The organism is Salegentibacter sp. BDJ18 (genome assembly GCF_017579965.1).
Lineage (GTDB): Bacteria > Bacteroidota > Bacteroidia > Flavobacteriales > Flavobacteriaceae > Salegentibacter.
In genome coordinates this window covers 1-57,671 of sequence record NZ_JAFLQX010000026.1, presented here as the reverse complement: position 1 = coordinate 57,671, position 57,671 = coordinate 1, and the positions used below count along the sequence as shown (strand labels likewise).

Sequence of the window (57,671 nt, the reverse complement as noted above, 5' to 3'; positions counted from 1 at the left end):
TGTAAAATAGAATTCGTAATCTATACGGCTTCCGGTTTGTACAAGGCCAGATTCTTCAATAAACTTATATGGAATAAGTACCGGAGGCGCTACCGAACTAAAAATAGCTGTACTTCCCGGAACGCTATTGAGTGCCCCTGCAATTGGCAAAGTAACTTTTCCAATTTTAATGCTATCACCAGGCTTTATCCCTAACTGAAGCATTACAGTAGCATCAACCAAAGCCGCAGCATTTTCCTGGTAAGTTTTTGAAGCTTCTGCCGGCTGAGTTTCCAATTCGCCGTAAAACGGAAATCCACCTTCAATTCCTCTAACCTGCATTAATTTTGTGGCTTCGCTTTGCGGAAAAGCAGCCATCGAGGCAAATTTGATCTCCCGAGCTTCAGGCCCGCCCAGCGAATCCATAATTTGCATTACGCGTTCATTGGGTGCATCGTCGCTATCTATTTTAAAATCGGCGCCCATCAGCGCTTTAGATTGCAAGGAAATATTGTCTTTTAGATTTTCTCCAAAAGATTGAATGGAAACTACCGCGGCAATTCCCAGAACGATGGAAGCCATAAAAAGCGTCAACTTTTTACCGCTGGCTTTCCCGTCACGCCAGGCCATTTTAAAAAGCCAGTTAATACCGGGTTTAGAGGGTTTATTGTTGTTCATCTTTTATACTTGCGTTTCTTGATTTTCAACAATTTTTCCTCCTTTTAGTTTCAGAATATGCTGTGTTTTTGCTGCTAATTCAATATCATGAGTTACGATAATCAAAGTAGTACCTGCTTCTTTATTGAGATCGAAAAGCAATTCTTCTACTTTTTCGCCGGTTTCGGCATCGAGATTTCCGGTAGGTTCATCGGCAAATAAAACCGAAGGTCGCGTAGAAAAAGCACGCGCTAACGCCACTCGTTGCTGTTCTCCACCAGAAAGTTGGGAAGGATAATGATTTATACGGTCGCCTAATCCTACTTTTTCTAATAATTCTTTTCCTATTTTAGAAGCATCTTTATTCCCCTGAAGTTCTAATGGAACAGCTACATTTTCTAAAGCGGTAAGTGTGGGTAGCAACTGGAAATCCTGGAAAACAAATCCAATATGTTGATTGCGCAATAACGCTCTTTCATCTTCATCTAGCGTACTCAATTCGCTTCCGCATAAATCGATAGTTCCGGAATCTGGCCTGTCTAATCCCGCACAAAGACCCAGTAGCGTGGTTTTTCCACTTCCAGACGGGCCTACAATAGCAAAGGTTTTTTGTTCTTCTACTTCAAAATTAATATCCTGGAGAACTTTAAGTTTTTTAGAACCGCTGGAATAGCTTTTCTCCAGGTTGCGAACGTTTAATATCTTTGCCATCTTATTACTTGATTATTGTCTTTTTTGAATGCAGACAAAATAAGGAAATGATTTGATTATAAACCCCGTTGCTATGAGAAACTTGAAGTATTATTTTGCTGTTTTTTCAATATTTATAATGATTTCCTGCGGAGAAAATGCTGAAAAGAAATCGGAAGAAAAAAGCAAAGAAGAAACACAAACCGAAACCGAAGCTGAGGTAAGTGAAAAGAACGTGATTCTTTTCTTTGGAAATAGCCTTACAGCGGGAATGGGGTTAGAAGCTTCTGAAGCTTTTCCGGCGCTTATTCAAAATAGATTAGATTCCCTGAATTATAATTATGAAGTAGTAAATGCAGGATTAAGCGGGGAAACAACTGCCAGTGGGAAAAATCGCATAAATTGGGTGTTAAATCAGGATGTAGATATTTTTGTATTGGAATTAGGAGCGAATGATGGTTTACGCGGAATCCCAATAGCTGAAACACGTAGAAATCTTCAGGATATTATAGATACTGTAAAAGAGAAAAATCCCGATACTAAAATAGTTTTAACCGGAATGCAAATTCCACCCAACATGGGAGAAGAATATACCACCGATTTCAGAAATATTTTTCCTGAACTTGCCGAAGAAAATAATGTGCAACTCATTCCTTTTCTGCTTGAAGGCGTAGCGGGAGATCCTGAATTAAATCAGCAAGACGGCATTCATCCTACCGCCGAAGGTTACAAAATTGTGGCCGACAATGTATGGAGTGTTTTGGAAGATGTGGTAGAGAAAGAATAATTTATTCTGAAGGTTTTTCTAATGTTTTTTAGTCTTCTTCCGCCAGGGTAGTTTCTCACTCTTAGAAACTACAGCAAGACTTAAAGAGACCAATACAGAAATCGCTGCTGTAGTACCCAAAGCGCCACCATAACCTTTAAAAAAGGGACTCGCATTTAGGTAGATAATAGAAAAGATAAATCCTGAAAAACCTACCAATAAATAGCTGGGAAGTATTTTTGAAGAAACCATTCCAATAAAAGTAGCGCCAATAAAAACTATAGGGATGTTTTTGGTTAAGTATGGATTAAAAATATCAGGAAAAGAATAGAAAAATAAACCCACCAAAAGCGAGAGGCTTGCTGAAGCCCGAACAGCACCCTGCCTGTACTTGTTATTAACTATATAAGTTAGGATGGCAGAAATAATACCGGTGAGAAAAAGAATGCTTATTTCCATTAAAACAGGGTATATAAAATGGCTGAAGTGATGGCAATACTACCAAAAGCGATAGTTCCCAGTTTGCCGCCAAATCCGTTAAAAATATTTTTAGAAAGAATAAGAATGCTACCTGCGATAATACCCGCCAGTAAAATAAATTTTAAATTGGGCGCTACACTGGCCGAAGTCATTCCCACAAAAGCACCGCAGTAAATGGCGGGTGGCGCTTCTTTTAAAAGATTTGATTTTCTGTTTATTGAAGGCACAAAAGAAGCCAGGGTTCCTATAAATCCGGCGGCAAGTACCGGTCCAAATTTAAGTTCAATATTTATAAAAAATGTGCTTAGGGCACCGGTCACCGCAAAAAGAATAAGATAAAGATCTTTTATAAAATACCTTTCTTCTTGCCGTGGCGCTTTAAAATATGCAAGACTTATTAATACCGAAATTATCCCCAAAAATAAAAGTACGAGGGGAGCATTCATCTTATCAAAAAATATAGCGAACAAAAATGCAAACTGCATCATGATTAGAATAAAGAAAGATAATCTTCTGAATATTTTCGTCATACTTCAGGCTTGGTACTTTTAAGTCGGCAAAACTACTAAAACTATAAAGTTTAGGATGTTAGATTTTAATAATAAAAGGGCTTTTATTTTGACTTTTTCAGAATAATCGAGCTGAAAAATTCTTTTCAAAATTTAACGAAGCAGAATAATTTTGAGTTTAAATATTTTATAATTTTGGAAAATATCCTATAAAAAGGAAATAATCCAAAAATGAAGAAGAAGTCTATTTTACACCTGGATCTCGATGCATTTTTTGTTTCGGTAGAACGTAAACAAAATTCTGAATTGAATGGTAAACCGCTTATCGTAGGTGGTATGGGAGATCGTGGGGTAGTGGCGGCCTGTAGTTATGAGACGAGAAAATTTGGAGTACACTCGGGGATGGCAATGAAAGTAGCCCGGCAGCTTTGTCCGCAGGCCACCATAATTAAAGGTAATGCCAGTACTTATACCAAACATTCACACGTGGTGACCGAAATCATCAAAAGCCAGGTGCCCAGTTTTGAAAAAGCCAGTGTAGATGAGTTTTATGCCGATTTGAGTGGAATGGATAAATTTTTCGGAATTAATCAATTTGCGAGTGAGTTGAGGCAGACAATTATAAAAGAAAGTGGCTTGCCAATTTCTTTCGGACTTTCACAAAATAAGGTGGTTTCCAAGATCGCTACGGGAGAAGCCAAACCTAATGCCGAAATTGTAATTCCGCATGGAAATGAGAAAATCTTTCTTGCTCCATTAAGTGTAAATAAAATCCCTATGGTGGGAAATAAAACCTTTCAAAAATTGCTGAATTTAGGTGTTAGGGAGATAAAAACCATACAGGAAATGCCGGTGGAAATGTTGGAAAGCGTTTTAGGGAAAGCCGGTCGAACTATTTGGAAACGTGCTAACGGACTGGACGATACACCAATTATTCCATATCACGAAAGAAAATCTATTTCTACCGAGCGTACTTTTGGCCGCGATACCATAGATATGGTGCGCCTACACGCCACTTTGGTAGCTATGGCCGAGAGCCTGGCGTACCAGTTGCGGCGAGGCAATAAATTAACCAGCGTGGTAAGTGTGAAGATTAGATATTCCGATTACCAAACGCATTCCAAACAAGTGAAAATCTCATATACCAGCGCCGATCATATTCTAATTCCTAAGGTTGAAATCCTCTTTAAGCAACTCTATTCCCGCCGGTTGTTGATTCGGTTAATCGGGGTAAAGTTCAGCGGACTTGTAGGTGGAAATTACCAGATTAACCTGTTTGATGACTCTGAAGAAATGCTGAATTTATATAATTCTATAGATAAAATTAAAGAGCGTTTTGGAGAACATAGCGTGATGCGTGCGGTGACAATGGGCACAAAAACCATTGGCCGAATGGGAAATCCGTTTAACGGCGAACCGCCAATTGTGTTGGCGCACAGAAAACAATAATGATCTATTTAAACTGTCATACCTGGTATTCATTGCGCTACGGAACTTTTTCGGTAGAAAAACTCTGTGAGCTCGCCCGGGAATTTAAAGTGGAATCTCTAGCGATTACTGATATTAATAATACTTCGGCTTGTTTAAATTTTATAAAAATCGCTTCGGAATATGATGTAAAACCAATAGTAGGAATCGATTTTAGAAATGGAGCCGACCAACAATATATAGGACTTGCGAAAAATAATGAAGGTTTCAGGCAGTTAAACGAGCATTTATCGCAGCAACTTCATCTAAAAAAAGATTTTAAACCTGAAGCTCCAGAATTACCGGATTGTATTATAATTTATCCTTTTGAAAAAGTAGTAGCGAACAAAAAGACGAATTTTAGGAAGAATGAATTCATTGGAATTTCTGTAGAAAGTCTGCGGAAGCTTAAATTCTCTAAATACCTGGAATTTAAAGATAGGTTGGTTTTGCAGCAAAGTGTGAGTTTTAGGAATAAGCGTGACTATAATGCACACCGGTTGTTGCGGGCCATAGATAATAATGTTTTACTTAGCCAGCTTCCTGAAAACGAGCAGGGTTCTTTTTCTCATCAAATGATATCTTCAGAAATTATCACTTCGGAATTTGAAGATTTCTCCTATATTTTAGAGAACACACAGGAATTGGTAAATGCCTGCCGGGTAGATTTCAAATTCGGAAAAACCCAAAATCGAAATTTATTGGTCTCAGGTGACAGCCCTGAAGCTGATGTTGCCCGTTTAAGAAAATTATGTGATGAAAACCTGCCAAAACGTTATCCAAAGTTAGAAACAGAAGTTTTAGAGCGAGTAGAAAAAGAGCTGAATGCCATCATAAAACTCGGTTTTGTCTCTTATTTTTTGATCAATTATGATATTGTAAGTTATGCCCGGTCGCAGAATTTTCCGTTTATCGGCCGGGGAAGTGGCGCCAATTCTATTATTGCTTATATTATTGGAATTACCAATGTAGATCCCGTAGAGCTGGATTTATATTTTGAACGCTTTATTAATGAAAGCCGAAGTTCTCCCCCCGATTTTGATATCGATTTTTCCTGGAAAGATCGCAATGAAGTAACCCGCTTTATTTTCGATAAATACGAATTTACCGCTCTAATGGGGACTTACGTCACCTTTAAACGTCGGGCTGTGGCCAGGGAGCTGGGGAAGGTGTTTGGTTTGCCTAAAGAAAACATCGATAAACTTTCAGCAGGATTTTTTAGTGTAAATGAGCTGGATCAATTGGAGAAATTGGTGTTACGTTATAGTGCTTTAATTGAAGGTTTTCCCAATTATTTGAGCGTGCATTCCGGCGGAATTCTAATTTTAAATGACAGCGTATATAATTATGCCGCTACTTTTTTACCACCCAAAGGTTTTGAAACCATTCAAATTGATATGAATATTGCGGAAGAAGTTGGGATTCATAAATTCGATATTCTTGCCCAACGCGGACTCTCAAAAATCACCGATGCTATTGAAATTATAAAGGAAAATCAGCCGGAAGCTGAAATTGAGGATATTGAAAATATTGCTGTTTTTAAGGAAGATCCACAAATTAATGAGTTGCTAAAAACAGGCGATTGTATGGGGGTTTTTTATGTAGAATCTCCTGCGATGCGTGGTCTGCTCACCAAACTACAAACCGATAATTATTTAAATCTAGTAGCTGCGAGTTCCATAATTAGGCCCGGGATTTCCAGTGGTGGGATGAAAGAAGAATATATAAAACGGCATCGCGATCCTAAACGAAGAAAACAAGGCCACCCGGTGATGCTTGAAATTATGGGTGATACTTACGGGATTATGGTCTACCAGGAAGACGTAATGAAAGTGGCCCATAAATTCGCCGGACTTAGTTTTGAAGATGCCGATGTGTTACGACGGGGAATGAGTGGTAAGAAAACGGCTAAAGGCCAGATGGAAAGAATTGAAGCGAATTTCAGGGAGAATTGCAAGCAAAAAGGCTATAATAAAAATATCATTGATGAGGTTTGGGAGCAAATTTCCTCTTTTGCCGGGTATGCATTTCCAAAGGGACATTCGGCTTCTTATGCGGTAGAAAGCTACCAGAGTTTATATTTAAAGAAATATTTTCCGCTGGAATTTATGGTGGCTGCACTTAATAATGGCGGTGGATTTTATGATGTAGAAACCTACATCCAGGAAATTAGAAAATGCGGCGGAAAAGTGCATCCTCCCTGTATCAATAAAAGCGATCACCCAAATAGTATTTTTGGAAAAGATATTTACCTGGGATTAGGGTATATCAAAGAATTGGAAACTAAAACCGTGCAACAAATCCTGGAAAATCGGCAGTTTTTTGGTGTTTTTAAGTCCTTTGATGATTTTATAGATCGGGTTTCTATTTCAATAGAGCAGCTAAGTATTCTACTGAAAATCGATGCTTTTAGATTTACACAAACAGATAAACATCATTTATTATGGAAAGCTCATTTTAAACTGAATGCCTCTAAACCGGTAGCTACACAGGAAAAGTTATTTAATACCGCTCACCGGGATTTTGAACTTCCGCAGTTTCAATATTCAGCATTAATAGAAGCTTTTGACCAAATGGAATTACTAGGATTTCCACTTTGTTCTCATTTTAAATTGCTTAAAAATCCCATTGAAAAGTCAGTAAGAGCAAAAGATCTAAAAAATTATGTTGGAAAGGAAATTTTGATTTATGGCGCCCTGATCACCGCTAAAAAAACCGGAACTTCTAACGGGAAATATATGTATTTCGGGACTTTTTTTGACGCTGAAGGCGATGTTTTTGATACGGTTCAATTCCCTGCTACCGCAGAAAAATATCCGTTGCGCAGTAAAGGAATTTATAAATGCTACGGCAGGGTAAATAATGAGCTGGATTATATTTCTATTAGTATACAATGGCTGCAACGCCAGGACACCTTAACTGATCCCCGGTTGGTTGGGTATCAGTTTTCATCAAGCTGAAGATCCGAGTTCAGAATGACGAGAGTTACGTCATGCTGAATTTATTTCAGCATCTAATATGAATAGAAGAGTTGAGAATTTCTTCACAATTTAGACCCCGAAATAAATTCGGGGTGACGTAAAAAACAAAAACCTCTACTTCAAATACTCCAGGACATTATTTTCAATACGGGTTTCAATATTGCTGATGTCGCTTTTTACAAAAGCTTCCCCGGTGATCTTTTCGTATAATTCTATATACCGTTCAGAAACCGATTCGATATATTCATCGCTCATTTCGGGAAGAATTTGACCTTCTTTTCCCTGGAAATTGTTTTCAATAAGCCATTGTCTCACAAATTCTTTAGATAATTGTTTTTGTGGCTCATCGTTATTCTGTCTTTCCCGGTAACCATCGGCATAAAAATATCGGGAAGAATCGGGAGTGTGAATTTCATCTATTAGAACAATTTCTCCTTCAGCATTTTTACCAAATTCATATTTGGTATCAACTAAAATCAATCCTCTCTTTGCTGCAATTTCAGTTCCGCGTTTAAAAAGATTTCTGGTATACTTTTCAAGAATTTCGTAGTCTTCTTTAGAAACAATAGCACGTTTTAGAATTTCCTCTTTAGCAATATCTTCATCGTGATCGCCCTGTTCAGCTTTGGTTGCAGGAGTAATAATTGGCTCCGGGAATTTATCATTCTCCTTCATTCCGTTAGGCATTTCTACCCCACACAGCATACGTTTCCCGGCTTTGTATTCCCGGGCAGCGTGGCCGGCAAGATAACCGCGAATTACCATTTCAATTTTAAAAGGCTCGCAAGCCTGGCCAACCGCAACATTAGGATCTGGAGTGGCTTCCAGCCAGTTGGGTACAAGGTCGCGTGTGGCTTCCATCATTTTTGTGGCAATTTGATTAAGGATCTGACCCTTGTAAGGGATTCCCTTTGGCATTACCACATCAAAAGCCGAAAGCCTATCTGTTGCAACAATTACGAGTTTATTATTTTTTAAAGTATAAACATCCCGCACTTTACCTTTGTAAACATCGGTTTGGCCGGGAAAATTGAAATCGGTTTTTATAATGGTATTGTTCATTAGAATCTATTCTGAAATTTTGAAACTATATTGCGTGAAAATTGAAAATGATTTATTCTGTATGTTCAATTTCTTTATAGGCTGAAATTATCTTTTTCACGAGTCGGTGGCGAATCACATCTTTATCGTCAAGGTAAATTATTCCTACACCTTTTACTTCTTTAAGCACGAGTAACGCTTCTTTTAAACCTGAAATAACCCTGCGTGGTAAATCTATTTGCCCGGGATCTCCGGTAATCATAAACTTGGCACTTTTCCCCATTCGGGTAAGAAACATTTTCATTTGCGCGTGGGTAGTATTTTGGGCTTCATCCAAAATCACAAAAGCATTATCTAAGGTTCGGCCACGCATAAATGCAAGTGGTGCAATTTGAATCACTCCTTTTTCTATAAATGAATCAAGTCTTTCCTGCGGAATCATATCCCGAAGCGCATCATAAAGCGGCTGCATATAAGGATCTAATTTTTCCTTTAAATCGCCGGGAAGAAATCCCAGGTTTTCACCAGCTTCAACCGCGGGACGGGTAAGAATAATCCTGCGAACTTGTTTTTCTTTTAATGCTTTTACGGCAAGCGCAACGCCGGTGTATGTCTTTCCGGTTCCTGCAGGGCCAATGGCAAAAACCATATCGTTTTTACGCATTAGCTCAACCAGCTTTCTTTGGTTTGCGGTTTGGGCTTTTACCAATCGGCCGCCCACCCCGTGAACCAAAACTTCACCGCTTTCGTCTGAAGTTTGATAATCTGAACTTTTCTCGCTGGTTAGCACCCTTTCAATCACATTCTCATCCAGTTTATTATACTTTCCGAAGTGTTCCATTAGCATTGTGATGCGTTCATCAAATTCTTCCAGCATTTCCTCGTCTCCAAAAACCTTAATTTTATTTCCGCGGGCTACAATTTTTAGCTTTGGAAAGTATTTTTTAAGAAGTTCAATATTCTCGTTTTGTTGCCCAAAAAATTCGCGGGGATTAATCTCAGAAAGTTCAATTACAATTTCGTTCAAAGGCTTATGGTTTTAGTTGAAAAACAATATCAAAATATTTTTATTTATAGTTATTCTTTATTTGTTGCTACTAAGTTTTAATGTTAATTTTGGCAGTTAGAAGATAGGTTGAAATACCTAACTTTTCTTTTTCAAAAAAACCAATAAACTTAACTTCGCTTACTATACAAACTTACATAAAATAAGCGCTTACAAGTTAAAAAAATATTAACAATCACCTATGGCTATCATTACTTTAACCACCGATTTTGGCGAGAAAGATTACTTTGTGGGAGCGGTTAAGGGAGCTATTTACAGCGAATTAAAAGAAGTTAGAATTGTTGATATTTCACATTCAGTTTCCCCGTTTCATATTAGTGAAGCGGCCTACATTATAAAAAACGCTTATAATAGTTTTCCTAAAGGTAGTATTCATATAATTGGGATCGATTCAGAATTTACACCAGAAAATAAACACCTGGCTGTTTTACTGGACGATCACTATTTTATTTGTGCCAATAACGGGATTTTATCTTTGCTGGCTTCAGAAATTAAACCTGAGAAAGTTGTGGAAATTAATATTCACGATGCTATAGAAACCAATTTCCCGGTTTTAGATGTGTTTGTAAAAGTAGCCTGTCATTTAGCTCGTGGAGGAACGCTGGAAGTAATTGGAAAAAATATTAGTGAGATAAAATACCTAAAACAGTTTGAACCTGCTATTAATTCTGAAAAAAACCAGATTGTTGGTCACGTTTTATATATTGATAATTATGGAAATGTAGTTACTAATATTAGTCGGAAGCTTTTTGACCAGGTAGGCAAAGGAAGAAATTACTTAATTAGTGCCCGAATGGTCACTTTTCCAAAAATTTATGAAGCATATTCTGATTGGATTAATTTTGAAGTGGAAAAAGAGAATCGGGGAGAAGAAGATGGCAAAAAACTTGCGCTATTTAATTCGGCCGGGTATATAGAACTGGCAATTTATAAAAGTAATCCTTCTACAGTAGGCAGCGCATCTACACTTTTTGGACTGGAACACCGCGATACGGTAACTATTAAATTTGAAGAAAAATGATACACAGAATTGTGAAAATGGAATTTGATCCCGAAAAAATTGAAGAATTCCTTTCTAATTTTGAACAAAACAAAAAGAAAATAAGAGAATTTGGCGGTTGTTATAAACTGGAATTATTACGGGACCAGGACAATACAAACATCTTTTTTACGTATAGTTACTGGGTAGATGAGCTCTCTTTAGAACGTTACCGAAATTCAGAGTTATTTAAAAATGTTTGGACAAAAACTAAGGTACTTTTTAATGCTAAACCAAGGGCGTGGAGCACCAATATTATAAGTAGCCAATAATTTAATTTAGAATCATATTTGCCAATGCTGGCCATTTTAAACAAAGAAATAAACTCTTTTTTTTCATCACCAATCGGTTACCTGGTCACTGGAATCTTTTTGGTGGTTTGTGGTTTGTTTTTGTTTGTTTTTACCGGAGATTACAATATCTTGGATAACGGATTTGCCGATGTAAAACCATTCTTTAATCTTGCCCCCTGGATTTTCATTTTTCTTATTCCCGCAATTACCATGAAGAGTTTTTCTGAAGAGAAAAGACAGGGCACTATGGAATTGCTGCTAACTCGCCCCATTGGTTTTACACAACTTGTTTTAGGAAAATATTTTGGCGCTTTAATCCTGGTGATTTTAGCTATTTTGCCCAGTATTTTATATGTAATTACTATTCACCAACTGGGAAGTCCGGCGGGAAATTTTGATTTAGGTGCAACTCTTGGATCTTATTTAGGCTTAATTTTTCTTGGAGGCTGCTATACTGCAATTGGTATTTTTGCTTCTTCGCTTTCTCAAAATCAAATCATCGCATTTATCATCGCAGTTTTTTTATGTTTTCTAAGTTACTTCGCTTTTGAAGGCCTAGGAGATTTAGACCTTTTTGGAAGTACTAATTATGGAGCAGAATATCTTGGGATCAGCTTTCATTACCAAAGCATAAGCAGAGGTGTGATAGATACTCGGGATATTATTTATTTTCTAAGTTTTATAGTTTTCTTTTTAAAACTTACGCAGTTAAGGTTAATAGCAATTCAGAAAAATTCTTAGGCTTTGAAACACCAAAACACCTATAAAAACGTTTTTCTGTGGCTTGTTGCACTTGTAGCGATAAACCTGCTAGCAGCCCACTTTTTTGAGCGCATAGACCTTACCCGAGACCAACGTTACACGCTATCTCCTGCGGCAATGGAAATTGTTTCAGATGCTGATTCTCCCATTGTTATTGAAGTCTTTTTAGAAGGAAATTTCCCATCAGAATTTAGAAGGCTTCGGAATGAAACCAGGCAAATGCTGGAAGAGTTTTCAGCTTATAACAGTAATATAAAATTCACTTTTACCAATCCCTTAGAAGAAAGTAAGGACGCTGAAACTATCGCACAGGAATTTTATCAGCAGGGAATGCCGCCGGCAAGGGTAAGCGTTCAGGAAAACGGTAAGAGTTCTGAAGCTTTGGTTTTTCCGTGGGCTGTGGCCAGACTTGGCGATAAAGAAGTGCAAATTCCTTTATTAAAAAATAAACTGGGTGCTACCGATGAAGAACGGGTTTCAAGCTCGGTACAGCAGTTAGAATATGCTATTGCCAATGCATTGAATAAATTAGTTTATCCGCGGAAAAAGAAAATTGCGGTAATGCGTGGTAACGGTGAGTTGCCCGATGCACAAATAGCTAGTTTTATAAAGACGCTGCAGGAATATTATTTTATGGCGCCGTTTACTTTAGATTCGGCGGCTGTAAATCCTCAAAAAACGCTTCAGCAATTAAAAGGGTACGATTTGATTATCGAGGCAAAACCTACCGAGGCCTTTACCGAAAATGAAAAGTATATTTTAGATCAATATACAATGAGCGGTGGTAAATCACTTTGGCTAACCGAAGCCGTTGCTATGGAAACCGATAGTTTGCTGAATCCTTCCGGGAGAGCTTTTGCTTTACCTCGTGATCTTAATTTAGGCGATTTTTTCTTTTCCTACGGAATTAGGATTAATCCGGTTTTGATCAACGATATTTACTCAGCGCCGATTATTTTGGCCTCTGGGCAGGGAAATAATACTCGGTTTAATCCGTATCCCTGGTTTTACAGTCCGTTAACCACTTCGCCCAACGATCACCCTATTATTAATAATATTGAAGCTGTGAAATTTGAATATGCCAATCAAATTGATACGCTTCAGAATAAGCTTGAAAAAACAATTTTATTAAGCAGTTCTCCGCAAACCAGGGTAGAAGGTACGCCCCGCGAAATTAGCCTGGAGATGGTAAGCCGGGAACCGGATTTGGCTTCCTATAAAGATGGCGAGCAGCCACTGGCCGTTTTGCTGGAAGGAGAATTTACTTCGGTTTATAAAAACAGGATCAAGCCATTTGAAATTGAAAATCCTTTAAACCAAAATGAAGAAACCAAAATGCTGGTAATTTCAGATGGAGATGTTATTAAAAATGAAGTGCAGCGCGGAAAGCCTTTAGAAATGGGGCTTGAACGCTACACCGGAAATACCTATGGAAACAAAGAATTTTTACTGAATGCCGTAAATTATATGCTGGATGACAGCGGACTTATTGATATTCGCAGTAAAGAAATTAATATCGCTTTCCTAGACGATCAAAAAACTGCTGATGAACGTGAAAAATGGCAGGTGATTAATATTATTCTTCCTTTAATTATCCTGGGACTTTTCGCTTTCGGATTTAATTATTTCAGAAAAAGGAAATACCTGAAATAGCTTTCTTAGACTTCAATTTTCAGGAAATAAAATCAACATATTAACAATCTTAAAAAGATTATTCGTTATAAGTGTCTGTTTTGTAGTTATTTACTTCATATTTTTTTGTTTTTGATGTTAATAAAAACTCGTCGGCACAAGCTTTATTTTTAACAGATTAAAATATATTTGTAATGATTTCTAATTAATCACAAAGCCGATGAAATTTATTGTATCCAGCAGTTATTTGCTGAAACAGCTTCAGATATTGGGTGGGGTTATTAACAACACCAACACCCTTCCAATTTTAGACAACTTTTTATTCGATCTTAAGCAGGACGAGCTTACGGTTTCTGCCTCAGATCTTGAAACTACAATGTCTGCAAAACTTAAGGTAGAATCAGATTCCGAAGGGAAAATAGCGGTTCCTGCAAAATTGCTTTTAGATACGCTAAAAACCTTCCCGGAGCAGCCCTTAACTTTTGTTGCTGAAGATAACAACACCATAGAATTAAGCTCTAATCACGGTAAATATGCACTTGCTTATGCCGATGGTGAGGAGTTTCCAAATCCTGTTGAATTGGAAGATCCTAGCAGCACCGTTTTAGAAGGTGATATTTTAGCTACCGCGATTAGTAAAACCATTTTCGCTTCAGGAAACGACGATCTTCGCCCGGTAATGAGCGGGGTTTTCTTTCAGTTTACTACAGAAGGTTTGACTTTTGTAGCTACTGATGCGCATAAGTTGGTAAAATACCAACGTGAGGATGTTACTGCTTCTCAGGCTTCAGACTTTATTATGCCGAAAAAACCATTAAACCTTCTAAAAGGAATTTTGGCCGGTAGCGAAAGCGAAGTACTTATAGAATACAACGATTCTAATGCGAAATTCACTTTTGATGATACGCAATTAGTTTGCCGTTTAATTGATGGGAAATACCCTAATTACGAAGCGGTAATTCCGAAAGAAAATCCGAATAAATTAACTATAGAGCGCAACCAATTTTTGAGTTCGGTTCGTAGGGTTTCTATTTTCTCTAATAAAACCACGCACCAGGTGAGATTAAAAATTGCCGGGGCTGAATTAAATATTTCTGCGGAAGACGTAGATTACAGTAATAAGGCCGAAGAGCGTTTAACCTGTTCTTACCAGGGAGACGATATGCAAATTGGTTTCAACTCGCGTTTTCTTACTGAAATGCTGAATAATTTAACTTCCGACGAAGTTCAACTTGAAATGAGTCTACCTAATCGAGCTGGAATTTTAACTCCTGTAGATGGTTTAGACCCGGGAGAAAAAATTACGATGCTGGTTATGCCGGTGATGCTTAATAATTAATATTGAGTATAAAATTGAGTATATAGAAAAAAGCAGCCAATTGGCTGCTTTTTTTATTTTGAAAATTTTCAAGTTTATTTCATAATTTCAATGGTTAGCGGATAATTAGGTATTTCTCCGTTGCTCACTTTAATAGCATTTACTATAGGAATAACCACCATTAAAATTGCTATTCCAATAAGAGCGATTATCCCAAGTCCGAATAAAAAGATTAACGGAATACATAACAAACTGTATATAAACATACTTATTTGGAAATTGATAATCATTTTTCCGTGAAAATCCATTCCGGCAACTTTATCTTTTTGGGTAAGCCACAGGATTAACGGAACTATAAAGCCGCCAATTCCAGTAACTAAATCCAATAACTGACTTAAGTGGGTAAGAACGAGCATTTGGTTGTCTTCTCTCATTTTTTTTTTGATTGATGTGATGTCTCTTTATTAATAGACGATCTTTTTCGCACGATGTTACAATTTTTAAAAGATACAATTATTCTCTCCCTCTTTTGGAGGGGGTTGGGGGGAGGCTTATCTTTGCACTATGAAATTAAACGATACTATTGTAGCGCTTGCCACACCTTCTGGTGCAGGTGCCATTGCGATTATTAGGGTTTCCGGCCCCGAAGCATTTAATATTGTTTCACCGCTTTTTAAGGCGAAGAGTAAAAAAAAACTAAGGGAACAGCCCAGTCATACTTTACATTTAGGAAATCTAATGGATGATGATCGTACCTTAGATGAGGTTTTAATTTCAATATTTAGAGCGCCTAAATCTTATACCGGCGAAGAAACGGTAGAAATTTCCTGTCATGGGAGTCCATATATTCAACAAGAGATTATTCAATTAATGATTAGAAAAGGTTGTCGCTCTGCTGAAGCCGGGGAGTTTACAATGCGAGCCTTCCTTAACGGAAAAATGGATCTTAGTCAGGCAGAAGCTGTAGCCGATCTAATTTCTTCTGAAAACCAGGCTTCGCACCAAATGGCGATGCAACAAATGCGCGGCGGATTTTCTAATGAAATTCATCGGCTACGTCAGGAATTATTAGATTTTGCTTCTTTAATTGAATTGGAATTAGATTTTTCTGAAGAAGATGTGGAGTTCGCTAATCGCGATCAATTTAAAGAATTGGTAGCCAGAATTCAGCAGGTATTAAAACGTTTAATAGATTCTTTCGCTACCGGGAACGTGCTTAAAAACGGAATTCCGGTGGCAATTGTAGGTGAGCCAAACGTAGGGAAATCTACTTTATTAAATTCACTTTTAAACGAAGAACGCGCGATTGTTTCTGAAGTCGCCGGTACTACCCGGGATTCTATTGAAGACGAAATGAGTATTGGTGGCGTTGGATTTAGATTTATTGATACCGCCGGAATAAGGGAAACTGAAGATGTTGTGGAAAGTATCGGAATAAAGCGAACTTTTGAAAAAATAAGTCAGGCGCAGGTAGTTGTTTATCTTCTAAATGCAGAAAAATTCAAAGCTCAGAGTTCAAAATTCAAGGTAGAAATTAAAAAAATCCACAATCAATTTCCTCAAAAACCTCTTGTTGTTATCGCGAATAAAGTAGATCAACTTACGGAAAAAGAGAAAGAGAGTTTATTTGAAAATTTAAACGAATTGGAAGGCGCAAGTTTGCAGTTAATTTCTGCCAAAACAGGCGAAGGTGTAGAGGAACTAAAAAGTAAATTACTTGAATTTGTAAACACCGGCGCGCTTAGAAATAATAATACCATCGTAACCAACAGCCGTCACTATAATGCACTTTTAAAAGCTTTGGAAGAAATAAACAAGGTAGAAGAAGGCTTAAATACAGACCTCTCTGGCGATCTATTAGCGATAGATATTCGCGAAGCATTAGAATACTTCGGCGAAATCACCGGGCAGGTCACTAATGATGAATTATTGGGGAATATATTTTCAAACTTTTGCATCGGGAAGTAACCAGCAAATTATTTTATTACAAAAAAATTAAAAGCTCCCTCAAAGGTAAATAATGCTATACTTTCCTTAAAAGACCATCTTAGGCTGTATAATCTTCCTAATTTTATTCTTTTAATAGAGAAACAGTAAGCCTTTATGCGCATTATTAATGCCCACCAAAATAATCTCAGGAATATAACTCTTAACATTCCGGGAAATCAATTAATCGTTGTTACCGGATTATCGGGATCGGGAAAATCATCCCTGGCAATGGATGTGATTGCTAACGAAGGTTACCGCTATTTTTTAGAGAGTCTCCCGGCTTACAATCAACAAAATGCGCAGTTAATTCCCACCGCAGAAGTAGATAATATAGAAGCGCTACCGCCTGTCATCAAAGTGGAACAATCGAAGCGCTTTCAATCAATTAATACAACTTTTGGAACGCTTTCAGAAATTGCATCTGTCTTCAGAATTTTATTTGCTCGTTATTCCGCAGAAGAGACGATGAGTAAATCGCTTTTTTCTTTTAATCATCCCAAAGGGGCCTGTGAATATTGTCATGGGATTGGTGAGGCAGAATATATTGATCTTGATAAATTGGTGGGCGATGAAAACAAAACCCTGAGAGAAGGAGCCATTACTACAACCTTGCCGAATGGTTATATTGTATATTCTCAAATTACAGTAGATGAATTAAATAAGGTATGCCAGGCCCATGGTTTTAGTGTAGATATTCCCTGGAAAAATCTCACCAACGAACAAAAAGAGGTGGTTTTAAACGGAAGTGATCGCATTAAAGTTTTTTTTGGAAAGCATACTTTGGAATCCCGGTTAAGATGGGAAGGTTTAAAGGCAAAACCCCGGGAGGAAGGATTTTATAAAGGAATGCTTCCTATTATGAAAGACATTCTGCGACGGGACCGTAATCCCAATATCTTAAAGTTTGCGAGCTCCAGAACCTGCCCCAGTTGTAAAGGAGCACGTATTAAGGCTGAACATCTGGATTACCAATGGCAAGGGCTAAATTTCCAGGAATGGATGGATTTACCTTTAAATTATTTATACGAAAGCCTGAAAAGCCGGAATTTAAAGGATGGGGAACAGCTTTTGGTAGATAAGATTTGTACGCAGTTGTTCGATCTGATACGCCTTGGGATGGAGGAATATCGCTTGAGTACTCCCAGTACCGAAATTTCTTCGGGAGATGCGCAGCGTATAAAACTCATAAAACAGGTTAATAGTAGCCTGCAGGGAATTCTCTATGTTTTTGACGAACCTTCCATCGGTTTATCTGAGGAATATCAGAACTATTTACACCATATTTTGAATCGGTTGATAAAGCGGGGTAACACGGTTATGGTTGTAGAGCACGATCTAAATTTTATAAGATCTGCCGATTGGATAATCGAGTTAGGACCCGAAGCCGGGGCTTACGGGGGAGAAATTCTTTTTAATGGACCGATTAAAGAGTTTTTAAATGCCGAAAATTTATCGAGTCCAACCCTGGCTGAAATACAAAAAGAAAATTCAAAAGCTGAAGTCGAACCTGTAAAAACCTCAGTAGATGCATTTTCTCCCAACGCTGGAGAATTAATCGTTGCGAACAGAAAATCATCTGAATTTCTTCAAAAACTTTCGGTATATTCAAAAAAAGAAGGTTTAAAGTTGCTTACGGTTTCAGATCAACCTATTGGTAAAACCCCCAGAAGTAACCCCGCCACTTATACCGGCCTGGCCGATAAAATACGCGATCTCCTAGCAAAATCACCGGAAGCCAAAGCTCTAAAATTAGCTAAAGGTGCCTTTTCTTTCAATAATAAGCGCGGGAGATGCGAAACCTGTGAAGGGGCAGGTGTGATCACACTTTCTATGAATGTGTTGGGTACTATTAATCAGGTTTGTCCTACCTGCAACGGCCAGCGCTTTAAGCCGGAAGTTTTGCAGGTGGATTGGAAGAATAAAAATATTGCCCAAATCTATAACCTGAGTATAGCTGAAGCTTTTGAGTTCTTTACCGGCGAAAATAAAATCACTAAAATACTTGCTTTAATGTTGCAATTAGGCCTGGGTTATATTACACTTGGCCAGCCTTCAAATACCCTGTCTGGTGGCGAAGCACAACGAATTAAGCTCACCAAACATTTTGCAAAACAATCTAAAAAAACACTTTTATTGTTGGAAGAACCCAGTATTGGATTACACCAGCAAAATGTGCGCCAGCTCCTAAAAGCTTTGCATCAGCTTAAAAATCAAACCGCGGGAATTATTTGCTTTGAGAATCATCAGCTTTTTCAATCTTCGTGTGATATCCTGGTAGAAAATAATAATAAAGCTTCCTTGCCGGAATTTAAAGAATCACCAGACCAACGAAGAGATACTATTGCTGTAAAAGGAGCTAAAACCCATTATTTAAAGGACCTGGAAGTAGACTTACCCAAGAATCAATTATCTGTAGTTACCGGAATTTCGGGATCGGGTAAATCTTCTTTGGTGATAGACACCCTGCACGGTTATGGATTACAGGAAATGACCAAACAGTTTTCGAGTTATCAGCAATCCAGGGTAGGAGTTAATTTTCAGTTTGATGTAGATTATATTGAAGGGCTTACTCCAACTATTTGTGTTACCCGTAAAGAAAAAAGTTTTACAGAACGCTCTGATATTGCTAAACAGACGGGAATAGATAAGATTTTACGCTTTGCTTTTTCCAGAAAAGCGCAATACGAAGGAGAAGAATTATCTGCCAGCCATTTTTCTAATAATCACGAATTGGGAAAATGTGCTGTATGTGATGGAATGGTGCAGGAACTGCTGCCCGATTTAGATAAAATAGTTCTGGACCAAAATAAAAGTATTGCCAATGGTCTTTTTGAGCACAATAAATCCCTGGCTTATTATGGTCAGGCGAGCAGTCAGTATATGGCAATTGTAAAGGAGGTGGGAGCTCAATATAATTTTAATCTGGAAACACCTTTTAATGAGCTAAGCCACGAACAGAAAGATATTCTTTTTAATGGAGCAGGCGAAACTGTATGGAAGGCCAACTGGCAGTTCAAGACCAAAACCCGGGAAGGAATTCAGGAGGTAAGTATGAAATGGGAAGGGCTTTTCCATTACTTAAAAGAAGAATATTATAAAACCCGAAAAAATAAAAATATTGAAAAGCTAAAAGCCCTTTTTTCCCTCAACGAATGTAGCCATTGTTCTGGAAGTGGATTAAAACCGGAAAGATTATCCTTTAAAATTGGAGGAAAATCTATTCATGAGATACGGTCAATGAACTTTAAAGCTTTGGAAAACTGGCTTTTGGCTAATTCCAGGCTAGATGAAATGGATCAAGAACTTATCTTTAGAATTCAGCCTCATTTAATTAATACTATTAAACGGGCAAAGCAGTTGCACATTAATCATCTTCAATTAAACCGAAAATCAATGACGCTTTCCGGTGGAGAAAATCAACGTGTAGCACTTATCAAGCAGTTAAATAGTCCGCTAAAGGGTATTACTTATCTTTTGGATGAACCTTCAGCAGGATTATCTAATAACAATATACCCGACCTGGTCAATATTCTCAAAGAACTCGTGGAAAAGGGAAATACAGTTATTGTAATTGAGCATAATAAAGAGATTATTCTGAAGGCTGATAAACTAATTGAAATAGGACCACAGGCAGGAAAATTAGGAGGTTACCTTACTTTTCAGGGAAATTCGCAAGAATATTTGAAACAAAAGGATACTCATCCTTTTTTAAAAGAACCTTCTCAACCAATTATTTTAAAAGAATCAGAGAAAACTATTTCCTTCCGAAAAATTTCTAGACATACTTTAGTGAAAGCTGTTCTGGAAGTGCCAGTTGGTGGCATTACTGCTATTAGCGGTAAATCTGGAATAGGAAAAACGACCTTAGTAAAAGACATCCTGATTCCGAGTATTGAAACCGGAAAACCGGTAAATTGTGAAAGCATACAGTTCCCAAAGAAGTATTTAGACGCGCATTATTTTGAGCCTAAAAAACTTAGAACCCACGCAAATACCTTATTGGTTTCTTATTTAGATCTACTAAAGGAAATAAGTAGAATATTTGCCAGTGAAACAAACTTGAAGCCCCGGGATTTTTTATATAAAACAAAAACCAGTCAGTGTGCAAACTGCAAAGGAAAAGGCTACCTGGAAACCAGCCTGGATGTAGCTGCCAATGCGATTGAAAAGTGCGAAGTTTGTAAAGGGAAACGTTACCAGCAGCATATTTTGGAAAAGACTGTAGATTCAAAAGATATTGCTGAGGTACTCGCATTTAATCTAATAGAATTAAAACAGTGGTTTGAAGAAATGAAGGTTTCAGAGAAAATTATTTCATTTTTGAATCAGATGGAGAAAATCGGTTTGGCGCATCTTCACTTAGATCAGGCTGTACAATCACTTTCCTCGGGAGAAAAGCAACGATTATTACTTTTGAATTGGCTGCAGAGTCCAACTACCAACGCCCTTTATATTCTTGACGAACCCAGCACCGGATTGCATTATGCTGATATTGATCTTTTGTTTGAAATAATGAAAAAACTCAGTGAAAACAATGATTTATTAATCATAGATCATAATCCATATTTGTTACAAAAGATTGGAGTGGGGGTGGTTTTAGAATAAAATTTATGACTGAAAAACCTTTTCTTTTTTCCTTAAAGTTCAGGATTTTTTCTATTTTTAAACTGTTTTTAGTAAATTCTATCAATTTTAAAATTCCCTTACATTAATGAATAAATTAGTTGTTAGCAGGAGATCGGAATGGGCCAACAGGGCCAGAAAAATCGGATTATATCTTAATGATAAGAAAATTGATACCGTAGGAAATGGAGAATCAAAAGAATTTACATTGGAACCCGGAGATTACAAATTGAAAGCAAAAATTGATTGGTGTGGGAGCCAGGTTCATCATTTTGAAATAAAAGAGAATGAGGTAACAAAAGTAGAACTTACTGGATTTACCCAAAATAAATGGGTGCTACCTATATTTATTCAAATGATTCTTCTTGTTTTATCATATATTATTGAGATAAATAGTGTTTTAATGATCGCTTTCTCTACGTGTCTGTTAATTTATATAATCTATCCAATTACTTTTGGTAAAAATAATTACCTCAAATTGATCCCAGGATAATTAAACCCGTAACCTTCAGCATAATTGATAAATTCTAAAAGATTTGATAAAGATGAATAAAGTAAGAATTACCGGTTTAGGATTATTAGCAATTGGCATTAGCTTAATTTCCCTGCTTGAAGGAGATTTAGCCGATATAGCTGCGGGCTTACTAACAGGTTTGGGAATTGGTTTATTGGTAACCGGCCGTTTAAGGTTTCAGAAGTAAGTGCTCACATTTAATTTTCTTCAAAAGAAAAAATAGCTTCTATTGGCAATTTAAAAAGCCTGGAAATTCTAAATGCCGTTGGCAAACTGGGGTCGAATTTCTCTTTCTCTATGGCATTAATTGTTTGCCGCGAGACCCCAATAATATCTGCTAAATCTTCCTGGGTATAGCTATTTTCGGCTCTTAGTACTTTTAATTTATTTTTCATGCGTAGCGTTTAGTATTTACAGTGACCAAAACCAAATAGGTTAGGCCTATAAATATTACCAGGTTGCTTATTTCGGCATTATATGCAATTAAATTGGTGGCATCAAGTAGAGAATAAGTTAAGCCAACTACTACCGCTAAGCCTAAGGTTAAAGCCAAAGATTCTAAATGAATTTTACGCTCCAGCTCATCAAAATTATTGAACATTCTCCGGTTCGCAATAATCATTAAAATTCCGTGCACAAAGTTTACCGAAACTGCCAGTGTGGTTAATACACTATGATCGTCCCAAAAGTATTTGGGGCCAAAAGAGGCAAGGGCAAGGGTAGCCACCCAGCTCCAGGTCCAAATGGCAAGGTTGTAAAGATTCTTTTTTCGTTCTGCTTTCATTTTTAATGTAATTAATAGTTTACTTTATGTAATGTTTACTTTACAAACATACGCAATTAATTTAAATGTAAAGTTTTATTTACATAAATTTCTTTGAAATTCAGAAAAAGAATGATGTTAAGGGATAAATTAGTATCTTAAATTCTAAATAATTATCCTATGAAAAGAGTATTTCAAGTATTAATATTATTTCTTGCTACAGCGGCTATGGGGCAGGATTCAGAAAAGCAAAAGGAAGAACAGATAAAAGAACTTATTAAAAATTCTTTTCAAGAGATATTTTCTAATATGGAGTCTCAAGCGCTTGAGACTTATTGTACACAAGATTTCTTACTCCTGGAAACCGGGGAAGTTTGGGATATGGAAAAGATGAGGAGTTATATTAAAAAAGTGAGGGAGCAAAAATCACAGGTGAAAAGGATTAACTCTTTTAATTTTATTGAAATAAAAATTGAAGGAAAAATGGCCTGGGTGGCCTATCACAATAAAGCCGAATTTATGTCTGGAGATGAGGTAGTAAGGGAAATAAATTGGCTGGAAAGTGCCTCTGCCATTCTTACTGATGAAGGTTGGAAGCTTCAGCTTCTTCATTCTACCATAGCGAACAAAGAGTAATATTAATTTGACGCTGGCAGTATATAGCTTCGGTTTAAATCTCAATTATTTGGTGAAAATAAATTTCAACGCTTTCTTTCACTATCTTTACCCGGTTAATGCTAAACTATTTAGAAATTATGGCAAAAGAAAAATCACCTTCAAAGAATTCGGCTAAGAAAGAACCGGTTTTGAGTTTAAAGGAAAAGCGCGCTGCTAAGGCCGCAAAGAAAAAGAACAGAAGTTAATTAGATATTTTATTAAAAGAAAAGAGGCTGTCTTAGACAGCCTCTTTTTATATAGTTTCAAAGTATTTTACTTTTTCTTAGGTTCAAAAACCGGTAATAATTGGCTGCTTACTTCGCCAAAACCAATTCTACGGCCTTTGCTTTCGCAATAGCCACGCATAATTACAGTATCGTGATCTTCAATGAATTTACGTTCGCTTCCGTCTTTAAGTTTTATTGGCTTTTCACCTTTCCAGGATAACTCTAACATAGAACCATAACTATCTGGGGTTTTCCCTGAAATAGTTCCCGAAGCCATCATATCTCCAGAATTTACCGGGCAACCATTAACGGTATGATGTGCTAATTGTTGACTCATATTCCAATACATATGCTTGAAATTGGTTTTTGCCAGCGGTGTTTCTTCAGAATTCTCCGGTTTAAGAGAAACTTCAAGATTAATATCAAAGCTTTTCTTGCCTGTACTTCTTAAATATGGAAATAATTCTACTTCAGGTTTAGGTCCTTCAGTTCTAAACGGCTCTAAAGCATCTAAAGTAACAATCCAGGGTGAAATTGAAGAAGCGAAATTCTTGGCAAGGAATGGCCCTAAAGGTACATATTCCCATACCTGGATATCTCTTGCGCTCCAGTCGTTAAACAACACCATTCCAAAGATATATTCTTCGGCTTCTTCTATTGGTATTGGTTCTCCCAATGGATTGGCATCAGTAGTTATAAAAGCCATTTCAACTTCAAAATCTACTCTTTTTGAAGGTCCAAATACAGGAGTATCAGAATCTTTTGGTTTTGTTTGTCCCTGTGGCCGGTGTACCGGGATCCCACTTGGGATTATAGAAGAACTCCTTCCGTGGTAGCCAACGGGAATGTGTAGCCAGTTTGGCAATAATGCGTTGTCTGGATCACGAAACATTGTTCCTACATTGGTAGCGTGTTCTTTGCTCGAATAAAAATCGGTATAATCACCAACCTGAACTGGCATTTGCATTTCAATCTCGTCTAGCGTAAAAAGTACACGGCTTCTATGCTCTTCATTATCCCTTAATTTATCATTTTTTGCGTCAAAAATTTCGGCAATTCGGTTACGTACCAGTCGCCACGTTTTTTTTCCGTCAGAGATAAAATCGTTTAGGGTATCCTGTAAAAATATATCATCGGTTAACGGGATTCCTTCAAAATAGCCCAATTGGTGCAGTGCGCCAAGGTCTATCGCAAAGTCTCCAATACGGGAGCCTATGGTAATTACATCGTCCCGGGTTAGGAATACCCCAAAAGGAATATTCTGAATAGGGAAATCGGTATTTTCCGAAGTTTCCAACCAGGTTTTTCTATTTGGGTCGTTAGCTGTAATAGGCATATAATTTTTTGTTTTTATTAAGAAATCTAATGAATCCAAATATATTATTTTCCTGTTATTAACCGAATGTATTTCTTACTTTTGATGAATATTTAACGTAAACTTTTGAAATGCAACGAGACACCGAAATTTTTAATTTGATTGCGGAAGAAAAAGAACGCCAACTTAACGGACTTGAGTTAATTGCCAGTGAGAACTTTGTGAGCGAGCAGGTTCTGGAAGCTGCAGGTTCTGTACTTACCAATAAATATGCTGAAGGTTACCCGGGCAAACGCTATTATGGCGGTTGCGAAGTGGTAGATAAAGTAGAACAACTGGCTATAGATCGTTTAAAGGAATTATTTAATGCCGAATATGCCAACGTGCAACCACACTCTGGTTCCCAGGCAAATACCGCGGTATTTCATACCTGCCTAAACCCAGGAGATAAATTCTTAGGATTTGATCTTTCTCATGGTGGGCATTTAACCCACGGTTCTCCGGTAAATTTCTCCGGAAAACTTTATAATCCTGTATTTTACGGGGTAGACAAGGAAACCGGACGTATAGATTACGACCAGGTTGCTGAAATTGCCAAAAAAGAAAAACCTAAAATGATTATTGCCGGAGCATCGGCATATTCAAGAGAAATAGATTATAAAAGATTTAGAGAAATAGCCGATAGTGTTGGTGCAATTTTGTTTGCAGATATTGCGCATCCTGCCGGGCTTATTGCCAAAGGATTAATTAGCGACCCCATGCCACATTGCCATATTGTAACTTCAACCACGCACAAAACCCTTCGTGGGCCTCGGGGCGGAATTATAATGATGGGTAAAGATTTTGATAATCCATTTGGGCAAAAATTGAAAAACGGAAAACCTAAAAAAATGTCTACTTTGCTTAACAGCGGAATTTTCCCTGGAAACCAGGGCGGGCCTTTAGAGCATATTATCGCTGCAAAAGCGGTGGCCTTTGGAGAAGCTTTAACCGATGAGTTTTTGCATTACACCGTACAGGTTAAAAAGAATGCAGCGAAACTTGCCGAAGCATTTATGGATAAAGGTTATGATATAATTTCCGGTGGAACCGATAATCACTGTATGCTTATAGATCTTAGAAATAAGAATGTAAGCGGAAAAGAAGCTGAAGAAGCTTTAAGTAAAGCTGAAATTACCGTAAATAAAAATATGGTGCCTTTTGACGATAAATCGCCATTTGTGACTTCAGGAATTAGAATTGGTACCGCTGCCGTAACAACTCGCGGACTTATAGAAGCCGATATGCCTAAAATTGTAGATTTTATTGAACGTGTAATCACTAACATAGATAATGATAGTGAACTGGAAGCGGTTAAAAATGAAGTAAAAGCTATGATGAAGGGAAAACCACTTTTTAAAGTGTAATTCCTTCAATACTGGATATAATTTCAAAAGCTTATTTGATAGTTGTCTTTCACGTCATCCTGAACTTATTTCAGGATCTAAGTAGAAAAAACTTTCAAATAAGCTTTTTTTTGCGCTGCTCAGAAATGTGTAGAATTATTGCTGAAAAACCTTCTTTAATTCTTCAGAAATCTTGGTTGGTCTTTTCTTTTCCTGGTCCATAAGTGCCCAGGTGGTTTTGGCTTCTACTAAAACTTTTTCGGTTTCAGCATTTTTTATAATCACGTGCCGCACAGATTTTACATGAGAAGTTTCACCAACATAGGTTTGCAGTAAAATCCTGTCGCCCAAAAAAGCCTGTTGCTTATAACTAATTTCGTGGGTAACCACGATCCAGAAAAATTTCTCATTTTGCTCTTTGGTGGCTCGCGATTCCCAATGCGCTTTAGCAACATCCTGCACCCATTGTACATACTGCACGTTATTCACGTGGTTCTGTTCATCCAAATGCCTTTCTTCAACTAAAAAGCTTTGTTCAAATATTTCTGGTGTTTCAGCCATTATTTTTCTATTATTTCTACTTCAAAAACCTTGTCCCAGTTTTTCCCGGTCACATAAAGTTTGTTGGTATTTTGGTTATAGGCAATGCCGTTAAGCACGTGGTTTTGAGAATCCAAATCATCAAGATTACCTAAGCGTTCCCGCAATCCCCTAAAATCGATCACGCCTTCTATTGCTCCGTTTTCAGGGTTAATAATAGTCACACTGGGAAACTGGTAAGTATTGGCATAGATCTTTCCCTCAACCCATTCCAGTTCATTAAATTTTGAATAAATCTTAGTGTTGGTAGCCACCTGTATAAAATCTTTTTCAGCAAGTGTTTCTGCATCCAAGATCCAGATCTTTTCGGTGCCATCACTTTTGTAAAGTTGTTCACCATCGTTACATAAACCCCAACCTTCTTTACTCTGGTTATAGCTAAAAGTGCCGGTTTGTTCAAAGTCCTCTAAATTGTAGATTAAACCTTCTTTTTCTCTCCAGGTTAGCAGGTAAAGTTTGTTATTAAGAATGGTAAGTCCTTCGCCAAAATAAGTGTCGTCCAGGTTTATTTTATTTAAAACTTCTCCGGTTTCCAGGTTGAGTTTTCTTAAGGAAGAATTGCCATATTGCCCGGTGCTTTCATATAAAGTGTCCTCATAAAATTCTAAACCTTGTGTATAAGCTTCTCTATCGTGCGGGTATTCCTTAATTACTTTATAAGTATATGCTTTTGGAGATTGGTTGTTTAAAATTTTTAGGTTATCACTAATTGTATCGGTTTCCCCTTCAGAAAAAACGATGGCTTCCAGTTTTTGGCGTCCTAATTTTGTGTTTTCAAGTGGAACCGAAAAAGAAGTTTCCGCTATTAAAGTTTGAAGATATTTTTGCTGAAAATAAAGTTGAATAGAATCAATTTCTCGGTCTTTTAGGTTTTCTATCGAGCCTTTAATTGTTTCTCCAAGCTTAAATTCGGTCTTATTTTCGGCAGTTTTTAGCTTAAAATAAGAAGTTTTTTTATCAGAATTACTTCCGCAGGAAAAAAATAAAAATCCTAATATTAACAGGGACAGGAACTTAAATTTATTCATTGATCTTTTGCATTAAATACCTTGCTAAAATACTTAATTCGGTTTAAAAAATACTTGCGCAAAGTAGGAAAGATTGTATATTTGCAGCGGCAAGTCCCACACAACCAGCTCCTGCTGAATCCCCCAGGGCGGGAACGCAGCAAGGGTAGGCGGTCGTAGCGGTGTGATGTGGGGAGCTTGCCATTTTTTGTTTCTAAAAGGTTCTAAATTTTATCGCATCTTTGCAGCCTATGAAAACAAATGCATCTCCTCAAAAAGTAGTGCTTATAACCGGAGCTTCTTCCGGAATTGGAAAATCTATAGGCGAATACCTTTCTAAACATAATTTTAAAGTTTACGGTACCAGCCGGAATCCGGCGAAGATATCCCATCCTCCTTTTGCGATGGTGGCTCTAGATGTGACCCAAAAGGAAACGATTACCGCTGCTATTGAACAAATAATTGCTGAGGAAGGCAAAATTGATGTACTTATCAATAACGCAGGTGTTGGAATTACCGGTCCCATTGAGGAAACTCCAGATGAAGAAATCGTAAAAGCTTTTGAAACAAATTATTTTGGACCTATAAAAGTGATAAAAGCGGTTTTGCCTGAAATGCGAAAGCAAAACAGCGGCTTAATTATAAATATTACTTCTATTGCCGGCTATATGGGCTTGCCTTACCGCGGAATTTATTCAGCTTCAAAAGGCGCTTTAGAACTTACAACCGAAGCTTTTAGAATGGAATTGAAAGATTTCAATATAAAAATGACCAATATTGCTCCCGGAGATTTTGCGACCAATATCGCAGCCGGTCGTTATCACGCTCCCGTTCTGGAAGATTCTCCTTACAAAGAACCTTATGGGAATACTTTGAAATTGATGAATGAAGATGTAGATGCGGGGAAAGATCCATTTGTCATGGCTAAAGCAGTGCATAAAATTATTCAGGAAAAAGATCCTCGCGGGCATTATAAAGTAGGGGAGGCGCTTCAGAAATTTTCAGTGGGTTTAAAGCGAATTTTACCTGATAAAGTCTATGAAAAAATGCTGCTTAAGCATTATAAGTTATAATTTTGTAAAAACAACACATTAAACAATTATAGGTTATGAAATTTTTTATTGATACCGCCAATCTTGATCAAATAAGGGAAGCCCAGGCACTTGGGGTTTTAGATGGTGTAACTACCAATCCCTCTTTGATGGCGAAAGAAGGAATTTCCGGAAAAGATAATATTTACAGGCATTACAGGGAAATTTGTGAAATTGTAGGCGGTGATGTGAGCGCTGAAGTGATCGCAACCGATTTTGACGGAATAGTTAGAGAAGGGGAAGAGCTGGCCGAATTACACGAGCAAATTATTGTGAAAGTTCCTATGATCAAAGAAGGAATTAAAGCGATTAAATACTTTAGCGATAATGGGATTAAAACCAACTGTACATTAGTTTTTTCAGCAGGTCAGGCTTTGCTTGCGGCCAAGGCTGGAGCTACGTATGTTTCTCCTTTTATTGGACGTTTAGATGATATCTCTACTGATGGTTTAAACCTTATTGCAGATATCAGATTGATATATGATAATTACGGATTTGAAACTGAGATTCTTGCAGCTTCCGTTCGTCATACCATGCACGTTTTAGAGTGCGCAAAATTAGGCGCCGATGTAATGACCGGGCCACTTTCTTCTATTGAAGGTTTATTAAAACATCCGCTTACAGATATTGGTTTAGAGAAATTTTTATCTGATTATAAGAAAGGAAATCAATAAGAAATTGCTGAAATAAAATTTATGGAAAGGCTATTTAAAGAGTTTGCGTCAAGCTGAATTTATTTCAGCTTCTAACATCTTAGATCCTGAAACAAGTTCAGGATGACGATAAATTTTAAAGAACTCTCTAAATAGCCTTTTTAATTATTCAAAAACTCCAAAATTTGTCTTTCAAAATTAGGTGTGTTAAGTTGTGCTTCACCGTTTACTATATTCCCCTGGGTGTCCAGAAAAATAAGTTTGTTGAGGTAGTTTTTAAGTAGATTAACGTTGATGTTAGCCGAATTTAATTTGTATTCTCGCTCTTTATTCATCCCATACACTTCTACAGTATTCTTCCAGGATTGTTGAGAGTCGTTATCAATATTAATTCCTACAAATTCCAGTTCAGGATATTTTTCCCGTAAGGTAGAAATAATAGAATGTTGCCATTTATAATGTTCTGGCGCTTCCATAGACCAGTGATAGGTAACTATAGGTTTATCTGAAATATCTTCCAGCTGTATGTTTTCTTCCTGAAAATTTGTTAAAGATAAACTTCCAATATTATTCCCGGGCAGTAAACTTTTTTGTATTGCTGCCATCTGCTTTAAATCGGGAAGATTTTTTCCATTAAAATTAATGTCTTCAAGAATATTTAAGATGCTATCAATCTTTTCAGCATTGTTAGAAAATACCATTCCCTGAATTGCCAGGCGGTTTATAAATATATTTTTGATTTCGCTCTTTTCTATTAGTGAATCGGCAAGGCTAATTCGATATTGAATATTGTCTACAGAGTGTAATTCAAAGCAATCGGCATTGGTATCATACTCTTCCAGGCATCTTTCAATAGAACGGGTTCTTAGATAATCTTCAATAAAATTAAGATAACCGTAGTACTCTTTAAGCTTAGTGTCATTAAAGTTAAGATCGCCGCGGTAATCGTGAAAATCATCTGGAATTTGCTGGGCTAGTTCGTTATAGTATTTCTTTACTAAAAACGTATAACGTTCTCTAAGATGGTAAAAATCGTAATCTATACTGTTATTGGCGAGGTCTAAAAACGATTCAGAAAAATTCTTCTTTTCGTTTAACTTTTCTAATTTATTTTTCCTTCTATTTTTAATAGAATCGGTAATTCCGGCAAACTCATTAGGATTTATTTTATAATAGGAAAGCATTAAGTTATTGTTCCTTTCATTATTAAGAAACATATCTAGCAAAAAACTGCTTTTAGCAGCTCCAGGACCGCTAAAATTAAGCGATTCATCAAACTGCATAGTGTTTAACCAAACCAAAACACTATCACCGGGTTCCAAATACATAATTTGATTTTCGGGCGGGTGGTTAAAACTATAAATCCCAGCTTCTAAACCTTTAAAATTTTTCCCAAATTGGTTATTTTGATCCAGGAAGAGCGTATCTATGGTCTTATTATCTTTAGAAAGAATGAAATAGGGATTGTAGGGGTTCATAATTTGACCGCCCACAAAAGTTCCTTTCTGGTCTTTTTGAGAGTCATTACAACCGGTAAAAAAAATAACTCCTATAAGAAAAAAAAGTATATAATATTTCATGGAGATCTTCAAGAACTAAGGACTTAGAAATGCCACTTTTTCTGGCATTACCGGCAAATATAACCCGAGCCATATACCCTGAATGTTAATCGGGCGTTAAAAGAATAATAAAAACGTTAATCTTTAGATAAGTGTTGAAGTTTGGCTATTTTTGCAAAAATTTACAAATTCTATTTTATGCTTTCAGTATCAAATCTTTCGGTTCAATTTGGCAAGCGTGTTTTGTTTGATGAAGTGAACACCACTTTTACCCAGGGCAACTGCTACGGAATTATTGGAGCCAACGGCGCCGGAAAATCCACATTTTTAAATATCCTCTCCGGAAAATCTGAGCCTACTTCTGGCCACGTTAACCTGGAGCCGGGTAAACGAATGTCTGTACTGGAGCAGAATCACAACTTGTATGATGACACCCCGGTTTTAGAAACCGTAATTATGGGGAACCAGCCTCTTGCGAAGATCAAGAAGGAAATGGATGAGATCTATATGAAAGAAGATTTCAGCGATGCCGATGGAGAAAGAGTAGGCGTTTTACAGGTAGAATTTGAAGAAATGAACGGCTGGAATGCCGAGAGTGATGCCGCTTCTTTATTGTCTAATTTGGGAATAAAAGAACAATATCACGCAACCTTAATGAAAGACCTTGATGGTACTCAAAAAGTAAGGGTGTTATTAGCCCAGGCACTTTTTGGAAATCCAGATGTGCTAATTATGGATGAGCCTACCAACGATTTGGATTACGAAACCATCTCCTGGTTAGAGCATTTCCTGGCTAATTATGATAACACGGTAATCGTTGTTTCTCACGACCGTCACTTCCTGGATGCTGTTTGTACTCATATTTCTGATATTGACTTCGGAAAAATAAATCATTTTAGTGGTAATTATACCTTCTGGTACGAGTCTTCTCAACTTGCCGCCAGACAGCGTGCTCAGCAGAATAAAAAATCTGAAGAAAAGAAGAAAGAATTACAGGAGTTTATACAGCGTTTTAGTGCGAACGTAGCCAAATCTAAACAGGCTACTTCCCGTAAAAAAATGATTGATAAACTTAATATTGAAGATATAAAACCTTCCAGTAGAAGGTATCCTGCAATTATTTTTGAACGTGAACGTGAAGCCGGAGACCAGATTTTAAATGTAGAGAAACTGGAAGCTTCTATAGAAGGCGAAACGCTTTTTAAAAATGTAAATATCAACCTTGCTAAAGGTGATAAAGTTGTAGTTTACTCTAGAGATTCTAGAGCAACCACCGCTTTTTATGAAATTATAAACGGAAATCAGGAGCCGGTATCTGGTAAATATTCATGGGGAGTTACCACTTCTCAATCTTATCTTCCGCTAGATAACTCAGAGTTTTTTGAGAATGATCTTACTTTGGTAGACTGGCTTAGACAATGGGCTAAAACCGATGAGGAAAGAGAAGAAGTTTATATACGCGGATTCTTAGGTAAAATGTTATTTAGTGGAGAAGAAGCACTAAAAACCTGTAAAGTTCTCTCTGGAGGTGAAAAAGTGCGTTGTATGTTAAGCCGAATGATGATGATGAGGGCTAACGTTGTAATGTTAGACGAACCTACAAACCACCTTGATTTGGAATCTATTACCGCTTTTAATAACTCGCTAAAGAATTTTAAAGGAACGGTAATGTTTACCACACACGATCACGAATTTGCGCAAACTGTAGCCAACCGTGTAATTGAGCTAACACCAGGCGGGGCAATAGATCGTTATGCTACTTTTGATGAATATATGAGTGATAAAAAGATTAAAGAGCAACGGGATAAAATGTATGCTGTAGAGGCTTAAGAAAACTTGAATTATAACAATAAAAAATCCCGCTATTTGCGGGATTTTTTATTTTGTACTACTTTTTAATTAGAAATTATAATTAATAAAAATCGTAAAATTTCTGCCCGGTTCGGTGATCGGTTGACGGGTGAAGTCTGACTGGTTATTAAAAGCGAAATTTAAATGATTGTAATAATATTTATCAAAAACATTCAGGATTCCTACGCCAATATTTAGGTTTTTAACAGCGGTAGTTCCGGCTTTTAGATCCACTAAACTATAACCGGGTGTTCTGGTCTCTCCAAAGGAAGGAGCTATGTTCTCCTGGTCTGCAGTGATGTTGTAATAAATCCCGGTCCAGAACTTAGAACTTTCATATTCCAGTCGTGATCTGCTCACCAATGGTGGAGATAGTGGTAGCGACTCTCCAAGATCTTCGTTTTGAGTGTAGGTATAAGCCAGGTCTGTGCCCAGTTTAATACCGGACTTAAACACCAGTTCTCCCGAGAGTTCGAAACCTGTCTTGTAGGCTTCATCAAGGTTTCTAAACACTTTTGGATGCACAGGCGGTTGATTTGGCATATTCTTTCTGGTTAAGCTTTCATCTACTAAACCAACGATATAATTCTCATATATTGAATAAAATGCACTTACGGAGAAGTTGAAACTTTTCAGGGTTCCGGTATAAACTTCTTTTCCGTTGAAGCCTACCTCAAATTGATTATTTACTTCAGGTTTCAGATTGGGATTTCCTACATATTCATAAGGATCTCTTCCAATATTGAAAAAGGCAATATAGCGTTCTTCCATATTTGCCGGTCGGGCACCTCTTCCGTAGGAAAGTTCCAGGGAATAATTCTCTTTTAATAAGTGTTTATAAGCTACCGTGCCACTAAAAAGTTGTTCGTTGCGCTTTCCATTGTCCGGGTATAATTCAGAAAAACTTTCGTCCCGATCACGGCTTTCTGAAACAATATGATCTATACGAGCTCCAATATTAAAAATGTTTTTCTTATTGAGTATAAACCTGGTTTCGGCAAAAACACCATAATCATTTACATAGCTGTTCTGCCATACCTTATCCTCGAATTCCATTGGTATTTCTAAAAGTTCGCCGGCCATATTCATCTTAACCAGGCGTTTTCTTTGCCCATCACGGGAGAGATTTGTAACATCTATTCCAGAAAATAACCGCCACTTGTTGTTTAGCTTCCATTCGGCTTCCAGTTTTCCACCATAAGTGGTTGCCTCTACCTTAGAAATTGCTTCAATTCGATTAAAAGAAGGGCGCTGGTAATTGTCCATAATATGGTCTACAAAAGAGTAGTAGACCTTTGCAGTTAAACCTTTAAATTTTCCCGTTTCAGCCTTGTAGTTATAGTCCAGGCTAAAAATACTGCTATTATCTTCATCGGTATCCATCATTAATCCCGCGTGTTTTACATCGCGACCAAAGGATTGCCGAAAGCCTGCTTTTAACCTGTTACTTTCGTTAAAAGAATAACCTGCTTCCAAATTATAACCCAGGCTGCGGAAGGAGGAAGGTATGCTTCTCCCAGCACCATCTTCATAGTCGCCATAATCTCTCTGACTAAAATTTCCCGAAAGATCCCATTTATTTAGATGGCCTTCCAGTTGAACCATATTTACCATAGAATTCTCGTTACTTTCATATCCTGAAGAAACGCTCCCGGAAAATGCATCAGTGGTTTCCACTGTATTGTCGGTTACCATATTGATAATTCCACCAGAAGTATTTCCGTATCTAACGCTAAAAGGACCTTTAATGATCTCAATTCTACTAACTTCTTCGGGATTTACCAGGGTGGTAATGGGATCCATACGGCTAGGGCAGGCGTGCATCGCTTTAGTGCCACCGTCAAACTGAATGTTTAATTGTTCATATTGGCTGGCACGCATACTTGGATCCATAGCGTAACTACCTCGCTTAATAAGTGAAAATCCGTTGATATCGTTAAAAAGCTCTCCGGCATTTTTGGGCTGCACCACCTTTTCTCTAAAATTAGTTTTTACCAGGCTTTGTGCAGGATCTATTTGTGGATTTCCAAGGAGAAGGATTTCACTAATTCTAAAAGTGAATCTTTCCAGGTAGATAACCTCACCCGGTTTGATATTTGTAAGATTTTGTTTTCGGTATTTTAAATGACTTATCTGAAGCGTATCTTCTTCAGAAAAATTTATAAAAACTTCTCCCTTTTTGTTGCTGACAGCTGCTTTACTGCTGCCTTTAACCTGTATAGTTGCATCTTTTATAGGTTCCATATTAAATTCGTCTACAAGACTTATTTTAGACTGCGCTTGTAGTAATAGGGTAGAAGACAGGAATAATAATATGCTTAAAATTCTCATTTAATGCTATTTAAAAATTGATATAAGTAGATTGTATCCGCCGCTTTATACCGATGGATTTTTATGATAATTCTGAAAAAATTAAGCTTTAAAAGAAGGTGGGTGAAAAGACTTTGGTAAGTATTGGTAGGTATAATTATTTAAATATGTTATTAGAGTATTTTCTTCTTCTGAGAACTGAAAAACTTCTAGTTGTTGCATTGGGTTAAAAAAGAGAACTACCTGCCGTTGTAAAAAATCAAGATGGGTTGGTTTCTCTTTGGTTGTAGAATCCTGACTTAATTTTGAGATTTCACACTTTCCATTACATTCCATTTCTGGTTTGTCTATATTAACACAGAATAATTCAGTAAAACTTGAATTATCTACCAGGTAGAAACTTATCATAAAACCACTCTTTATGCTGTTAAACAGCATAACTACCGTGAATAGTAAAATGATAAATGTGCTTCTTTTTCCCATTTAAATGCAAAGATAAATGTAATTGTAGGTATTGGAATGTGACTTAAATCACATTGGAGCCGAATTAATGTTAAATTAAAAACCCGGTAAACTATTACCGGGTTTTTTGGCTAATCAAACTAAACTACAAACTATTATTTCTAAAACATTCCACCGCCTTCGGCTTCGTTGTCATCTCTTTGTTTTCTTTTTAATGCCCTGTTTTTGCCACCGCCAAATCTATAGGAGAAGCCTATATATACATTTTGGGTTTCACCTTTAAATCTTCCGGTTTGCGGTAGGGGACGGCCATTGGTAAAGCTGAATTCCTGCGTATCAAAAACATCGTTAAAGTTTAGGCTAAGAGTGGCTTTATCATCAAGAAAGGTGTAGCGCCCGCCAAGGTTCATAAAATACATCGGGTCCATATCCATTTGAAGATTTTTAGCTTTGCTTCGGTAAAATCCAAATAACTGGAAGGTTAATTTATCAGTTGCTTTAAAATTATGATTGGTTCTAAAAGTCCAGGCGGTGTTATCGGTTTCCAAATACTCGGTGCCAACTACTCCTTTTAATCGCTGGCTGTATAATTCAAAATTGGTATTTGTGCTCCACCAATCTGTAAATTTATAATTGGTTCCCAGTTCCAGCCCATAAGCATTATTATCTTCAAAATTGTCAAATTGAAGTAAAAGCGAACCTTCTTCATTAGGATCTTCTATAAAAACCTGGCTGATTTCATCATTAATATTTCTAAAGAAAACACCTGCAGTCAAACTTCCTTTTTTAGTGAACTTCCGGGTATAATTAAATTCAAGGGAATTGGTGAATTGCGGATCTAATTCTGGATTTCCGGAAACGGTTAACCTGGGTGTGCTTATCTCGCGAATAGGACTCACCTGGCCAAAACCGGGACGATCTACTCTTCGGCTATAACTTAATTGATAGGAATTTGTTTCATTTGGAGTAAAATTCAGGAATCCGCTAGGGTAAATATTAAAGTAATCGTCGTTAAAAACATTTTCGCCGTTGTAAATTGCATCTACGCTAAAATTCTCCAATCTGGCACCAAGCTGGTAAGACCACTTTTCAAAGTTTTGTCCGTAAGTGGTATAAAACGAATAAATATCTCTTTTATACTGGTAGGTGGCATCGTTTAAAAAGTCACTGGTGGTACTGTAATCATTATCGGTATCTGAAAGCCTGGCTTCAGCTCCAACCTCAAGTTTACTATTTTCTGAAAGGGGATTTTCATAATCAACGTTCGCGATAATATTTTCCCGGCTTCCATTCACATGGTCACGGTAATCTGTGAAACCTTCGGTGTCTCCTTCAAAGTTAAAGATAGAATTTTCCTCTTCATTAAAGGTGTTATAATCTACTTCGAAAATAATTTTATGTCCTTCTTTTTCAAACTTTCGGTCGTAAGCGAAATTGTAGGTGCTATTAATATTATTGAAATTTGCATCAAGGTTCTGCGCTAAATTAAGTTCTGAATTATTAGGATAAATAATTCTTAAAGCTCCTAAAGGTCCACCGTCGTAATGATTCTGGTTAGTGTAAAATGAAAATGTATTCTTGTCGTTAAGATAAAAATCTACCCCAACTTTATATAAATAAGATTCTCTTCTGTTGGTAATATCAAAAGCCTGTCGGTAATTATCCTCAGTAAAATTGATTCTTCCAAGATTGTTGCGATCACCAAACTGGGCGCCAAAATTTCCGTAAAAGTTGAATTTTCCTTTTCGGTAATTCATATCAAGAGAACCGTTGTAACGGGTGTTCTCACCAATAGTAACACCGGTATTTAAATTTCCGTTGAAACCATCGTTGGCATTTTTATGCAATACTATATTGATGATTCCGCTCATCCCTTCGGGGTTATATTTTGCCGAAGGATTGGTTATTAATTCAATGGTTTTTATCGAAGTTGAGGGAATTTGTTTCAACAACTGCGCAGGATCCATATTGGTTGGTTTCCCATCTATAAGAATACGCACATTAGAGTTTCCGCGAAGCGCAATATTTCCATCCTGATCTACGTTTACAGAAGGTACGTTATTCATAATTTCTGAAGCGCTGGCGCCGGTAGTGGTAAGGTCTTTCCCCACATTAATTACTTTCCTGTCTATTCGCTGCTCTATGGTGGTACGCTCTGCCACCACGGTAACCCCGTCTAGCATCGCAACATCTGGTTCTAATTTAATAGTACCAAAATTATGGGAGCTTTGGTCTTTAGTGATTTCTATTTGTTTAGAAAAGGTTTTATACCCCATAAACTGAACTTTAAACATATAAGCTCCGTTTGGAATCTTTTCAATATAGAAAGTACCATCGGCAGAAGAAGTATTGCCCGAAACCAGGTTTCCTTCCATATCTGTAATACTAATGGTAGCGTAGGGGATTGGTTCTTCCACGTCGCCATCTATTACAGAACCCGATATCTTTCCCACGGGTTCGTTGGCCATTGCAGTAAAACTGCTGATGCATAATGCTAAAATTAAAAATAACTGTTTCATTTTTTGATTGATTTTGATGATTAGTATGTTTAAAATAAATCCTTGTATTACATAATACCAGAATGTTTCTTTTGGCAAATTCTTAATTTTGATGAATAAAACTTACCAGTTTTTGATTGATGAATGACCCCTTGAATGTTATACCTTATACTTTGTATTGCATAATAGATAAACGTGCATTTTTAAAAATTTTGATCTTTCCTCTATTATAAAGACGAGCAGAAAAATGAATTGTTACAGAATTTTAGAAAGAATTTTAAAAAAAGCCCGTATTTTAGAAATACGGGCCGCTAAAATTACGGGTTTACTAACCATCACATCTATATTCCCGCAACTAAGCTATCCTAAAGACTATGGGGAAGTATTTTTGTTACACTTGTCCTGAAACCTTAGATTTGTTATATGGAGAAAAAAACTTTAGTACTCGGCGCATCTCTTAATCGTTCCCGTTATTCTAATATCGCGATAGAACGTTTGGTAAGGTATAATCAACCTACAGTAGCTATTGGTTTAAGGAAGGGCGAAGTTGCAGGAGTTAAAATAGAAACCGAAAAAATTCATTTTCAGGATATAGATACGGTTACCCTTTATTTAGGCCCGCCAAGACAGGAGGAATATTACGATTATATTGTTTCTCTAAATCCTACGCGAGTAATTTTTAATCCCGGAACAGAAAATCCTGAATTTTACCAAATCCTGAGAAAAAATAATATTGAAGTTGAAATTGCCTGTACTTTAGTGATGCTTGGTACGAATCAATATTAATCCCAATAGGGTTAGGAATCCGTTTAGAATTAAAATAAAAAACCCAAATTCAAACCCAAACCAAACCAGGCTGTTTATACTAATTATGTAGGATAAAACAGGCGCCAGGATTGCAACTATAGGTACTAGCTTATCCTTTACTTTAATATTGGTAAATAAACCAAGCGTATAAAGTCCCAACAGCGGACCATAAGTATATCCGGCAAATTCAAACAGTTTATTAATCACACTTTTATCGGCTATCGCATATTTAAAAATTAGCATTACTGCGATAAATAAAATAGAGATTACAATATGAATTTGCTTTCTAATTCTCATTTGTTTGGCTTCTTCATAGCGTTTTTCAATATTTAGAATATCAATACTAAAAGAAGTAGTAAGCGCGGTTAAAGTGCCATCGGCACTGGAATAGGCCGCAGCGATAAGTCCCAGGATAAAAAGAATAGCTACACCAATTCCTAATTCACCTCCCGTTGCAATTGCAGGGAAAAGTTCATCTTTAATCGCGTCAATTCCGCTCAAATCGGCGTATTGGGTGAGTAGGACTCCTAAAATAAGAAACATCATGTTTACAATGGTAAGTACAATAGTAAACGAAAACATATTTTTTTGTGCATCTTTCAGGTTTCTGCAGGTTAGGTTTTTCTGCATCATATCCTGGTCGAGCCCCGTCATTACTATTGCAATAAAAGCACCGCTCACAAATTGTTTTATAAAGTGATCACTACTTTTCCAGTCTTCAAAGAAGAAAATTTTTGTAAGTCCGCTTTCTGAAAGATGATTCATCATTCCCCCGGCCGTAATCCCTAATTCATCTGAAACCACGATAAGAGTAACGCCGAGTGATAACAGCATAAAAAATGTTTGCAGGGTATCTGTCCAGACTACGGTTTTAATTCCGCTTCTAAAAGTGTATAACCAAATTAAGAAAATGGTTGCTGAAACCGTAGCGTAATAGGGAACTCCTAATTCATCAAAAAGGATAAGTTGTAAAACATTTGCTACTAGAAAAAGCCGGAAACTGGACCCAACTATCCTTGAGAGTAAGAAAAATGAAGCCCCGGTTTTATAAGAATATTTCCCAAAGCGGCTTTCCAGGTAAGAATAAATTGAAGTAAGATTTAACCTGTAATAAAGGGGCAATAGAATAAGCCCGATCACAGCATAACCTACGGTATAACCCAAAACCACCTGAAAATAACTAAAACTATCGGTAGCCACGGTTCCCGGCAAAGAAATAAAAGTAACCCCGCTAAGCGAAGCACCAATCATCCCAAAAGCCACGATATACCAGGGTGACTCCCGATTAGCACGAAAAAATTCAGCATTACTACCCGCTCTGCTTGAAAAGAAAGAAACTAAAAATAAAAGTCCGAAATAAGCGGCGATTAAAATTAAAATATGGTAGGGCTGCATAGCGATGATTTTGTGAAGTGGCGAATTTACAAATTAAGCTGAAACTTTAGCCCGCTTACTTAAAATGTACAATTAGCAGCTGGTGATGTATATGGCAGAAAATTATTTTTCAATCCTGGCCGGCTGGTAGATTTAAATCTCGATTATCGAGTAAAAATCATAAATTCGCAGTATGGATTTTTCTTCAAAACTATTGGAACAGGCTGTAGATGAAATGTCTCAACTGCCGGGCATTGGGAAGCGTACCGCTTTAAGGCTGGTATTGCATATGCTAAAGCAGCCCGAATCGCAGACCAAACAACTGGCCGATGCACTGACCAAGCTAAGAACCGAAATAAAACTTTGTAAAAATTGCTACAATATTAGCGATACTGATTTATGCGCTATTTGCGCTAATCCTTCCAGAAATTCAGAAATTGTTTGTGTGGTAGAGGATATTCGCGATGTAATGGCTATTGAAAACACCGATCAATACCGCGGGCATTATCACGTTTTAGGAGGAAAAATAAGTCCGATGGATGGTATTGGTCCTTCGCAACTAAGTATTAAACCTTTAATAGAAAAAGTGCAGGCAGGAAAAGTGGAGGAGATCATTTTTGCTTTAAGCAGCACGTTGGAAGGTGATACCACTAATTTTTATATTTACAGGCAACTGGAAGGTACCGGTATTAAAACTTCAACAATAGCAAGAGGAATTTCGGTAGGAGACGAACTGGAGTATGCAGATGAGGTAACGTTGGGAAGAAGTATTACCAATAGGGTTCCGTTTGAAAATTCTACTAAAAATTGATATCTTTAAGTGAGCTTCGCGCTAAAAAGTAACAGATGGAAATTTCAGCAATTAAAAAAGCGATTATTGAAAAATTGGAGGGACTTAATGAAGCTCAATTACTCCAAGTTCAGGAGTTAATTGAAAATTTTCATCAACAAGAAAATATTGAGAAACCGCAAACCGATTATCACATTGAGGAGTGGGATTTAATGCCTGATTGGCAAAAGAAAAGAATTGAAGATGCTGAAAAAAGTTTAGGTAGTGCAGCAGGAGTTCCTCATAAAGAAGTTGCAAGAAGAGTAAAAGATAAATATGGCTTCTAAAAAGGAAGTTATTTGGGCTGCTTCAGCCATAAAAGACTTAGACAATATTCTTGATTATCTTGAAAATAATTGGAGCAAAACAGTTAGTGAAAATTTCTTTAATACTTTAGAACATTCGGTAGAGCTAATTAAGAGAAATCCTTATCAGTTTCCTGTACTCTCAAAAGGAAAGAGGTTTTATAAATGTGTGGTAACAAAGCATAATTCTATTTTTTATAGTGTTCCAAATGAAACTCTTATTAGGATTCTCCATGTTTTTGATACACGACAGGATCCCGATAAACTTCCACTTAATCAATAATATTTCTACTGAAAAATTTAGTTTCAGCTTTTGAAATTGTAATTTTACCCAGGTGCGAAAATATTTTCTAAAACAGAAAATTTATAACGAAAATTCATTTTATTGATTTTTTAATACTTTTAAAGTTGAATTTTCATTAAATTCGCAAGCATAAACCTTAAAATAAGCTTTCAATTATAGATATGGCAAAGTTTGAACTTAAGCTACCAAAAATGGGCGAAAGTGTCGCCGAAGCAACTATTACCAACTGGTTAAAAGAAGTTGGGGATACCATTGAAGCCGATGAACCGGTTCTTGAAATCGCTACCGATAAAGTAGATAGCGAAGTTCCCAGCGAAGTAGAGGGGAAATTGGTAGAGAAACTTTTTGAAGCCGATGATGTAGTACAGGTAGGCCAAACCATAGCTATTATTGAAACCGAAGGTGAAATCCCAGCCGGTGCAGGTGATGATGAATTAGACCTTGATCTGGATGACAGTGAAGAGGAAAATGAATATGCCGAAGAAGTAGCCGAAAGTGTCGAGACAGCGAAAGAAACTGCAGGAAGCAAAGATTTTTCTGAAGCTTCAAGATTTTATTCACCGCTGGTGAAAAATATAGCCAAAGAAGAAAATATAAGCCTGGACGAACTTGAATCGTTAGAAGGAACCGGTAAAGACGGTCGCGTGACTAAAGATGATATCCTGGCTTACGTTGAAAACCGCGAAAAAGGAACTTCCCAAAAACAAACTACAAAAACTGCTACAGCCCCGGCAGCAGATACCGGGAAAATGGCAAGTGCCAAAGCCGAGTCTGAAAAAGTGGTGCCTTCAGGAGAAGATGAGATTATAGAAATGAGCCGTATGGGTAAAATGATCGCACACCATATGGTAGATAGCGCTCAAACTTCAGCTCACGTTCAATCTTTTATAGAGGTAGATGTTACCAATATCTGGAACTGGAGAAACAAGCACAAAAACGATTTTCAGAAAAAAGAGGGAGAAAAACTTACGTTTACTCCAATTTTTATGGAAGCCGTGGCAAAAGCAATTCGTGATTTCCCAATGATCAATATCTCGGTAGATGGCGATAAGATTATCAAGAAGAAAAATATAAACCTTGGGATGGCTGCAGCTCTTCCAGATGGAAATTTAATAGTGCCGGTAATTAGAAATGCCGATCAGCTTAACCTTGTTGGCCTTGCTAAAAAGGTAAATGATCTTGCAAACCGTGCACGCCAGAATAAATTAAAGCCAGACGATATTCAGGGTGGAACTTACACTGTAACCAACGTAGGAACTTTTGGAAGTATTATGGGAACTCCTATAATTAACCAGCCGCAAGTTGCAATTCTTGCCCTGGGAGCCATTAGAAAAGTACCCGCGGTAATAGAAACTCCAGATGGCGATTTTATAGGAATCCGTTATAAGATGTTCTTATCTCACAGTTACGATCACAGGGTTGTAAATGGAGCACTTGGAGGCCAATTTGTACAACGTGTAGCCCAATATCTTGAAGGATTTGACAAAGATCGAGAGATATAAGTTTAAATAATATTCTAAAAAAAACCGGCTAATCTTAGCCGGTTTTTTTTTAGCCATCATCCTGAACTTGTTTCAGGATCTAAGATGTTGGTATTTCAAACGTGTTAGAAGCTGGAACAATCCCGAAGCTTCGGGACAGCTTGAAGATTTTTTAGTTTTTCTGCGTTCAAAGATTCTTTACGTAGTTATTTAATAGGTTTAAAGCAGGGTGCTCATCTGGGGTTTGGTAATTGTCAAAAAGCTGCGCTGTTTCCAGATCTTTATAACCAAGAATTTCAAAAGCTTCATCTTTTTGTAACTTTTTAAACGCCATAGACCATTCAGAAAAAGCGCGTTTTTTACTAAAACCTGAGTCTATTTCAGTTACACTTTGGTGACGCCTGTCTTCAGCAATCTTGTTATATAGGCTATCAATATTTCCCTCTTTTCCTTCCAGGTATTGAATAAAACTTCCATGGAAATAAATTAGCATACCTGTAATCTCAATTTCGCTATTGCGAGTTCGGGATTTGCTTAGAAGTTCCTTTAAATCATTATCGGTAATCACGTGACTTTGCCTGCTTACGTATGCTAAGTATTTAAACATCCTGGTATTTTTTAATATATTCAAAGATAAAAAATGTTATTAGGTTTAGTTGAAGGAATATTTAGTGATTTAAAAGGGATTAAGATAGTGTATCCAATAATGTGTTCTAATATTCAAACTTCTACCAAATTAAATTTTTTACGGCTGTAAATCTTTATTTTTCAAAACTTGCTTAATAAGTCAAAGCCCATAAATTATAGTATATTTACCCCCAAAATCAAGCTCCTTTATGGAATTAAACCTAACGAGACCCATTTGTTTTTTTGACCTCGAAACCACGGGAACAAATGTGGCAAAAGACCGTATTGTAGAAATCGCTATCCTTAAAGTTTTTCCTAACGGAAACAAGGAAAGCAAAACCTGGCTGGTAAACCCAGAAATGCCTATTCCCAAAGAAGTGGTGGCAATTCACGGAATTTCAGACGAGAAGGTGGCTAATGAGCCCACGTTTAAAGAACTTTCTTCCCAGGTGCACGATATGATTAAAGGTTGTGATCTAGGTGGTTACAATTCCAATAGATTTGATATTCCTTTACTGGTAGAAGAACTTCTACGCGCCGGGATAGATTTTGAAATGAAAAACGTGGTGGCCGTAGATGTACAAACTATTTTTCATAAAAAAGAACAAAGAACTTTGGCAGCCGCATACCAGTTTTACTGCGGAAAAGATCTTATAGATGCCCATAGTGCTGAAGCAGATACCACGGCAACCTACGAGGTTTTAAAATCGCAGTTAGATAGGTATGACGATTTGCAAAATGATATGAAATACCTTGCCGATTATTCTGCGAGGAATAAATTTGCAGATTTCGCGGGATTTATCGCGTATGATAAAAAAGGAAACGAAGTTTTTGCTTTTGGAAAATACCGTGGTAAAAATGTAGAACAGGTTTTGGAGGAGGAACCGGGTTATTTTGGATGGATCCAGAATGCCGATTTTCCACTTTATACCAAGAAGGTACTTACCGCTATAAAATTGAGAAAATTAAATACCAAGTTGAAATAATTTTTACCAGGCCTACTTATGAAAATAATTTGCATTGGCAGAAACTATACCGATCATATTTCTGAATTACAAAATGAAAAACCCGAAGATCCGGTAATTTTTCTGAAACCAGATACTTCTATTTTATTAAAAAAACAGCCCTTTTTTATTCCTGATTTTTCTAATGATGTTCATTATGAAGTTGAGGTTTTGGTGAAGATCAAAAAAGTAGGAAAACATATTCAGGAGAAATTTGCGCATAAATATTATGAAGAAGTTGGCCTTGGGATAGATTTTACAGCCAGAGATCTTCAGCAAAAATTAAAAGAGAAAGGATTGCCCTGGGAAAAAGCAAAAGCTTTTGATGGAGCTGCGGTAATAGGAGAAAAATGGTTGCCCAAAGATGCGGTTGGCGATATAAATATGCTTAACTTTAGTTTAGAAAAGAACGGGGAAACCGTTCAAAAAAGCAATACCCGATTGATGCTGTGGAAAATAGATGAGCTAATTGCCTATATTTCACAGTTTTTTACTTTAAAAATAGGTGATGTTATCTTTACCGGAACCCCGGCCGGTGTTGGCAAAGTAACGCCAGAAGATAAATTAACCGGATTTTTAGAAGACAAACAAATCTTTTCAATTCAAATAAAATAGTACTATGAGCAACTACGATTTAAGTGAGGTTAAAGAAATGGCCGGTGGCGACGAAGATTTCATGAAAATAGTGGTACAAACCTTTTTAGAAGAAATTCCGCCAGATGTAGAAGCGATGAACGAGGCTATTTCTAACGATAATCCTGATCTTGCTTATCAATTTGCCCATAAAATGAAACCCAATTTACAGCTGTTTGGTCTTGAACTTATGGACGAGGTAAAAGTGATTGAGGTCTGGGCAAAAGCCGGGAAAAAGAAAGACGAAGTTCCCACCGCGGCATCTAAAATCACCAAGAAAGTAAATGTGGCCAGCATTGCCCTTAAAAGAGATTTTGAACTGGAATGAAAGCAGAAATAATTACCATTGGAGATGAGATTCTAATTGGCCAGATTATAGATACCAATTCAGCTTTTATCGCTAAAGAATTAAACAAAATTGGTATTTCGGTAAAACAAATTTCTACGGTAGAAGACGAAAAAAGTCATATTTTGGAAGCTTTGTACGAGGCTAAAAACCGTGCCGATATTATAATTATAACCGGCGGTCTTGGTCCTACCAAAGACGATATTACCAAAGATTGCTTATGCGAATTTTTCAATGATAAACTCGTAAAAAACGAGGAAGTACTCAAGCATATTGAATTTCTTTTTGATAAATATATAGACACTCCAATTTCCGATTTAAACCGAAAACAGGCCATGCTACCATCTAAAGCCCTGGCTTTAAAAAATAAGTATGGTACGGCAGCAGGAATGTGGTTTGAAAGCGAGGAAAAAGCTTATATTTCTTTGCCGGGCGTTCCTTTTGAAATGAAAGCGCTCATAGAAGATGAAGTTGTACCTAAGCTTCAGCAAACGTTTAAAAGGCCGGTTATTCTGCATAAAACCGTTTTAACCTACGGGATGGGAGAAAGCGCCATTGCCGATAAAATTGAAGATTGGGAAAACAATTTTCCGCCTTACATTAAACTGGCATATTTGCCCAACCTGGGCCGGGTGCGTTTGCGATTAACTGCGAAAGGCGATAACGAAGAACATCTTAAAAACAGTGTAGAAAGCCTTATTACCGATTTACATGGGATTATAGGCGATATTATTGTTGGTTATGAAGACGATGAGCCTATAGAAATTCAAATTTCAAGATTATTACTAAAAATTAATGCCAGTATATCTACGGCTGAAAGTTGTACCGGTGGGAAATTGGCCAGTTTATTTGCCACTCCTCCCGGCGCATCAAATTATTATAAAGGCAGCGTGGTAAGTTACGCAACAAGTGTTAAAGAAGATATTTTACAAATAGATAAAAAGCTAATTGAAGAACACTCGGTGGTGAGTGAAGAAGTGGCAATAGCTATGGCGAAAAATGTGAGAGATCTTTTTAAAACCGATTATGCGATTTCCACCACCGGGAATGCAGGGCCGGCAAAAGGAGACAGCGATGCCGAAATTGGTACTGTTTTTATAGGAATTGCCACCCCAAATAAGGTTTATGCGAAAAAATTCATCTTTGGCAATCATCGGGATAAAGTAATTGGGAAAGCGGTAAACAAGAGTATGGAAATGATTCGGGAAGAGTTATTTCAACAAATTAAGACCTACCCTTAATTGCATTTTTTAGTTTTAAAGTTTTGAAATCACCTAATTTAAGGTTTGAATTTCAGTATTTTAAATAGTTTTTGCTTCAAAAATGGCTAAATTTGCAAAGCGAAAAAGTTTGTTCGCTTTCTAATACAACGAAAACAGGGAGTTTTTAGCTAAGAAATAGATTTGATTTCCATATTTCAAAAAGCTGGAATATTTTTTTAAATTAATATTGTTTGTTAGGTGAAAAAATCGTTAATTTGCAGCCTGTTTTGAAATAACGAGAAAAGAATAGAGCAATGTCAAGAGTTTGTGAACTTACTGGTAAAAGAGCGATGGTTGGGAACAATGTTTCTCACGCTATGAACAAAACCAAACGTAGATTTAATGCCAATTTGGTAAAGAAACGTTTTTTTATTCCTGAGGAAGATAAATGGGTCACTTTAAAGGTATCTACATCTGCACTTAAAGATATTAATAAAAAAGGCATCTCTGCTGTAATTAAAGAGGCAAGAGAAAAAGGATTTTTGAAGAAATAATCCTTAAGCATAAAAACACATTACAATGGCAAAGAAAGGAAACAGGGTACAGGTTATACTAGAGTGTACAGAGCATAAAGCTACCGGACAACCGGGAACTTCAAGATACATTACTACCAAGAATAAAAAGAATACACCGGATAGATTGGAGATAAAGAAATTTAATCCAATCCTTAAGAAAATGACGGTTCATAAAGAGATAAAATAATAAGTTATGGCTAAGAAATCAGTTGCATCGATACAAACAGGGTCTAAGAGATTGACCAAAGCAATTAAAATGGTGAAATCTCCAAAATCTGGTGCCTATACTTTTGTTGAACAAATTATGGCTCCGGAAGAAGTGAACGACTTTTTGAACAAAAAGTAAACTAAGCAAACTTCCTTGAAAACATTTACAAAGCCGTCTGGATAACTCTAGACGGCTTTTTGTTTTTCTTCGATAATCGAAATTTAAATGCTCCGGGATTTGTTTCGATATTGTAAATTAGTTCTTCTTAATGCTTCGTGGGCTTGCCTCGAAGTAATTTGCTTATATTTACAGCTGAAAATTTCGGGAAAACATTTCCGGAATTTGTTGATTTTAAACCTTCCAAAAAATGAGTTTATTTAAAAAGATATTTTCTAAAGACAAAAAAGAAAACCTGGATAAAGGGCTGGAAAAGACCAAAACCAGCTTTATGTCTAAAATGAGTAAAGCCGTTGCCGGTAAAACCAAGGTAGACGAAGAAGTTTTAGACGATCTGGAAAACGTACTGGTAAGCAGTGATGTTGGTGTGGCTACTACCATTAAAATTATAAACCGAATTGAAGATCGCGTAGCTCGTGATAAATATTTGGGTACTGAAGAACTTAATAAAATATTACGCGAAGAAATTGCCGGCCTGCTTTCTGAATCTGAAACTGGCGAAGCAGCAAATATTCAGTTGCCAGATGTAAAACCATACGTAATTATGGTGGTTGGCGTTAATGGCGTAGGCAAAACTACCACAATAGGTAAACTTGCCCACCAGTTTAAAAGCGCCGGTAAAAAAGTTGTTTTAGGGGCAGCCGATACTTTTAGAGCAGCGGCCATAGATCAGTTACAAATTTGGGCCGATAGGACCGATGTGCCTATAGTACGCCAAAAAATGGGCAGCGATCCTGCTTCTGTTGCTTTTGATACCGTGCAAAGCGCAGTAAAACAAAATGCAGATGTAGTGCTTATAGATACCGCCGGGAGACTTCACAATAAAGTGAATTTAATGAATGAGCTTACCAAAGTAAAGCGTGTAATGCAAAAGGTAATTCCTAATGCTCCCCATGAGGTTTTATTGGTTTTAGATGGCTCTACCGGGCAAAATGCTTTTGAACAGGCAAAACAGTTTACAGCGGCTACAGAAGTAACTTCTCTTGCCGTTACAAAATTAGATGGTACAGCAAAGGGCGGCGTTGTAATTGGAATAAGCGATCAGTTTAAAATTCCGGTTAAATATATTGGTGTAGGTGAGGGTGTAGAAGATTTGCAGGTTTTTAATAAATACGAATTTGTAGATTCTTTCTTCAAACAGTAAGCTTATTTTCCGGTGTTAGGAAAATCGGTAGTTTATTGATTAATATTTCATTTAATCTCCAGTTTTTAAAATAATAATAAATGAAAAAACTTTTATTCCTTTTTCTGCTTCCCGCTTTAATTTCCTGCGGAAATAATAAAAATTCTGAAGATGAAAATACCGAAACCCGGGACTCGCTAAAAACCGAAAAGGAAGAGGAATTTAAAGTTTTAGATTCAAAAAATATTTCCGAGGATTCTCTTTGGTCTCCTTTTGAAAGCGATTTAGCAGAATTTTCTGAAGAAAAATATCAATCGATAAAACCGCTTATTTTCGATAAAAATATTCCTGAAATCCAGGAAGCAGTCAAAGAGGGCGAGCTTACTTACGAGGAAATTTCCCTGTTTTACTTATACCGTATTAAAAAAAATGACCGTGAGAATGAACTTTCCTTAAATTCGGTTATTTCTCTGAATCCAAACTTGCTGGAAGAAGCACGAAAAAAAGATAAGCAATTAAATAATTCAGCAGAAAATCATTTGATTAATGGAATTCCGGTTTTGTTAAAAGATAATATCAATACGCAAAATATGGCAACTACAGCGGGAGCTATTGCCTTGCAAAATAACCAGACCGAAGATGCTTTTATAGTTCAGAAATTAAAAGAAAACGGTGCACTAATTCTTGGAAAAGCCAACCTAAGTGAATGGGCTTATTTCTTTTGCGGAGAATGTCCCAGCGGTTACTCGGCGGTTGGCGGACAAACCCTAAACCCATACGGAAGAAAGATCTTTGATACCGGTGGTTCCAGTTCAGGTAGTGCAGTGGCGGTGGCGGCAAATCTTGCTCCTGTAGCAGTAGGATCTGAAACTTCAGGATCTATTCTTTCGCCTTCCAGCCAGAATTCGGTAGTAGGGTTAAAACCAACTATCGGGAATTTAAGTCGGGGTGGGATTGTGCCTATTTCCAGCTATTTAGATACTCCCGGGCCTATGTCAAAATCGGTTATAGATAATGCAATTTTATATTCAGCAATGACGGGGAAAGATGTTAAAGATGCGCTTTCAGTAGAAGTAGAGGATACCGATTTCAATTTTGAAAATATAAGTTTGGAAGGAAAGCGATTTGGTGCTTTTAAACAATTAATAAAAGAAGATTCGCTTTATAAGCTGGCGGTTAGCGATCTAAGAAATGCAGGAGCCGAAATTGTAGAATTTGAAGCCGAAGAAATTGAGCTGGAAAACTTTTTGCGTTTGCTAAGCCTGGATATGAAAAAAGATCTACCCGAGTATTTTGAAAAATATGGTGGTACAACAGGTTTTGCTTCGGTAGGCGATATTGTGAAATTCAATTTAAAAGATTCTGTGAGGAGAATGCCTTACGGCCAAACCCTGTTTGATGGAATCTTACACGAGTCGGCTGACTCTACCAATCTTGATTCTATAAAGAATGATTTAAGTGAGAAAGGAAAAAAGTATTTTGATACTCCCATGCAGGAACACAATTTAGACGGAATTTTATCCATAAATAATTATCACGCCGGTTTCGCCGCGGTAGCACATTATCCGGCAATTACCGTTCCTATGGGTTATAACAAAGATGGCGCCCCAAAAGGTCTTACATTTTTCGCAAAATCATCTGAAGAAAATAAACTTTATCAGTGGGCTTTTGCTTACGAAAAGGTTTCCAAACGTCGACAATCCCCAAAAAATTACGAGTAAATGAAACAACGGAATTTGAAAGCGCTAATTAGCAAGATCATTTTGTTCTACAGCATATTTTATGGCGCTATGAAAATTATTGCCGTGTTATTTCAGGACGCCTGGCCACTGCCAAACCTTATTATGGCAATTCCATTTGTGATTTTTGCCGTTATAGGCGGGATTATGCTTAAGCGCGATACTTATTCCTGGGTTTATGTAGCTGCAGGGGTAATTGTAATAAGTATAGTTAGGTATTACGAGATGCAGTGGCTGCAGCAATTACAGCAGTATTTTAATTAATGGATGTCCGTTTTTATTCATAAGATCAAAATCATGAATAAATCGTCAAACTGTCCGGACGCTTCGGGATATTTCAGCATCTAACATAGCATGAGGATGCACTCAACTTAGATCCTGAGACAAGTTCAGGATGACGACCATTTTAAATGATGACTTTTTACGGAGAACAAATCTATTACTATGAAACCTGAAAAAAAGTACCCTTCGGAAGTTTATTTAAACGGAAAATGGCTGAAACCCGACGAGGCCTTTGTTTCGGTTTTTGACCGTGCATTTATGTTTGGCGACGGAATTTATGAAGTAACCCCATTCTATAACGGAAAAGGCTTTAAGCTGGAAGAACACCTAAAACGCCTGCAATATTGCCTGGACCAGATACAGGTTGCTTTTAATGCATTTTCGCTTGAAAAATTAATGTACGAAGCTATAGAACGCGCCAATTTAAATGAAGCTGATGCAGCAGTTTATATACAGGTGAGTAGGGGAGTTGCGGCCCGAAGCCATTTTGTTCCCGAGAAGATTGAAACCACCGTCTTGTTGTACGCCTTTCCGGTGACTTTAGAAGGTTTTGAAAAGAAAACCTGGGAAGTAATCGCCACAGAAGATAAACGCTGGCACCGCTGCGATATAAAGTCGACAGCACTTTTGGCAAATGTTATGGCCAACGAGGAAGCCATCGCTACCGGGTTTGCCGAAAACCTCCTGGTGCGCAAAGGTTATTTTACCGAAGGTTCACATTCCAGCCTGTTTTTTGTAAAATACGGCGTAGTACATACCCATCCCGAAGGCCATAAGATACTCTCTGGAATTACCCGCGCCGAGGTGATTAACATCTGTGCCGGCTTAAATATAAAAGTGGTTGAAAAACCTGTACATATTGACGAATTGGTAGAAGTAGAGGAAATCTTTGTTACCGGCACCACCACGCAAATTATTCCTATAAGTTCTATTACTCACAAAGACAAAAAAGTCTACACCACGCAAAAAGACAGCCTTACTAAAAAATTACAGGAGGTTTTTATTAAGAGGACGAGGGGATAGGTTTTATAATAATTCTACTCAAAAGCGTAGAACCTGGTTTCAGTTATATAATCGGGTCTTTTTACAGTGAAAATTAATTCATATTCCGATAAAGTTCTTCGCTATCACTTGAGCAACCTAAGCTGATTAGAATTAGTAAAAATGAAATTATAAAGTATTTTTTCTTCAGGATAGTTATATTTTACTTATTAATTCAAGCTATTTTAGGTCAGTTTATTTAACAATAGCTTTTTTAAAATATAACTATTGTGCTTAATTTCTAAAAAGCCAGGACATTTGCCCACTTTAAAAGAAACAGGATTAGAAATGTACCTCCAAATCCCACAAATAACGCACCTTGCCAATAAAAAGTCCTGGTGCCCCATTTTTTCCACATCTTTTTACCATATTCATTTTTAAAATGCCCTTTGGTAAAATTCCAAAAAAGAAAAGTGATTATTAAAAATAGCGAGATTGCTATGACCCAAATTTTTACCATTGTCGCATTTTTTAGTTCCTATTTTTTAATTGCCTAAAGCTTGTTGTATTAGTGATTTAAAGTCACATTCTGCTATTCTCCCACTGCACTAGATCACTTTTATAAACTTCATTTAAATATTCATTATAAGGATCATCTCTTTTATAATTAAAATATTTTTTGGCTTGTTCTAAATGTGTATTTGCGGCTTCGGTTTTATTTTGTTCTGCATATATTTTGGCCAGTGCTATATGCGCTTCTACCGTATATTTAGATTGGCTAAGCGCTTTTTGATGATAAGTGATAGCTTCTTCCAGGTTTCCCAGTCTATATTTAGAAAGCCCAAGATATACATAGGTTTGATTGTATACCCAGTCTTCCCCTTGATTCTCGATACTTTTTTTGAAATGAATTATCGCCTTTTCATAATTTTCCAGTCCAAAATAGGCTTCGCCTCTCAGGAAATCTATATCCTCTCCCCAGGGGGCATCTACAAAATTTTCAGTTAAAGTGTCCAACCTGTCAAAATCTTTTAAAGCGGCTTTATAATTTCTTAGAAACCTAAGTTTCATATATCCTCTATACCCCAAATGTACCTTAGAATTTAATTCAATGGCTTTATCTAAAAGAGAAAATCCTTTTGCATAATAACCTCTTTTATTAAAAGGTACCGATTGTTCAAAATATAATTCATCGTTTTCGGGCTCCTGAAATTTTAGTATTTCGAATAGAGATTGGGAAAAGAATACGCCCTGCATATTTGCGGCGAGAGAATACCGATCTTCAAAGGGTGAAAAAACTAAAAAAGAAATAATTACTACAGAATATGCTGTTAATATAACTCCTAAAATTATTTTGAATATTTTAAAAAATCGCTTCATCAGGCTAGAATATATCTACAATGTTATTATTTCTAATTTTAAAATTTAAGACATAATAGCTGTCATAAGAATCAAATTCGTTCTTTGCGGGAGCCCATTTTTTTAATTGAAGCAATGCCTTCTCTATATCTTTAATTTTTGATGGGTCAACTTCTATCTCCTGTAAGTCTGTACCGGTTGAATTTACCCGAAATCTGCCTGTTTTTCCTTTACAGTTCACAATAAAGCGAAAGGTGATTAAACCTGGTTGTTCAAAATTTAGGGTTTGTAGATCATTTAGGATTTCTTCTTTTATTGCTTTGTTGCCTCCGGAGTATTCAGCACGCATTCCGTAATTCTGAGTAATCCTGTTATCGTCACAAACCTCAAAATTTTGATCGGTTTTATTATTTTCACTTAAATCTCCAATTCTGTTATCCATCTGGTAGTAAAGCCATCCGGTTAATGCTGCGGCAAATAAGAAACTGGTAAATAAAAAAATGTTTGTTTTGCTTTTCAATGATTAGTTTTAAAGTGGTTTATTTCTTTATTCCTATTCGTAAAAATGTGATTTATTTTTAAAATTTAAATCATTTGAATGAATTTAAATTAGTAATTATTTCAAAAATATAATTTTTTGTCAATAAATTGAGTTTTGGTCTTTTTTAAGTTTAAAGTAGAAAGAAGACTTAGGGTATGCTTTAACCCGGAACAGTATTGGGAAGGAGGTGAACCTTATATTCCTGAGTAATTATGGATTGCCAACGAAAACCTACAATAATAACAACGGAGCAATAAAACCAATCCTTACTTCATTTTTATTATAACTGGAGACATCAAAATTTTGTGTAGCAAATTCAGAATAATCAAAATAGCGGCCAATATAAGCAAAGAAAAACCGGAGATCAATATTTTTAAACGGGCTGTAATACACAGTAGGGATCATTCCGTAGCTTCGTCTTATGTGCTCATTGCTTGCTTTTATATCATCGTAAGCACTGCTCGTCATTAGCGTTAGTAAACCGGTAAATTTTGGGCTAAAACGGTATTCTGCCCTTATCCAGTTTTCTATATATAAAACATCTTCGGCTATAGATTCGTCATCAACAATACTGGTGAGAATGCCTTTTGTATCTACTTCCTCATAACTGTAGTGAAAGTCATACATCAAGCTGAAATTCTTGTTTTGATATTTATGGCCTAAAGTAAAAAAAGTAGTTCCTCTTTTTTTAACTTCATAAGAATGGCTTAAACTATAAATGGTTTCCAGTTTACCATCAAAAAAACTTCCGCGCCAGTTTCCTACAAAAGCCACCGGCCAATCGGGTTCCTGGATATTTTCAGCAACAATATCCCCATAAAGATCATCGTAATGCATAGTCCTGGAGTTTAAAACCTGGAAGCCAAAATTATGATTTTCTAAAGCCTGGTAGGTAATTCCGGCCCCGGTAACAAAGGCCAACACATTGTTGTAAACATCATTATATTCCAAAACATACAACGGACTGAACTCATATTCATAGCCACCGTAAAATGGATTCATTTTTCCTAATCTAATATTCAGCTTTGGGCTGGCTTTAAGGTCTATAAACGCCAGTTCTATATCGCTGCCTAATCTATCCAGGGTCTGCACATCGCTATTTCTATTAAAGCGGTTTCTAAATGTGAAATTTACCCTTTCATGTAATTTTCCGGAAATTCCCAGCGCCGTAAAACCATTAAGAAATTGGATACCATTGTAATAGTTATCTCCACCTCTAAAGGTATATGCCTGGAAGCCCATACGCATACCGAAGGTAAAATTGATATTTTTTAAGAGCTCTATTTTGTTTGATGGGATAAGAGGTTCACCCAAACTGTCTTTTTGCTGCGAGAACCCCAGCACCGGGATTAATAAAAGCAGACTTATTAAATATGATTTTACCATAAGAATTGGAAGTATGGGTTAGAAAGGAAATTATTCCTTAGGAATCTTTATAAATCTACTAAAATTTAGCAAACAATTAGAAAAGCTCTGGAATTTTAGCAAATGTTTGCCGATTGCTGGCGTCTATGGTTTCCGGGAAAATAGTTTTCAGGCTTCTTCTTTTTTACTCGATAATCGAGATTTAAGTGCTCCGAGGCTTGCCTCGAACGAAAGATAATTTTTCCACTCATACCTCGTGGGCTTGCCCCGAGGTTCTTGATTAAAACGAAACACCAAAACTCTTTGTTAGTAACTTCTCAAGTTCCTCGAGCTCCAATTTTAATTCCTGGTGACTTTGTGATAAGGATAATTCAGACTTATCTTTCCGAAGCAACTTTTTTAATTCTAGCATTTTAAAGTGAAATGATTTGGATTGAAGTTCAATCTGTAAGGTTGCTACATGTTTTTCAATGGTTGCCTTTTTTTGTTTAACTACATCAATTACTTCAGTGGCCTTATCAAAACTCAACTCCTTTTTTTCTACAGATTTCAAAACTCCACACTCAAAATTTCTACAGGCTTTTGGTCTTTGAGAATAAATATTACAACCATTGCAGCCAAGTTCATTACAGGGTAGAAAAAACATTCCATTTTCACCCGTTTGTTCAATATCCATCAGCTGTTTTACTGGTGATAGCTCTTCTCTTTCGAGCTGCACAAAACCAATTAAAGTACCATCACAACATAAACCACAAGACAAACAGATATTTGTTGGGTCACTCATATTTCCTGAATTTTAAGCTGCCAAATATAAATTCCTTTTTCATATCCGGCTAATGTAGTATAAACATAGACGTTTCGCAGGTATAATCTCGGTATTTGTTTTAATTGAAATTATTTAGTGCTCTGACTTGAATTGGTATTTAGGCAAGCGGTATGAAATAGAAACGGGAGCTTGTTGGCTAAACCTCTTGTTTCCTGGTTTCTTAAATTATATTTGTTCGATTAAACCAGTTATTTGAAATTAGTCGTTGTTGCCTCAGTTTTATGACACTTCTAAAGTTATAAATAGTCTATCAATCTACTCATCAAGAGTAGCTTTGAAACTTCCATTTTTGAATACTAATTTATCTTCAAGATTTTCTGGATCACCACTCTCTAGAAGAAGAGACATTTCAAAATTTCCTTTTATAAAATTCTGCTCTGAACTGTATTCTGTGATTGTAAATTGAGAGGCTGAATTTTCATCAAATCTATATAAACTAGTTTCGATGTCCCCTTGAAAAAGTGTTATGTAGTGAGTAAATTTATTTAAAGTGTATTCTCCTTCGCCCTCAAATTTAATTTTAAAGGCCAAACCCTTAGTAAGATCCTGATCTTCACTAAAACCACCTAGAATTATGGTGTCATTGTCTCGGTATCTGATATATGGAACAGCTTCCCATTCTTCTAAGTTTATATCTGACGAAATAAAATCAGGCTGTTCTGGTGTCTCTTCTTGCTGGCAAGAGCTGAATATAATTGTAATGAATAGCCCTTATGTTTGTAATCCATAAGTCAAGAACAGTTATTAAATTACCTGATCAAAACTTAAAAGACTCAAGTTATGGAAAGTACAAGCAAAGTATTAAATTATAGTGGGGAGAATATTTATATTGGACTGGACACCCATTTGAAAAATTGGAAATCTACCATATTAGTAGGGAACACTTTTTTTAAGACATTCTCACAAGATCCAGAGGCAGATGTCCTAGCAAAATATTTAAAGAAGAATTTTCCGGGTGCGAACTATTATTCAGCTTACGAGGCCAGTTTTAATGGTTTCAAGGCTCACCGGGAATTAACGAGATTAGGAATAAGAAACATAGTGGTAAACCCTGCCGACATACCAACTACAGACAAAGAGCGCAAGCAAAAAGAAGATGCCAGGGATAGCCGTAAAATAGCTGAACAGCTTGCGGCTAGCAAGTTGGAGGGCATCTATGTTCCTGGAATTGAATTGGAGGGGGATAGGGGAATAATAAGGTTCCGCAAGACACTTTCAAAAGAAATAGCAAGGAACAAGTGTAGGGTAAAATCATTTTTATATTATCACGGTATTAGAATACCCAAGCAATTTAGCAATAAAAACCGTTGGTCAAAAGGTTTTACCACTTGGCTGAAAGAATTGGATTTGGCCACAGCCAGTTCAAAATCTACCCTTGACGCTATTATTGAGCTTGTAC

58 protein-coding genes and 1 other RNA gene (1 of these 59 running past the window's edge) are annotated in these 57,671 nt (G+C 36.8%); 35 read left to right on the top strand and 24 right to left on the bottom strand.

Annotated elements, in window-relative coordinates; genetic code table 11:
* Together J0871_RS15375 and J0871_RS15370 are read right to left on the bottom strand one after the other, a co-directional pair.
* Positions 1-657, bottom strand: partial view of an FtsX-like permease family protein gene (locus tag J0871_RS15375; protein ID WP_243870521.1) — the 5' portion only. It extends 1,893 nt beyond the left edge of the window; the window shows 657 of its 2,550 coding nt (coding positions 1-657); the start codon lies at positions 655-657; the stop codon falls past the left edge of the window.
* A gap of 3 nt (positions 658-660) precedes the next feature.
* Positions 661-1,347, bottom strand: a complete 687-nt coding sequence (locus J0871_RS15370; RefSeq protein WP_037315085.1) for an ABC transporter ATP-binding protein — start codon at positions 1,345-1,347, stop codon at positions 661-663.
* 73 nt (positions 1,348-1,420) lie between these two features.
* Here J0871_RS15370 and J0871_RS15365 point away from each other — a divergent pair, with 73 nt between their 5' ends.
* Complete coding sequence (locus J0871_RS15365; RefSeq protein ID WP_208226125.1) at positions 1,421-2,113, top strand: arylesterase; 693 nt, start codon at positions 1,421-1,423, stop codon at positions 2,111-2,113.
* A gap of 18 nt (positions 2,114-2,131) precedes the next feature.
* Here J0871_RS15365 and J0871_RS15360 read toward each other — a convergent pair whose 3' ends face one another.
* Complete coding sequence (locus J0871_RS15360) at positions 2,132-2,551, bottom strand: hypothetical protein (protein ID WP_208226124.1); 420 nt, start codon at positions 2,549-2,551, stop codon at positions 2,132-2,134.
* Positions 2,551-3,102, bottom strand: a complete 552-nt coding sequence (locus J0871_RS15355; protein WP_146128759.1) for a hypothetical protein — start codon at positions 3,100-3,102, stop codon at positions 2,551-2,553. Before J0871_RS15355 ends, J0871_RS15360 begins: the two co-directional genes overlap by 1 nt.
* 210 nt (positions 3,103-3,312) lie before the next feature.
* Here J0871_RS15355 and dinB point away from each other — a divergent pair, with 210 nt between their 5' ends.
* Positions 3,313-4,530 carry a DNA polymerase IV gene (gene dinB, locus J0871_RS15350; protein ID WP_208226123.1) on the top strand — a complete coding sequence of 406 codons (1,218 nt, stop codon included), beginning with the start codon at positions 3,313-3,315 and terminating at the stop codon, positions 4,528-4,530.
* Positions 4,530-7,508, top strand: coding sequence for a DNA polymerase III subunit alpha (dnaE, locus tag J0871_RS15345; RefSeq protein ID WP_243870520.1), 2,979 nt, complete (start codon positions 4,530-4,532; stop codon positions 7,506-7,508). Before dinB ends, dnaE begins: the two co-directional genes overlap by 1 nt.
* Positions 7,509-7,643: 135 nt before the next feature.
* Here the strand turns inward: dnaE and J0871_RS15340 are convergent, their stop codons facing one another.
* The gene (locus tag J0871_RS15340; RefSeq protein WP_208226122.1) at positions 7,644-8,591 is read right to left on the bottom strand and encodes a phosphoribosylaminoimidazolesuccinocarboxamide synthase; all 948 of its coding nucleotides are present in this window, start codon (positions 8,589-8,591) and stop codon (positions 7,644-7,646) included.
* A 52-nt stretch (positions 8,592-8,643) separates the two neighbouring features.
* Positions 8,644-9,597: a PhoH family protein gene (locus tag J0871_RS15335; protein ID WP_208226121.1), complete on the bottom strand. Its 954-nt coding sequence runs from the start codon at positions 9,595-9,597 to the stop codon at positions 8,644-8,646.
* 220 nt (positions 9,598-9,817) lie between these two features.
* Here J0871_RS15335 and J0871_RS15330 point away from each other — a divergent pair, with 220 nt between their 5' ends.
* From J0871_RS15330 to dnaN, 5 genes are all read left to right on the top strand, one after another.
* Positions 9,818-10,657, top strand: coding sequence for an SAM-dependent chlorinase/fluorinase (locus J0871_RS15330; RefSeq protein WP_208226120.1), 840 nt, complete (start codon positions 9,818-9,820; stop codon positions 10,655-10,657).
* Complete coding sequence (locus J0871_RS15325; protein ID WP_208226119.1) at positions 10,654-10,947, top strand: antibiotic biosynthesis monooxygenase family protein; 294 nt, start codon at positions 10,654-10,656, stop codon at positions 10,945-10,947. Before J0871_RS15330 ends, J0871_RS15325 begins: the two co-directional genes overlap by 4 nt.
* 24 nt (positions 10,948-10,971) lie before the next feature.
* On the top strand, positions 10,972-11,709 hold the full coding sequence (gldF, locus tag J0871_RS17350) for a gliding motility-associated ABC transporter permease subunit GldF (protein ID WP_243870519.1): 738 nt from the start codon (positions 10,972-10,974) through the stop codon (positions 11,707-11,709).
* Between the two features lie 3 nt (positions 11,710-11,712).
* Positions 11,713-13,383, top strand: coding sequence for a gliding motility-associated ABC transporter substrate-binding protein GldG (gldG, locus tag J0871_RS15320; RefSeq protein WP_243870518.1), 1,671 nt, complete (start codon positions 11,713-11,715; stop codon positions 13,381-13,383).
* A 199-nt stretch (positions 13,384-13,582) separates the two neighbouring features.
* Positions 13,583-14,701 (top strand): DNA polymerase III subunit beta, encoded by a 1,119-nt coding sequence (dnaN, locus tag J0871_RS15315; RefSeq protein ID WP_057481476.1) that lies wholly within the window; start codon positions 13,583-13,585, stop codon positions 14,699-14,701.
* Positions 14,702-14,775: 74 nt separating this feature from the next.
* On the opposite strand, the gene J0871_RS15310 is transcribed toward dnaN, so the two are convergent.
* On the bottom strand, positions 14,776-15,114 hold the full coding sequence (locus tag J0871_RS15310) for a DUF4870 domain-containing protein (protein ID WP_208226118.1): 339 nt from the start codon (positions 15,112-15,114) through the stop codon (positions 14,776-14,778).
* A gap of 130 nt (positions 15,115-15,244) precedes the next feature.
* On the opposite strand from J0871_RS15310, the gene mnmE reads away from it, so the two are divergent.
* The 4 genes from mnmE to J0871_RS15290 all read left to right on the top strand — a co-directional run bounded on the left by mnmE (position 15,245) and on the right by J0871_RS15290 (position 21,993).
* The gene (mnmE, locus tag J0871_RS15305; RefSeq protein ID WP_208226117.1) at positions 15,245-16,648 is read left to right on the top strand and encodes a tRNA uridine-5-carboxymethylaminomethyl(34) synthesis GTPase MnmE; all 1,404 of its coding nucleotides are present in this window, start codon (positions 15,245-15,247) and stop codon (positions 16,646-16,648) included.
* 135 nt (positions 16,649-16,783) lie between these two features.
* Positions 16,784-21,274 carry an ATP-binding cassette domain-containing protein gene (locus J0871_RS15300; RefSeq protein ID WP_208226116.1) on the top strand — a complete coding sequence of 1,497 codons (4,491 nt, stop codon included), beginning with the start codon at positions 16,784-16,786 and terminating at the stop codon, positions 21,272-21,274.
* A 106-nt stretch (positions 21,275-21,380) separates the two neighbouring features.
* The gene (locus J0871_RS15295; RefSeq protein WP_208226115.1) at positions 21,381-21,785 is read left to right on the top strand and encodes a hypothetical protein; all 405 of its coding nucleotides are present in this window, start codon (positions 21,381-21,383) and stop codon (positions 21,783-21,785) included.
* Positions 21,786-21,837: 52 nt separating this feature from the next.
* Positions 21,838-21,993, top strand: coding sequence for a hypothetical protein (locus J0871_RS15290; RefSeq protein WP_208226114.1), 156 nt, complete (start codon positions 21,838-21,840; stop codon positions 21,991-21,993).
* A 10-nt stretch (positions 21,994-22,003) separates the two neighbouring features.
* Here J0871_RS15290 and J0871_RS15285 read toward each other — a convergent pair whose 3' ends face one another.
* On the bottom strand, positions 22,004-22,201 hold the full coding sequence (locus J0871_RS15285; protein WP_075327418.1) for a helix-turn-helix transcriptional regulator: 198 nt from the start codon (positions 22,199-22,201) through the stop codon (positions 22,004-22,006).
* Entirely contained in the window at positions 22,198-22,590 is a 393-nt protein-coding gene (locus tag J0871_RS15280) for a hypothetical protein (protein ID WP_208226113.1), read from the bottom strand. The genes J0871_RS15285 and J0871_RS15280 overlap by 4 nt, the downstream gene beginning before the upstream one ends.
* Before the next feature lie 159 nt (positions 22,591-22,749).
* Between J0871_RS15280 and J0871_RS15275 the strand changes: the two genes are divergently transcribed.
* Positions 22,750-23,205 (top strand): nuclear transport factor 2 family protein, encoded by a 456-nt coding sequence (locus J0871_RS15275; RefSeq protein ID WP_208226112.1) that lies wholly within the window; start codon positions 22,750-22,752, stop codon positions 23,203-23,205.
* Between the two features lie 294 nt (positions 23,206-23,499).
* On the opposite strand, the gene fahA is transcribed toward J0871_RS15275, so the two are convergent.
* Positions 23,500-24,789, bottom strand: a complete 1,290-nt coding sequence (gene fahA, locus J0871_RS15270) for a fumarylacetoacetase (RefSeq protein ID WP_208226111.1) — start codon at positions 24,787-24,789, stop codon at positions 23,500-23,502.
* A 110-nt stretch (positions 24,790-24,899) separates the two neighbouring features.
* On the opposite strand from fahA, the gene glyA reads away from it, so the two are divergent.
* Positions 24,900-26,174: a serine hydroxymethyltransferase gene (gene glyA / locus J0871_RS15265; protein ID WP_208226110.1), complete on the top strand. Its 1,275-nt coding sequence runs from the start codon at positions 24,900-24,902 to the stop codon at positions 26,172-26,174.
* Positions 26,175-26,309: 135 nt separating this feature from the next.
* On the opposite strand, the gene J0871_RS15260 is transcribed toward glyA, so the two are convergent.
* Positions 26,310-26,714 carry an acyl-CoA thioesterase gene (locus tag J0871_RS15260; RefSeq protein ID WP_208226109.1) on the bottom strand — a complete coding sequence of 135 codons (405 nt, stop codon included), beginning with the start codon at positions 26,712-26,714 and terminating at the stop codon, positions 26,310-26,312.
* Positions 26,714-27,781: a glutaminyl-peptide cyclotransferase gene (locus J0871_RS15255; RefSeq protein ID WP_208226108.1), complete on the bottom strand. Its 1,068-nt coding sequence runs from the start codon at positions 27,779-27,781 to the stop codon at positions 26,714-26,716. Before J0871_RS15255 ends, J0871_RS15260 begins: the two co-directional genes overlap by 1 nt.
* A gap of 87 nt (positions 27,782-27,868) precedes the next feature.
* On the opposite strand from J0871_RS15255, the gene ffs reads away from it, so the two are divergent.
* The 3 genes from ffs (at position 27,869) to fsa (ending at position 29,525) form a co-directional block, all read left to right on the top strand.
* Positions 27,869-27,967, top strand: an RNA gene (gene ffs, locus J0871_RS15250) — signal recognition particle sRNA small type.
* 44 nt (positions 27,968-28,011) lie between these two features.
* A complete protein-coding gene (locus tag J0871_RS15245; protein ID WP_208226107.1) occupies positions 28,012-28,833 on the top strand; it encodes an SDR family oxidoreductase in 822 nt (273 codons plus the stop codon).
* Between the two features lie 35 nt (positions 28,834-28,868).
* Positions 28,869-29,525, top strand: coding sequence for a fructose-6-phosphate aldolase (gene fsa / locus J0871_RS15240; protein WP_208226106.1), 657 nt, complete (start codon positions 28,869-28,871; stop codon positions 29,523-29,525).
* A gap of 140 nt (positions 29,526-29,665) precedes the next feature.
* Here fsa and J0871_RS15235 read toward each other — a convergent pair whose 3' ends face one another.
* A complete protein-coding gene (locus tag J0871_RS15235) occupies positions 29,666-31,084 on the bottom strand; it encodes a hypothetical protein (protein WP_208226105.1) in 1,419 nt (472 codons plus the stop codon).
* A gap of 177 nt (positions 31,085-31,261) precedes the next feature.
* Here J0871_RS15235 and J0871_RS15230 point away from each other — a divergent pair, with 177 nt between their 5' ends.
* A complete protein-coding gene (locus tag J0871_RS15230) occupies positions 31,262-32,893 on the top strand; it encodes an ATP-binding cassette domain-containing protein (RefSeq protein ID WP_208226104.1) in 1,632 nt (543 codons plus the stop codon).
* Positions 32,894-32,962: 69 nt separating this feature from the next.
* Here the strand turns inward: J0871_RS15230 and J0871_RS15225 are convergent, their stop codons facing one another.
* From J0871_RS15225 to J0871_RS15215, 3 genes are all read right to left on the bottom strand, one after another.
* Positions 32,963-35,245, bottom strand: a complete 2,283-nt coding sequence (locus tag J0871_RS15225; RefSeq protein WP_208226103.1) for a TonB-dependent receptor — start codon at positions 35,243-35,245, stop codon at positions 32,963-32,965.
* An 81-nt stretch (positions 35,246-35,326) separates the two neighbouring features.
* Positions 35,327-35,632 carry a hypothetical protein gene (locus tag J0871_RS15220; RefSeq protein WP_208226102.1) on the bottom strand — a complete coding sequence of 102 codons (306 nt, stop codon included), beginning with the start codon at positions 35,630-35,632 and terminating at the stop codon, positions 35,327-35,329.
* A 215-nt stretch (positions 35,633-35,847) separates the two neighbouring features.
* Positions 35,848-38,205, bottom strand: a complete 2,358-nt coding sequence (locus J0871_RS15215) for a TonB-dependent receptor (RefSeq protein ID WP_208226101.1) — start codon at positions 38,203-38,205, stop codon at positions 35,848-35,850.
* A gap of 402 nt (positions 38,206-38,607) precedes the next feature.
* On the opposite strand from J0871_RS15215, the gene J0871_RS15210 reads away from it, so the two are divergent.
* Positions 38,608-38,970 carry a CoA-binding protein gene (locus J0871_RS15210; RefSeq protein WP_208226100.1) on the top strand — a complete coding sequence of 121 codons (363 nt, stop codon included), beginning with the start codon at positions 38,608-38,610 and terminating at the stop codon, positions 38,968-38,970.
* Here J0871_RS15210 and J0871_RS15205 read toward each other — a convergent pair.
* Positions 38,941-40,386 carry a sodium:solute symporter gene (locus J0871_RS15205; RefSeq protein ID WP_208226099.1) on the bottom strand — a complete coding sequence of 482 codons (1,446 nt, stop codon included), beginning with the start codon at positions 40,384-40,386 and terminating at the stop codon, positions 38,941-38,943. The two genes, J0871_RS15210 and J0871_RS15205, sit on opposite strands and share 30 nt — an antisense overlap.
* 172 nt (positions 40,387-40,558) lie before the next feature.
* On the opposite strand from J0871_RS15205, the gene recR reads away from it, so the two are divergent.
* The 4 genes from recR to J0871_RS15185 all read left to right on the top strand — a co-directional run bounded on the left by recR (position 40,559) and on the right by J0871_RS15185 (position 43,305).
* Positions 40,559-41,176 carry a recombination mediator RecR gene (recR, locus tag J0871_RS15200; protein ID WP_208226098.1) on the top strand — a complete coding sequence of 206 codons (618 nt, stop codon included), beginning with the start codon at positions 40,559-40,561 and terminating at the stop codon, positions 41,174-41,176.
* A 35-nt stretch (positions 41,177-41,211) separates the two neighbouring features.
* On the top strand, positions 41,212-41,481 hold the full coding sequence (locus J0871_RS15195; protein WP_208226097.1) for a hypothetical protein: 270 nt from the start codon (positions 41,212-41,214) through the stop codon (positions 41,479-41,481).
* Entirely contained in the window at positions 41,471-41,782 is a 312-nt protein-coding gene (locus tag J0871_RS15190) for a type II toxin-antitoxin system RelE/ParE family toxin (protein WP_208226096.1), read from the top strand. The genes J0871_RS15195 and J0871_RS15190 overlap by 11 nt, the downstream gene beginning before the upstream one ends.
* A gap of 182 nt (positions 41,783-41,964) precedes the next feature.
* Positions 41,965-43,305: a dihydrolipoamide acetyltransferase family protein gene (locus tag J0871_RS15185; RefSeq protein ID WP_208226095.1), complete on the top strand. Its 1,341-nt coding sequence runs from the start codon at positions 41,965-41,967 to the stop codon at positions 43,303-43,305.
* A gap of 166 nt (positions 43,306-43,471) precedes the next feature.
* Here J0871_RS15185 and J0871_RS15180 read toward each other — a convergent pair whose 3' ends face one another.
* Entirely contained in the window at positions 43,472-43,891 is a 420-nt protein-coding gene (locus tag J0871_RS15180; protein ID WP_208226094.1) for a BLUF domain-containing protein, read from the bottom strand.
* Positions 43,892-44,120: 229 nt separating this feature from the next.
* Here J0871_RS15180 and J0871_RS15175 point away from each other — a divergent pair, with 229 nt between their 5' ends.
* The 11 genes from J0871_RS15175 (at position 44,121) to J0871_RS15125 (ending at position 52,223) form a co-directional block, all read left to right on the top strand.
* The gene (locus J0871_RS15175) at positions 44,121-44,897 is read left to right on the top strand and encodes a 3'-5' exonuclease (RefSeq protein ID WP_208226093.1); all 777 of its coding nucleotides are present in this window, start codon (positions 44,121-44,123) and stop codon (positions 44,895-44,897) included.
* An 18-nt stretch (positions 44,898-44,915) separates the two neighbouring features.
* Entirely contained in the window at positions 44,916-45,530 is a 615-nt protein-coding gene (locus J0871_RS15170) for a fumarylacetoacetate hydrolase family protein (RefSeq protein ID WP_208226092.1), read from the top strand.
* Between the two features lie 4 nt (positions 45,531-45,534).
* Positions 45,535-45,876, top strand: a complete 342-nt coding sequence (locus J0871_RS15165) for an Hpt domain-containing protein (protein ID WP_208226091.1) — start codon at positions 45,535-45,537, stop codon at positions 45,874-45,876.
* Positions 45,873-47,135, top strand: a complete 1,263-nt coding sequence (locus tag J0871_RS15160) for a competence/damage-inducible protein A (RefSeq protein WP_208226090.1) — start codon at positions 45,873-45,875, stop codon at positions 47,133-47,135. Before J0871_RS15165 ends, J0871_RS15160 begins: the two co-directional genes overlap by 4 nt.
* A gap of 275 nt (positions 47,136-47,410) precedes the next feature.
* Positions 47,411-47,650 carry a 50S ribosomal protein L28 gene (rpmB, locus tag J0871_RS15155; RefSeq protein WP_057480126.1) on the top strand — a complete coding sequence of 80 codons (240 nt, stop codon included), beginning with the start codon at positions 47,411-47,413 and terminating at the stop codon, positions 47,648-47,650.
* Positions 47,651-47,675: 25 nt separating this feature from the next.
* Positions 47,676-47,858: a 50S ribosomal protein L33 gene (gene rpmG, locus J0871_RS15150; protein WP_075327393.1), complete on the top strand. Its 183-nt coding sequence runs from the start codon at positions 47,676-47,678 to the stop codon at positions 47,856-47,858.
* A gap of 6 nt (positions 47,859-47,864) precedes the next feature.
* Positions 47,865-48,017 carry a DUF4295 domain-containing protein gene (locus J0871_RS15145; RefSeq protein WP_075327392.1) on the top strand — a complete coding sequence of 51 codons (153 nt, stop codon included), beginning with the start codon at positions 47,865-47,867 and terminating at the stop codon, positions 48,015-48,017.
* Between the two features lie 229 nt (positions 48,018-48,246).
* Positions 48,247-49,200 (top strand): signal recognition particle-docking protein FtsY, encoded by a 954-nt coding sequence (gene ftsY / locus J0871_RS15140; RefSeq protein WP_208226089.1) that lies wholly within the window; start codon positions 48,247-48,249, stop codon positions 49,198-49,200.
* Positions 49,201-49,280: 80 nt separating this feature from the next.
* On the top strand, positions 49,281-50,900 hold the full coding sequence (locus tag J0871_RS15135; protein ID WP_208226088.1) for an amidase family protein: 1,620 nt from the start codon (positions 49,281-49,283) through the stop codon (positions 50,898-50,900).
* Positions 50,901-51,182, top strand: a complete 282-nt coding sequence (locus J0871_RS15130; RefSeq protein WP_208226087.1) for a hypothetical protein — start codon at positions 50,901-50,903, stop codon at positions 51,180-51,182.
* Between the two features lie 180 nt (positions 51,183-51,362).
* Positions 51,363-52,223, top strand: coding sequence for an aminotransferase class IV (locus tag J0871_RS15125; protein ID WP_208226086.1), 861 nt, complete (start codon positions 51,363-51,365; stop codon positions 52,221-52,223).
* Between the two features lie 259 nt (positions 52,224-52,482).
* Here the strand turns inward: J0871_RS15125 and J0871_RS15120 are convergent, their stop codons facing one another.
* The 6 genes from J0871_RS15120 to J0871_RS15095 form a co-directional block, all read right to left on the bottom strand.
* Entirely contained in the window at positions 52,483-52,701 is a 219-nt protein-coding gene (locus tag J0871_RS15120; RefSeq protein ID WP_208226222.1) for a hypothetical protein, read from the bottom strand.
* Positions 52,702-52,763: 62 nt separating this feature from the next.
* Positions 52,764-53,561: a tetratricopeptide repeat protein gene (locus J0871_RS15115; protein WP_208226085.1), complete on the bottom strand. Its 798-nt coding sequence runs from the start codon at positions 53,559-53,561 to the stop codon at positions 52,764-52,766.
* Between the two features lie 4 nt (positions 53,562-53,565).
* On the bottom strand, positions 53,566-54,060 hold the full coding sequence (locus J0871_RS15110) for a hypothetical protein (RefSeq protein WP_208226084.1): 495 nt from the start codon (positions 54,058-54,060) through the stop codon (positions 53,566-53,568).
* A gap of 252 nt (positions 54,061-54,312) precedes the next feature.
* On the bottom strand, positions 54,313-55,467 hold the full coding sequence (locus J0871_RS15105; protein WP_208226083.1) for a porin: 1,155 nt from the start codon (positions 55,465-55,467) through the stop codon (positions 54,313-54,315).
* Between the two features lie 259 nt (positions 55,468-55,726).
* The gene (locus J0871_RS15100) at positions 55,727-56,230 is read right to left on the bottom strand and encodes a YkgJ family cysteine cluster protein (protein WP_208226082.1); all 504 of its coding nucleotides are present in this window, start codon (positions 56,228-56,230) and stop codon (positions 55,727-55,729) included.
* A gap of 297 nt (positions 56,231-56,527) precedes the next feature.
* Positions 56,528-56,803: a hypothetical protein gene (locus J0871_RS15095; RefSeq protein WP_208226081.1), complete on the bottom strand. Its 276-nt coding sequence runs from the start codon at positions 56,801-56,803 to the stop codon at positions 56,528-56,530.
* A 249-nt stretch (positions 56,804-57,052) separates the two neighbouring features.
* Between J0871_RS15095 and J0871_RS15090 the strand changes: the two genes are divergently transcribed.
* A partial coding sequence (locus tag J0871_RS15090) for a transposase (RefSeq protein ID WP_208226080.1) occupies positions 57,053-57,671 on the top strand: 619 nt, incomplete at its 3' end.

Coding starts and splice junctions, on each gene's coding strand:
- J0871_RS15340 (WP_208226122.1), bottom strand. CDS start 8,591: ATGAACAATACCATTATAAAAACCGATTTCAATTTTCCCGGCCAAACC.
- J0871_RS15120 (WP_208226222.1), bottom strand. CDS start 52,701: ATGGTAAAAATTTGGGTCATAGCAATCTCGCTATTTTTAATAATCACT.
- J0871_RS15285 (WP_075327418.1), bottom strand. CDS start 22,201: ATGAAAAATAAATTAAAAGTACTAAGAGCCGAAAATAGCTATACCCAG.
- J0871_RS15355 (WP_146128759.1), bottom strand. CDS start 3,102: ATGACGAAAATATTCAGAAGATTATCTTTCTTTATTCTAATCATGATG.
- fahA (WP_208226111.1), bottom strand. CDS start 24,789: ATGCCTATTACAGCTAACGACCCAAATAGAAAAACCTGGTTGGAAACT.
- J0871_RS15165 (WP_208226091.1), top strand. CDS start 45,535: ATGAGCAACTACGATTTAAGTGAGGTTAAAGAAATGGCCGGTGGCGAC.
- J0871_RS15370 (WP_037315085.1), bottom strand. CDS start 1,347: ATGGCAAAGATATTAAACGTTCGCAACCTGGAGAAAAGCTATTCCAGC.
- J0871_RS15100 (WP_208226082.1), bottom strand. CDS start 56,230: ATGAGTGACCCAACAAATATCTGTTTGTCTTGTGGTTTATGTTGTGAT.
- J0871_RS15365 (WP_208226125.1), top strand. CDS start 1,421: ATGAGAAACTTGAAGTATTATTTTGCTGTTTTTTCAATATTTATAATG.
- J0871_RS15160 (WP_208226090.1), top strand. CDS start 45,873: ATGAAAGCAGAAATAATTACCATTGGAGATGAGATTCTAATTGGCCAG.
- J0871_RS15130 (WP_208226087.1), top strand. CDS start 50,901: ATGAAACAACGGAATTTGAAAGCGCTAATTAGCAAGATCATTTTGTTC.
- J0871_RS15115 (WP_208226085.1), bottom strand. CDS start 53,561: ATGAAGCGATTTTTTAAAATATTCAAAATAATTTTAGGAGTTATATTA.
- dnaN (WP_057481476.1), top strand. CDS start 13,583: ATGAAATTTATTGTATCCAGCAGTTATTTGCTGAAACAGCTTCAGATA.
- J0871_RS15275 (WP_208226112.1), top strand. CDS start 22,750: ATGAAAAGAGTATTTCAAGTATTAATATTATTTCTTGCTACAGCGGCT.
- J0871_RS15255 (WP_208226108.1), bottom strand. CDS start 27,781: ATGAATAAATTTAAGTTCCTGTCCCTGTTAATATTAGGATTTTTATTT.
- glyA (WP_208226110.1), top strand. CDS start 24,900: ATGCAACGAGACACCGAAATTTTTAATTTGATTGCGGAAGAAAAAGAA.
- J0871_RS15185 (WP_208226095.1), top strand. CDS start 41,965: ATGGCAAAGTTTGAACTTAAGCTACCAAAAATGGGCGAAAGTGTCGCC.
- dinB (WP_208226123.1), top strand. CDS start 3,313: ATGAAGAAGAAGTCTATTTTACACCTGGATCTCGATGCATTTTTTGTT.
- J0871_RS15245 (WP_208226107.1), top strand. CDS start 28,012: ATGAAAACAAATGCATCTCCTCAAAAAGTAGTGCTTATAACCGGAGCT.
- rpmB (WP_057480126.1), top strand. CDS start 47,411: ATGTCAAGAGTTTGTGAACTTACTGGTAAAAGAGCGATGGTTGGGAAC.
- J0871_RS15195 (WP_208226097.1), top strand. CDS start 41,212: ATGGAAATTTCAGCAATTAAAAAAGCGATTATTGAAAAATTGGAGGGA.
- gldF (WP_243870519.1), top strand. CDS start 10,972: ATGCTGGCCATTTTAAACAAAGAAATAAACTCTTTTTTTTCATCACCA.
- rpmG (WP_075327393.1), top strand. CDS start 47,676: ATGGCAAAGAAAGGAAACAGGGTACAGGTTATACTAGAGTGTACAGAG.
- J0871_RS15360 (WP_208226124.1), bottom strand. CDS start 2,551: ATGGAAATAAGCATTCTTTTTCTCACCGGTATTATTTCTGCCATCCTA.
- J0871_RS15220 (WP_208226102.1), bottom strand. CDS start 35,632: ATGATAAGTTTCTACCTGGTAGATAATTCAAGTTTTACTGAATTATTC.
- J0871_RS15170 (WP_208226092.1), top strand. CDS start 44,916: ATGAAAATAATTTGCATTGGCAGAAACTATACCGATCATATTTCTGAA.
- J0871_RS15105 (WP_208226083.1), bottom strand. CDS start 55,467: ATGGTAAAATCATATTTAATAAGTCTGCTTTTATTAATCCCGGTGCTG.
- J0871_RS15175 (WP_208226093.1), top strand. CDS start 44,121: ATGGAATTAAACCTAACGAGACCCATTTGTTTTTTTGACCTCGAAACC.
- J0871_RS15180 (WP_208226094.1), bottom strand. CDS start 43,891: ATGTTTAAATACTTAGCATACGTAAGCAGGCAAAGTCACGTGATTACC.
- J0871_RS15330 (WP_208226120.1), top strand. CDS start 9,818: ATGGCTATCATTACTTTAACCACCGATTTTGGCGAGAAAGATTACTTT.
- J0871_RS15225 (WP_208226103.1), bottom strand. CDS start 35,245: ATGAGAATTTTAAGCATATTATTATTCCTGTCTTCTACCCTATTACTA.
- mnmE (WP_208226117.1), top strand. CDS start 15,245: ATGAAATTAAACGATACTATTGTAGCGCTTGCCACACCTTCTGGTGCA.
- dnaE (WP_243870520.1), top strand. CDS start 4,530: ATGATCTATTTAAACTGTCATACCTGGTATTCATTGCGCTACGGAACT.
- recR (WP_208226098.1), top strand. CDS start 40,559: ATGGATTTTTCTTCAAAACTATTGGAACAGGCTGTAGATGAAATGTCT.
- fsa (WP_208226106.1), top strand. CDS start 28,869: ATGAAATTTTTTATTGATACCGCCAATCTTGATCAAATAAGGGAAGCC.
- J0871_RS15145 (WP_075327392.1), top strand. CDS start 47,865: ATGGCTAAGAAATCAGTTGCATCGATACAAACAGGGTCTAAGAGATTG.
- J0871_RS15260 (WP_208226109.1), bottom strand. CDS start 26,714: ATGGCTGAAACACCAGAAATATTTGAACAAAGCTTTTTAGTTGAAGAA.
- ftsY (WP_208226089.1), top strand. CDS start 48,247: ATGAGTTTATTTAAAAAGATATTTTCTAAAGACAAAAAAGAAAACCTG.
- J0871_RS15230 (WP_208226104.1), top strand. CDS start 31,262: ATGCTTTCAGTATCAAATCTTTCGGTTCAATTTGGCAAGCGTGTTTTG.
- J0871_RS15135 (WP_208226088.1), top strand. CDS start 49,281: ATGAAAAAACTTTTATTCCTTTTTCTGCTTCCCGCTTTAATTTCCTGC.
- J0871_RS15325 (WP_208226119.1), top strand. CDS start 10,654: ATGATACACAGAATTGTGAAAATGGAATTTGATCCCGAAAAAATTGAA.
- J0871_RS15235 (WP_208226105.1), bottom strand. CDS start 31,084: ATGAAATATTATATACTTTTTTTTCTTATAGGAGTTATTTTTTTTACC.
- J0871_RS15190 (WP_208226096.1), top strand. CDS start 41,471: ATGGCTTCTAAAAAGGAAGTTATTTGGGCTGCTTCAGCCATAAAAGAC.
- J0871_RS15210 (WP_208226100.1), top strand. CDS start 38,608: ATGGAGAAAAAAACTTTAGTACTCGGCGCATCTCTTAATCGTTCCCGT.
- J0871_RS15295 (WP_208226115.1), top strand. CDS start 21,381: ATGAATAAATTAGTTGTTAGCAGGAGATCGGAATGGGCCAACAGGGCC.
- J0871_RS15300 (WP_208226116.1), top strand. CDS start 16,784: ATGCGCATTATTAATGCCCACCAAAATAATCTCAGGAATATAACTCTT.
- J0871_RS15205 (WP_208226099.1), bottom strand. CDS start 40,386: ATGCAGCCCTACCATATTTTAATTTTAATCGCCGCTTATTTCGGACTT.
- J0871_RS15290 (WP_208226114.1), top strand. CDS start 21,838: ATGAATAAAGTAAGAATTACCGGTTTAGGATTATTAGCAATTGGCATT.
- J0871_RS15310 (WP_208226118.1), bottom strand. CDS start 15,114: ATGAGAGAAGACAACCAAATGCTCGTTCTTACCCACTTAAGTCAGTTA.
- J0871_RS15215 (WP_208226101.1), bottom strand. CDS start 38,205: ATGAAACAGTTATTTTTAATTTTAGCATTATGCATCAGCAGTTTTACT.
- J0871_RS15280 (WP_208226113.1), bottom strand. CDS start 22,590: ATGAAAGCAGAACGAAAAAAGAATCTTTACAACCTTGCCATTTGGACC.
- J0871_RS15125 (WP_208226086.1), top strand. CDS start 51,363: ATGAAACCTGAAAAAAAGTACCCTTCGGAAGTTTATTTAAACGGAAAA.